Source organism: Clostridium sp. 1001271st1 H5, from assembly GCF_005845215.1.
Classification (GTDB): Bacteria; Bacillota; Clostridia; order Lachnospirales; family Lachnospiraceae; genus Enterocloster.
On sequence record NZ_SPHO01000002.1, the window covers coordinates 288,357 to 346,027 of the forward strand.

Below are 57,671 nucleotides of genomic sequence, written 5' to 3' on the forward strand. Positions count from 1 at the left end.
AAGAAGTATATTAACAAATATGAGAAACAGGATAGGTGTATTCAGATATGTAATGACGAATTCGGCCAGACTTTGCTGAATACGAAGGTAGGCAAATATCCTGCTTAGTATCATGGCATTACCCATGATGAACAAAACCCCTGCTGTTGTCTTGGCTGTCTTTAAAAGCATGGAGGGAATGGCTTTAAAAATTCTGCCTCTTGTTATAAAGGTGCCTACAATTAAAGAATAAAAAGCAGATACTGCGCCGGCTTCGGTTGGGGTGAATATACCAGATAGTATACCACCCAATATGATGAGAGGCATTCCCAGAGGAAATATGGCTCCCAAAGAGATTTCTAATGCCTCCTGACGGGAGAATTTTTCTGTCCTGCGTGGAAAGTCATGTGTCTTGGACATGCAGGACACCACAGCCATTAGGCTGAGACCTACCAATATTCCGGGTATGATGCCTCCCATAAACATGGCTCCGATGGAGGTATTAACAGTTGCGCCATATACAACCATAACAATGGATGGGGGTATAATAGGCCCGATGACAGATGAAGAGGCAGTGACAGCTACGGAAAAGTCGGGGTCATATCCTTCTTCAACCATGGCAGGTATCAGCATGCCACCTATGGAGGAGGTGTCGGCTACTGCGGAACCGGTAATACCGCCGAAAAACATACTGGCCAGTATATTGACCTGGGCAAGACTGGCTTTCATTCTTCCTATTATCAAGGTTGAAAAGCGGACGAGCCTTTTAGTGATTCCGCCATAATTCATCAGCTCACCTGCAAAGACAAAAAAGGGAATGGCCAGGATGGTAAAAGAGTTCATACCTCCAAAGAGTCCCTGGGGAACTACGTTTAAAGGGTTGCTGCCTATCATGAATACACCTGCAATACTAACGCAGGCAAACGCGAAGCAGATAGGTATTCCTAAAAAAATCAGGATAAACATTAGGGCAATTAATATAATGGTTGGAAGCATTTGTTTCCCTCCTTTGCAGATGCATTCATTCGCTGTAGTTCTGCGTATCCCAGCAGAGCTTATGGTTTTTAATACGGGTAACAAAGAACACAATTTGTTCAAAAAGCATGAATATAAGGCTAATCGTCATAGAGCCATAGGGAATACCCATGGATATACGGTTCATTGGAGATTTGACATCCATGTTGCCGATTGCGAATTTGGCAGAGCAGAAAATATAAAAGGCAAGTATACAGATAATCAGAATCTGGATAGGAATATAAAGGAATTTCTGCCTTTTGGGAGACATTTTTAGGACAATAGCATCCAGACAAATATTTTCGTTGTCCCGTATGGTGGCAGCTGAACCCATCATTCCCAGGAATACAACCAGATAACCGATGAATTCGTCGCTTCCCATAATGCTGGTAGAAAAGCTGTACCTAAGGACTACACCAACCAGGACCATAACAATAATATATATCAGACACAGGACTAACAGGATATTTTCCAGTTTATGTATAATGGAAATCAGATGTTTCAAGTATACCCCTCCTTTGGGAAATAAGGAAGACTGCCGCATGGTGTGACAGTCTTCCGCTTTATATGCATTGTGTTATTCGCCGCGGATAGCGCTGCGCGCCGCAATCATGGCATCATAGAGTTCCTGCGCGTCTGCCGGAGTGGTATTGAGAGAAAAGTAATAATCCTTAATAGGTTCAGTAGCTTGTATGAAGGAGTTTTTATCTACATCAACAAAGGTCACGCCATTTTCTTTTAACACATCAATGGACTTTTGGTTGTATTCCGGGAACCACTGGTAGATGGACTCTTCGTTTTCGATTCCTGCCTGGATGACTGCTTTTTGTAAATCTTCCGGCAGATTATTATAAAATTGGGCGCTCATATACTGAATTCCTGGAATGCGGAATTGTTCAGTATAGGAGTATGTATTGGCAACTTCAAACAGCATATTGTCGGCGCACAAAGCTTCATTTTGTTCCAATGCGTCAATGGTGCCTTGCTGCATTGCTGTGTAGACCTCGCTCCAGCCAAGGCTTATGGCACTGAATCCCATAAGTTCCATGGTCTTGGCCAGGATGGGGTCGTTCATGACTCTTATTTTTATACCCTTAGCATCAGCGGGTGTCCGTACGGCCTTGTTTGCAAATACATTCCGGCTGCCGAAATCCGCAAATGTAATGATTTTAAAGCCGGCTGCCGTTGTATCGGAATCTAGCATAGTAAATACATCATCGCTTCTCACAACATCCAACATCTCCCTGGAATCATTGTACATATAGGGGAAAGAGAAGACGGACCAGCGTCCATTGTAACCGGACATATCAGAGGCAGAAGCATCACACATTTCCAGTTCTCCGGTGCGGACACTCTCCAGATTTGCGGCTTTGTCACCTAATTGGGCATCTGGATACATTTCAACTGTAATACGTCCGTCAGACAGGGCCTCCACTCTCTCCTTGAAACCTTCAGCGATTTTTCCTACCTGTGAATTCTGAGGGGAGGTGAATGCGTAGCGTATGGTATATTCGGGGCTGCTGCTTGCTGCTTCTGTTGTCTGTGCTGTGGGATTGGAATCTGTTTTTGACTCGGATGTACCGGAAGGGACAGGTGCATCCTGGGATTTAGTACTGCAGGCAGTGGATGACAGTATAATAGCCAAAATCATTATTAAGGATAATAACTTCTTGTTTTTTTTCATGATAATTCTCCCTTTCATTTGTTTTTGATTAACAGCTTATCAATTAATCGGAATAAATCAGTCAGAAAAATAGATTCCCTGTTCCTTCATGATGGTACGCAAAACATCATTGGGAATTGCACGTATTTCTATATCATGGGAGGCTGCATAGGAGGCGGCGATTCCGGCACATTGGCCAAGGGTCATACAGTTGGTCATACTGCGGGTAGAACCGCAGGCATCTGAATCAACACTTATGTTTCGACCGGCAACAATGATGCCATCAATATCCAACGGTACCATGCAGCGCAATGGAATATCATAAGAAGTACCGGGTGCCATCCGTCTGAATTCGATATTTTTACCATCGGGTGTGTGATAACCAAGAGGAGACTGATAACTGCATACTGCGTCTGGAAAACGTGTGGCATTCATCAGAATGTCGGCCGTCAATCGCACTTCTCCTATGACCTTGCGGCTTTCACGTACACCTAGTGCTGGGGCGGTGGCTGCCAGATATGCGTGTTCGAAACCGGGAACATATTTTTGAAATAATGGCAGTACGTCGAAGATACGTTTACGGCTGATATCCTCACCTTTGGTAAGCGCTGATGCATCAGTTCCATCCAGGGCCGTGACCCCTGTCATGTTTAATATGATTTCTCCTGGATTAGGGGTAGTATAGAACAGTATGAACCAATCACGGAGATATTCCTGTTCCGGCTCTAATACAGCTTCGGCCAGTTCTTCGTGGAGTCTGAATCCGTAGAACCCTGCATGAGGTAGTCCGCCCAGATAACGTTCACCCTTTTGGAGTTCAGGATGCTGATTGTAATACTGAATAAGTCTTTCAGTGTCCACATTAGCCAGTTTTGCCAGCAAACTGGCCGGGTGCTGCGCTTCTTTCGACATTATGTCGCAATGAGAACCGGTATAATATAACAGGTCCGCATCTCCCGTGCAATCAATGAATTGTTTGGCAAAGACTGCCTGCCGACCAGACTTATTTTCGATTATGATGCCTTTTATCTTGTTGCCGTCCATTATGGCCTTTGTTACCATGGTCAGATAAAGGGCATCCAGGTTCTTCTCCTCTTCGTACATTTTTGTGATAATATATTTTGCACGTTCACTATCATAGAGGATATAGGCATCCTTATCATAATTCGGGGTTTCAACGCCTCCTATTTCCTCTATCTTTTTGAAGTACTCATAGGGAATACCGCCAACACACCGTGTAACCTGGTTACTACAAGTCCATGATGTGTTCATGAAACCGGTAAACTGCCCTCCGAGACTGCCAAGACGCTCCACCACAAGGGTTCTGGCGCCTGTTCTGGCAGCGCCGATGCCGGCAATCATTCCGGCTGTGCCTCCGCCTGCTACAACCACATCGTATTCTCCGAATATAGGGAGTTTCTGTGCTGCCTCTGCATATGTTTTCATAGATTTCCTCCGTTCTTATATGTTAAAAATTTTGGGTTCAAAGGATAGGGGAAGGGAGGCCGGCTTCTAAGCAGAATGCCTTCAAATTGAGATTAAGCTGCCGGCGTTCCCTGGAATCTAAATCCATTTGGGGACTTCTCATGTGGCCTGCCTGGATTCCTCTGAATTCCAGCCCGCTTTTGAAATATGCCATATTGCTTCCGCATTTAAGGATATCGCAAATTCTACGGCAGTGCTTCTGCCATTTTTGCATTGTTTCCAAATCCTTGTTTTTGTAAGCTTCATATACATTTACAAATGGTTCAGGAAATACGCCAGCCACACCAGATACGGTTCCATCGCATCCTAAAGCCAGGAAACTGGAGAAAAGACGGTCACATCCATGAAGGACGGAAAAATCCTTGTCTATATCCAAATATTCGGCGGTTCGGTTGAAATCGGTGTAACTGTATTTGATTCCGATTATGTTCGGGCATTGTCTGCGGATATTTGACGCAATATTTGCTGTCAAATCATTGGCTGAGCATTGCGGGATATTATACAGATAAATTGGGAAATCTTCAGGGAGATTCCGGGCTATAGTAAGATAATAATTTTCTATTTCTATGGGTGTACAGCCCAGAAAAAGGGGAGTGATGATTCCGACCCCGTCTGCTCCGGCAGAATAAGCGTGCTTTGCCAGGTTCAGGGTATCTGGTATGCTGTCGGCTCCAACATGAATGAATACAGTTACACGGCCGCGGTTGGCTTCGATAACTGTTTCTGCAATGGTCTTCCGTTCTTTTACTGAAAGGCGTGACATTTCCCCTGTGGTACCGCAGGGGTATAATGCATTTACTCCTTTTTTGACCAGTATGTCTGTCAGCTGACTCATAGACAGCGGGTCAAAGATTCCCCGCTCGTCCATAGGGGTTATCATTGCAACTGTAACTCCTTTAAGTTTTTTCATGATTGTGTTCATTCCTCCTCCTAACAATATTTGTTTCGTAGCACGGTGATAAATCGTTTTCTTGCACGCATTATATATAATATAATAATAAATGTGAGAAAAATTCATTATTATAGAGCAAAAATCTATTTTGACGTTTGGAAATATTGATAAATCGTTTTCTTTAATTGAAGTATATAACGTATTCGCAGAATAGTCAAGATGAAAATATACAAAAATGACAATAAAAGGGGAGGGGATTATTAAAAATAAGGATATAATTACTAGTATAATTAGAGAAGAGCTGCGTAAATACTAGGATTCAAAACCAGAATGCGATATAGGATAGAAGATAAAACGATTACCGAGATGGTATAACAAAGATTCTCCGGCCATTTTAAATATGCTAAAATGACCGATATTTTAAAACCATATATATTTTGGGACGTATCCGATGAAAAGACCTATATCATATTCCAAGAACTGCCATTCCTAGTGCAGTAGCAGCGCACAATATGATTATGAAGATTGTGGGAACCAATATAACTTCAGTCGCCTTTCCCAGGGGCTTTGTCTGCCGGTATATATGCAGACAAGCGGAAATACTTGACCAATGTAATAAGGAGAACAGGAAGGTGCATAATACCGTCCGAAATGTCCAACTGTGTAAAACCAGCATATTGTGTAGCTCCTGTGTGCCCTGGATGGAGGGTGAGGGACCCGTTTGAATGTAGGTCATGAACAGAACCGGGATGGAGAACCAGTGATTGGTCAATCCAGCCAGAAAAGCGGCCAGTATGGTTCCGTCTAAACCTATGGCTTGGGCAGGGGGTGTCAGAAAGTTTACTGCCGCAGACAAAAGACTGATAGTATGTTGTCCCGGCGATATGAAAGTCAGCCAGCCGGCCTCAGGGCCTGTGTATGCCAGATTGCCTAGCAGCCATAATATGATGCCAGCCGGAACAGCCGCAAGAACAGCATTATTTAATAATGGAAGCGTGCAGCATGCAGTGGAACGGAAAATGGACTTAAACACCCCGGCTGGTTTGCGCGGACCAGATATTTCAGGAGATACACAAAGGGATTGCCTGAATAAACCTGCATGGGGATGGGAAATGGCAATGGCTGCTGCTGCGCCTGACAATGTACAGCAGAACAAACGCAATATCATGAATGGCTGAGGCAGGGGAATGGGAGATGGCCATTTTAACGGCAGCAGGTCAGGCGTTATGGCTGCGATTGCCAGAATGAGGACATGCGTGGCCAGGGTGGATGCATATCTATCATATCCGGGAGCCGGTTTCGCGTCATACTCGATACCTTTGGCAGTCCCATAGGCTGCCCTGACCCGAGGAAAATAACCTGCATTTTCCAACAGGCCCAGCATCGGGAAGAAGAGGCTGAAGGGCGGAAGTGTCGCCAGTATGACCCAGCATGCAGATTGAAATGCCCCATGCACAATACATCCAGTAAACCATACTGGCATTTCCAGACAGGTAGACCAGGCAGCCAAATTGGCTTCGGCATAGGAAAGAACTGGCCATAGATGGTCCATAAACCATCCTGTCCAGAGGGATGTAATCCAAAATACAAATGCCAGTAATACGGCTAAGACGGTAAGACTGTTTTTTTGAACTGCACTGCTGCGGCTTTCATTGAAAGAACAAGTATCTGGCGGCTGTATCAAAATACATTCCCTGGCCAGTTTAGCTGGTGAAAAGTCGAGACAGTTATAAAGGAATTCTGTTTTATGTCGTGGTTGGACTGAATAGTGGAATGCAGCTTTTAGGTCATCCATCTGTTCGTGTCCGAAACCATGAAGAGGAACGATGGGGATTTGAAGCACATCATGAAGGAGGGATATATCTATAGAAACACCATTCTGTTCTGCCACATCGCAGTAACTTAGACAGAGAACAACTGGAATCTGCCTGTCTTTTACCTGGTCCAGACTTATGATTTCCTTCAGAAGATGCAAAAGGCGCTCCAACTGTAAGGCGTGGCCGGTAACGGCAATAATGTCTGATTTGCCGGAACAGATATACTCGGCTGTGTATCCGGCCTCCTTCATAGGGGAGTATAAGGAGAGAATATCGGGAAATTCTATGGCACCATACTTATAACTGGCGTACAGAAAGCTTCCGTTAGGAAACGGTGAGCCGGTATTTGCCGTGTTTTTTAAGAACCATTTTCCGGCGGTAAGGTTTCTGAATACGATGTCTTTTCCCGCCTGGGGATTTCCTGTAAAAGCGATGATAAAATGTGGGTGTTCCATCCAGTCACTCCTGAAATATAAAATCTGCCTAGGGGCGGGCAGATTGGGTCTTAGGATAGCGTATGTGCCGTAAAACCTTTGGTGCATGGCAGCCAGGTCCCTATCTGCTGCTGGTTCATCATTGTGGCAACAGACTGCTTGACGGAGGAAAGGTTATCAACTATACTAAGTTTAAATGTGCAAAAAACAGAAACCTTCAGGGAATCAGCGGATATATGCCGGAGTTGGGGCAGGGTTTCCGGACATAAACTAAATTCAGGAGATGAAGCGATATGGGATATCAGGACGATTACGTTATGAGGACAATCAGCGATTTGGTGAGGGCCATTGCCAGGCTGGTTCTTGGTAAGAACGACATTGATTATGACCTTCCGGAGGATGAGGACAAGTACACGGAGCTTGACCGGGTATACAGAAGGCTTAAGGACCTGGTGGATGAGGGGAACATCAATGATGCGGAGAACCTTCTTACCGATGAGCTGGATACGGACAGTCTGGATTGTCTGGAGATGGCCCTTACATTTTATATGTACCTTAACCAGCTGAATGATGAGGAACTCTACACCGCCAATTATTCACGGGAAGAAATCGTGGATGGAATCAACAGTGTGTGCGCAGAATATGGTATATCGGGATTTGAGCATTTTGTAGACACAACCATGGTATAATGTGCTGCCAGACGGATATGGAATCATATGCGTCTGGCTGCTTTTGCGAATATTTGGAAGAAAGAGGAAAACCATGGAGATAAAAAAGGAGTGCGAGCAGTATCTGGCGGAATATTACCAGGACCTGTTTTTTGGAAATGCAAACAAACGCTACCGGGCCATGACAGGCGCCGAACTCAGGAAACGCCTGATGCGGTTGACCGAGGCCAACCTGAAGCCGCTGGTGAAGTCCAATGAACTCAGTGATGTCCACGCCATGCTGTCAAAGGTATGCGCCTATCTCATGCGCAAGGAGGGGCATCTGACAGGGCCTGCCCTGGAGCAGTGGGAGTCCAGCTGCCGCCAGATGAATGAATTCTGTGAGGCTCTGGCAAGAAAGGACCTGGAATACGTCAACGGCCTGTCCCTTGAGGATTTGGAGCAGGTGCTTAGGATGCAGGGAATCCGCCGTTACCTTCTGACAAATTCACTGGAGAGGGCGTATCAGTTGTTTTATATTCCCAAAACCATTAAGCGGGGAATCCTGGAGTCCGTGAAACAGAAGCCGGAGCAGGAATATCCGGGAGCCAGGGAGATGAAGCGCAAATTCATTCTTCATGTGGGTCCCACCAACAGCGGAAAGACCCATGACGCCCTGGAACGGCTGAAGGAGTGCAGGCACGGTGCTTACTTCGGCCCCTTAAGGCTGCTGGCCCTGGAGGTCTATGACAAGCTCAATACAGAGGGCCTGTCCTGTTCCATGGTCACGGGCGAGGAGACATTGGAGGTGCCGGGAGCTGTCTGCCAGTCCTGCACCGTGGAGATGTTAAATGACCATGAATATTTCGATATTGTGGTGGTGGATGAATGCCAGATGATAGCCGACCCCTACCGCGGGCATAACTGGACCAGGGCAGTGCTGGGGCTCAGGGCAGAGGAAATCCACCTGTGCATGGCCCCGGAGGCAGAGGATATTGTGGTGCAGATGATTAAGCGGTGCGGCGACCAGTACAGGGTTGTGCGCCACAAGAGAAATACCCGCCTTACCATGGAGAAAAAGCCATATAATTTGAAGCGTGATTTAAAAAAGGGAGACGCCCTTATTGTGTTCTCCAAGAAATCAGTGCTGGCCCTGGCAGCCCATCTGGAGAACCAGGGCGTCCACTGCAGCGTTATATACGGAAGCCTGCCCCCTGCCACCCGCCGTGAGCAGGTGCGCAGGTTCCTGGCCAGGGAGACGGAGGTGGTGGTCAGCACCGACGCCATCGGCATGGGATTAAACCTGCCCATACGCAGAATCGTGTTCGTGGAAACGCGCAAGTTTGACGGGGTCAACAAGCGGACCCTGAACCCGGAGGAGATAAAGCAGATTGCGGGGCGGGCCGGAAGATACGGTCTTTATGACGAGGGATTCGTGGCTGCCATCGACGAGGCAGAGGTCATTGAGGACGGGCTCTCCAGGATGCCCATGCCTATTATGAAGGCATATGTGGGATTTCCGGAGCAGCTCCTTAACCTGCCTGCTGAGATTGATACCCTGGTTAAGATATGGGCCGGCATGGATACGCCTTCCATCTATGAGAAGATGGAGGTGGACGAGCTGCTGGCTCTGTATATGAGTTTTGAGCATGTACACCGGGATGATATGGGGGAATTCACCCGGCAGGAAATATATAAGCTCATTACCTGCTCCATTGACATAGACAATAAGATGGTTATGGACCTGTGGAAGGATTACTGCAGGGAGTACCGGGATGTGGCGGAACTGGAATTCCCTTACAGTCCCGGAGATGACCTGTATGATTTGGAGAGCTACTATAAGATGCTGGACCTTTATTTCCAGTTTTCCAGAAAGGTGGGTCTTCCTGTACAGGCTGAAAACCTGGCTGAGGAGAGGCGCAGGACAGAGGAGGAAATCAGCCGCATTTTAAAGACAGAATGTGCCAGCTACACCCGCAAATGTTCAGCCTGCGGCAAGGAGCTGTCATGGGATTACCCGTTCTCTGTCTGCGAACGGTGTTTTGAGAGGGGTAAGATAAGCCGGGGGCACGGCCGTCCAGGCCGGAGGCCCATGGCAGGAAACAGAGTGTGAAACAAGTGAACAACAAAGGAGGAAGACAATGGAAAATCAACGTATCATTCAAGTAGAGGACAAGGTACCCTTTAACCTGCTGGTGCCTCTCAGCATCCAGCACATGTTCGCCATGTTCGGCGCATCCATCCTGGTGCCGTTCATATTCGGCATAAACCCGGCTGTGGTGCTGTTTATGAACGGCGTGGGCACCCTGCTCTTTATCGGAGTGACAAAGGGGAAGGCACCTGCCTACCTTGGCTCCAGCTTTGCTTTTTTGGCCCCGGCAGGCGTGGTCATCAGTAATTTCGGTTATGAATATGCCCTGGGAGGGTTCGTGGCAGTGGGATTCTGCGGATGCATCCTGGCGTTCATTGTGTATAAATTCGGGACAGAGTGGATTGACGTGGTCCTCCCTCCGGCAGCCATGGGCCCGGTGGTGGCGCTCATCGGACTGGAACTCTCCGGTTCGGCGGCCAGCAATGCAGGGCTTCTGGACGAGGTGCTGGACCCCAGGAAGACAATCGTGTTTGTGCTTACCCTGGGAACCGCTGTATTCGGCTCCATTCTGTTCAGAAAGTTTTTCTCGGTCATTCCCATCCTCATAGCGGTTATTGTGGGCTATGCGTCGGCCCTGGCCTGCGGTATCGTGGATTTTGCCGAGGTGGCGGCGGCCCCCGTATTTGCCCTGCCCAATTTCAGCACACCTAAATTCAACCTGGAAGCCATCATGATTATCCTTCCTGTGCTTCTGGTCATTACTTCTGAGCACATAGGACATCAGGTGGTCACCAGCAAGATTGTGGGCAGGGACCTGTTGAAGGACCCCGGTCTTCACCGTTCCCTGTTCGGAGATAATTTCTCCACCATGATATCCGGTCTGATTGGCTCCGTGCCAACCACCACCTATGGGGAGAACATCGGCGTCATGGCAATCACCCGCGTATACAGCGTGCGCGTGATTGCGGGAGCAGCCGTGCTGTCCATTGTGTGCTCCTTTATCGGCAAGTTCTCCACCCTTATCAGCACCATACCGGGTCCTGTCATCGGCGGCATTTCCTTCCTGCTCTACGGTATGATTGGAACCTCGGGCCTGCGCATCCTGGTGGATTCCAGGGTTGATTACGGAAATTCCAGAAATCTGGCCCTGACTTCCGTCATATTTGTCACGGGCTTGTCGGGAATCGCCGTGAAGTTCGGCAATGTGCAGCTCACCGGAATGGTGCTGGCCTGTGTGGTCGGCATGATTCTGAGTCTGGTATTCTATATTCTGGATTACTTTAAGCTGACCAATGACCAGTAGATGACCGGTGTGGTTCTGCAGATGTTTCAGGCTAAAAAATGTTTGACATCTGATGGAAAACTTGTATAATATCTAGTATGCTGAATCTTTGCCGGCAGCCAGGCTGCCGGGATATTCTGAGCTGTCGTATGCTTGGAATGAGGATTGCAATTAATAAACCGATGAGGCGGAAATCAAACCGTAGAGGGCGTTTACAGAGAGCAGGGGATGGTGGAATCCCTGTAACAGGCCGGCCGGCAAATGGACCGCTGAGGGAAAGGGGAAAGGCCGTCAGCTGACAGCTTACGCGCCGAGTATCTGGACCGCAGGCCTGCGTTAAGGGCAGAGCATGTACAGTACCGGATGTACGGTGCATGTTTGAGAGAGCAGTAAAAGTTAAGGTGGTACCGCAGGCATTTTGGGATTCAGGCCTGTCCTTTCTTGAAAGGACAGGCCTTTTTGCATATAATGGTATCAAATCACATCTCAGACAAAACGCAGTTGGGAAGGAGAATGGGAATGTCCAAATCATTTTTAATGGGTAATGAGGCTATCGGCCTGGGAGCGGTCCGGGCAGGCGTACAGGTGGTTTCCGGTTATCCGGGAACGCCGTCCACAGAGGTACTGGAAACGGTTGCCAAGCATAATCCCGGAGATATCTATGTAGAGTGGTCTGTCAATGAAAAGGCAGGTATGGAGGTGGCGGCCGCCGCAGCCTATACCGGAGCCAGGACCATGGTTACCATGAAGCAGGTGGGGCTCAACGTGGCCTCAGACCCTCTGATGAGCCTGGCTTACGTGGGGGTAAAGGGAGGCATGGTGGTTGTTGTGGCTGACGACCCGGGTCCCATATCGTCTCAGACAGAGCAGGACACACGCCGGTTCGGCCAGTTTTCCAAGCTGCCGGTATTTGACCCCAGTTCGCCGGAAGAGGCATATGAGATGATAAAGGATGCCTTTGAATATTCTGAGAAATACCATACTCCGGTTTTGTTCCGCCCCACCACAAGACTCTGCCACGGATGTGCCAGCGTGGAGCTTAAGGAGAGGATTAAGCTTCCGGCGCCTGAGGGATTTGTAAAGGACTCCGGCAAATGGGTTATTTTCCCCAGGCTGTCCCATGCAAACCACAGGATGATAGAGGCCCGGAATCCCATTATAGGGGAGGATTTTTCGGGTTACAGATTCAACCTGTTACATAGGGAAGAGGGGAATACGGTCAGAGGCATCATCACCCATGGCATCAGCTATGAGTTTGTCATGGAAGCCCTGAACGGATACAAGGGAGCAAGAGTGCTCAAGGTATCCACCCCCAATCCCATGCCGGAGCGTCTGCTTCTGGAGTTTGCAGAAGGGCTGGATGAGGTGATGGCCGTGGAGGAGCTGGACCCTGTACTGGAACAGGAGATGCTTCTTCTCAGCGGCAGACACCATCTGCCTCTGGAAGTCAAGGGCAAGCTCACCGGGGAGGTCCAGCCGGCCGGTGAGAATTCCGTGGAGTCTGTCAGAAAGGTTCTGGAGGAGTATCTGGGAGAACCGTATGTTCAGTACCTGAAGGAACTGGAGGGCTGCCCGGTCCGGCCGGATAACTCCCTGCCCGTACCGCCGCTTCCTGTCCGTCCGCCGGTCCTGTGCGCTGGATGTCCCCACCGGGCATCCTTCTACGCGGTAAAGCGGGCCATGGAGAAGCTGAACGAGGGCCTGGAGGAAGGCGGGGAGCCGGCAGAGGGAGTTTACTGCGGCGATATCGGGTGCTATACCCTGGGGAACGCAAAGCCTCTGGATATGGTGGACACCTGTCTGTGTATGGGGGCCGGGATTACCATGGCCCAGGGGATGCAGCGCGTGGAGCCTGATAAACGGTATTTTTCCTTTGTGGGGGATTCCACCTTTTTTGCCTCCGGCCTGACAGGCATTGTCAATGCGGTATACAATGAGGCCAGTCTGACCCTGTGTATTCTGGACAACTCCACCACGGCCATGACAGGACACCAGCCCCATCCGGGTACAGGCCATACAATGATGGGCAATGTAGTGGATAAGGTGGACATAACAAAGGTGCTGGAGGGCATTGGCGTGAAGCATATTGTCACCGTGGATGCCCTGGATTTAAATGCATGTGTGGACGCTGTGCTTAAGCTGTCCGCCATGAAGGGCGTGAAAGCAGTCATCTTCAAGTCTCCCTGCGCAGCCATCATAAAGAGCTCCCGCAAATGCAGGATTGTGGAGGACAGCTGCGTGAACTGCAGGACCTGCATTAATGAGATTGGATGTCCGGCGCTGGTGCTGGACGGGGATATGGTGCGCATCGACAGCGGCCTGTGTACCGGATGCGGCCTTTGCAGCCAGATTTGTTCTGTGAATGCCATTGAAACGGTTAAATAGTCCTGTTCCTGACAAAGGGGACCCGGAAGATGCTTGGAGAGCGAGGTAATTAAGATGACAAAAAATGTATTATTGTGCGGAGTGGGCGGCCAGGGCACTGTCCTTGCATCACGCCTCATAGCTCTGGCAGCCATGGAAAAGGGAATGGAAGCCAGGGGAGCTGAGACCATAGGCATGGCCCAGAGAGGCGGGAGCGTGGTGAGCCATGTGCGCATCGGCGGGGAGATATATTCTCCGCTGATACCACACTGCGGGGCTGATGTGCTCATTGGCTTTGAACCGGCGGAGGCTGTACGGTGTCTGCCGTACCTGAAAAAAGACGGCTGCGTGGTGGTATCCCCGGCCCCCATACGGCCGGTGACAGCCTCCCTGACCGGAGGAGCCTACACGGGCCGGGAGATGATGGAATATCTGGAGCGCGCTGCAGAGAATCTGGTGGTGGTGGATGCGGCATCCATCGGCAGGGAGTGCGGTTCCTCCAAGGTGATGAATGTGGCCCTGCTGGGAGCAGCCATTGCCAGCGGACTGATAGGCATTTCCCTGGAGGAGATGGAGGCAGCCATTGAAAAGAGGGTGCCAAAGAAGTTTAAGGACATGAATATGAAGGCCCTGAAGCTGGGCGCAGAAGCCAGCGCCATGAAAAGATAAACGGAGGATTAACCAGATGAAGATGAAAGAATCCCAGTTCCTTCTCATTAAGGAACAGCTCAAGAAACTGACGGCCAAGGAGTGCTTTTATAAACATAAGCTGGAAGGCGTCAATGTGAATCAGATACAGTCCCAGGAGGACTTTGAAAAGCTTCCTTTTACCTGGAAGGGTGATTTAAGGGAAGCATATCCGCTGGGACTGATGGCTGCTCCGGAGGAGGAAATTGTGCGCATCCATTCTTCCTCAGGTACCACGGGAACGCCGGTTATCATCCCTTATACCCAGAAGGATGTGGATGACTGGGCGCTGATGTTTGCGCGCTGCTATGAGATGGCGGGCATCACCAATCTGGACCGTATCCAGATTACGCCGGGATACGGACTGTGGACAGCCGGAATCGGTTTCCAGCTGGGAGCCGAGCGCCTGGGCGCCATGACCGTTCCCATGGGGCCGGGCAACACGGATAAACAGCTGCGCATGATGATGGATATGAAGTCCACGGTTCTGTGCGCCACTTCCTCCTACGCTCTTTTGCTGGCCGAGGAGATTGCCAAGAGAGGGATTGGGGAGCGCATCCATCTGAGGAAGGGCGTTATTGGTTCCGAGCGCTGGGGCGAGAAGATGAGGAACAGGATAGCGTCAGAGCTGGGAGTGGACCTGTTTGACATCTATGGCCTTACGGAAGTATACGGGCCGGGAATTGCCATTAACTGCGAGAAGCAGGGAGCCATGCACTACTGGGATGATTATATTTACATCGAGATAGTGGACCCAAAGACAGGCGAGGTGCTGCCTGACGGGGAGGTGGGGGAAATCGTCATCACCACCCTGAAAAAGGAGGGTGCGCCCCTGATTCGCTACCGCACCCATGACCTGTCCAGAATCGTGCCGGGGGATTGTCCCTGCGGTTCCCCTTATCCGAGAATCGGAACCCTGATTGGACGCACCGACGATATGGTCAAGGTCAAGGGCGTAAACATATTCCCAAGCCAGATAGAGGAATTGTTAAGCTCCATAGAAGGTGCTTCCAGCGAATACCAGGTCATGGTGGACCATCTGATGGGCAAGGATGTGCTGACCCTTTTCGTGGAGACAAATCCCTCAATCAACAAATATGCACTGGAAATCGAAATCCAGAATCAGTTCAAGGGGCGGATTGGCCTGACTCCGGTGGTAAAGCTGGTGGAACTGGGCGAGCTTCCAAGAAGCGAAAAGAAGTCCACCCGCGTATTTGACAACCGGTATTAAGGCGGATTGTTTTTCAAATCCGTTCCAGAGGCCGCACCAGTACCTCCCTGGCATTCTGGGGTCTGAGGGCAATGACCGTGCCCTGTATCTGGTAGGCGGACATGCGGTCCCGGCGGCCCTTCATGACACAGGTTACCTGGGCCGCTGCGGTAAATCCCAGCTCTTCCAGCCGCAGGGACATGGGCGGTTCGCTGATGACCCAGACGATTTCCGCCCGTTCTCCCGGATTCAGTTCATGTAGGGGATAGACCATAGTGAATCACCGTTCAGGGTTGTTATGATATTATATGCAAAGTACGTATCTATGGGAATAAAACAGGGTTGTCACACTTTTGGCCCGGCCCCGTATAATAAAGTACAACCTAGATGAAAGGAGATTAACACTATGAATTATAATGATTGTAATGGTTGGAATGGATATGCAGGAACGTATGAGGGAACTTATTATGCAGGGGACGCAGGATTCGCCAGAACGGCAGCTGCCAGCGGGAACTGCGCCGCCGCAGCGACGGCAGCCGGGTCAGGCAGCGGCTCCGGCCGGAACTGCGATTTATACTGGCAGGGATATATGGCGGGATTCTATGCCAACAACAACTGCAATCAGTCTGCTGAGGCAAGGACGGCTGCCCAGGCGGCAGGCAGGACTGCTGCTGCTTCAAACTGCCGCTGCTCCTGTAATAATTGCTGCAATTGGAACAATTGCAATTCCTGCAATTCCTGCAGCCTGCGGTTATAATAATTAAAATAAATGCTGAAACAGCCAGGGCCTCCCTTGTGGAGGCCCTGGCCTGAATTGCCTGAAGCGTATCGTATTGCCCTAATCCAGCATAACCCTTACCGGCAAATCCACAGCCATGGTATCAGGGGTAATGAGACAGTCGTATGCCAGCACATGGACGCCGGCCTTATGAGCCTGTCTGAGCGCCTCCCCGAAGGCCGGATGGGTGATATCATTGGGGGTAAAACCCTGAACACCTTTCATCTGGATGACAAACAGGACATAGGCTTCATAACCCTCTTCACGGGCCCTTATAAGGCCTTTCAGGTGCTTGATGCCCCGTTCCGTGGGCGCATCAGGAAACATGGCCAGGCCATGTTCCTCCAGGGTTACGCCCTTGACTTCCATAAAGGCCGGTGATACAGCGTCTGTTTCCCGGTGCCTAAGGGAGAAGGCCAGGTCAAACCGGGAGTCTCCATGGGTGACTTCCCGCCGTATGTCAAAGGGTACATAAGAACCAGGAGGCAGGCAGGACGTTTCCGGGGGCCGGTTTTCCCCCAGTGCGGTAAGCCATTCCCAGGCAGCCTTGTTGGGGGCCTGGGAATCCATGTTGATGAGCAGTTCCCCTTTATACACGCCAATCAGGTCATACTCCGTCTTTCTGCCTGCAAGGGCGGCGCCCGGATGGAATTCCAGTATGACCGTGGCTCCCGCAAGCAGAAGCTCCCTGCACCGTCCGGTGTTTTTTACATGGCAGACAACCCTCCTGCCCCCTGTTTCCACATGGGCGATGAAGCGGTTGGGCCGGCTTATGAAGGTTCCCGTAACAATATGTTCATAGGTCATGATGATGTCCCTCCCGGGTGTATTGGGCCGTCTCTGGATACGGCGGCGGGTAAGGACCCGGCAGTATCAGGACAGGCTGTATCAGTATACCAGATAAAGGACGGAAAAGGAAGGTATCCGTGTTTACAGTTGCGTCTGACCGGGAAATATGTTAATATTTTGGTAACATTACGAATTGAGAAATGGTAAAGCGAGGAAAAAGAGTATGGGATTAACCTATCAGAGTACAAGAGGCGGTGAAAAGGAAGTGACGGCTTCCATGGCCATCTTACAGGGCCTTGCAAAGGACGGCGGCCTGTTTATGCCGTCCGGTATTCCGGAACTGGATGTACCCCTTGAGAAGCTGGCATCCATGACATACCAGGAAACGGCGTATGAGGTCATGAAGCTGTTTCTGACAGATTATACGCAGGAGGAGCTTAAGAGCTGTATTGCCAGGGCTTATGACAGCAAGTTTGATACAGAAGAGATTGCGCCCCTTGCAAAGGCTGACGGAGCATATTACCTTGAGCTGTATCACGGAAGCACCATTGCATTTAAGGACATGGCTCTGTCCATCCTGCCGCATCTCATGACCACAGCTGCTAAGAAAAACAATGTGGACCGGGAAATCGTGATTCTCACAGCCACATCCGGGGATACGGGCAAAGCGGCCATGGCCGGGTTTGCAGATGTGCCCGGTACCCGTATCATTGTATTCTATCCCAAGGACGGAGTCAGCAAGGTCCAGGAGCTGCAGATGCGTACCCAGAAAGGGGACAACACCTCTGTGGTGGCCATCCACGGCAATTTTGACGATGCCCAGACCGGCGTGAAAAAAATCTTTGGGGACAAGGCCCTGGAGGCAGAGCTTGCAGGGAAAGGTTTCCAGTTTTCCTCGGCAAACTCCATTAACATCGGCCGTCTGGTTCCGCAGATTGTATACTATGTATATGCTTATGCCAAACTGTTAGAGGCGGGAGAGATAGAAAAGGGCGAAAAAATCAATGTGGTGGTGCCCACCGGCAATTTCGGCAACATCCTTGCAGCCTATTTTGCCAAACGCATGGGACTTCCTGTGAAGACGCTGGTATGCGCTTCCAATGACAACAAAGTCCTCTACGACTTTTTCACCACGGGAACCTATGACAGGAGGAGGGAGTTCATACTCACCAATTCACCGTCCATGGATATCCTTATTTCCAGCAACCTGGAGCGCCTTATCTACCTGAGCGCAGGATGCGACGCCCTTGCGAATAAAAGCCTGATGCAGAGACTTTCTGAGGAAGGAAGATATGAGGTGACGCCTGAGATGCGGGCCTTTATGTCCGATTTTGCGGGAGGTTTTGCCACCCAGGAGCAGAATGCTGTCACCATCAGGAAGCTGTTTGATGACACGGGCTATCTCATCGACACCCACACAGGCGTTGCAGCCACTGTGTACGGAAATTACAGGAAAGAAAGCGGGGATGACACAAAGACCGTCATAGCATCCACGGCCAGCCCCTATAAATTCTCCCACAGCGTAATGGAAGCCATTGCAGGCAGAGAGGGACTGGAAGGCAGGGATGAGTTTGAAATTGTGGATGCCCTCAGCGCCCTGTCCGGCGTGGCTGTTCCCCAGGCAGTGGAGGAAATCCGCCATGCAGCCATCCGCCACAGCAGGGAATGCGGCGCGGATGATATGAAGGCCGAGGTAAAGGACATCCTGGGCATCAGCTGATTAAATGAAAAACATCTTCCTTTTTGTTCGCGTATGCGATATAATGGGTGAGATAGTTAATAAAATAACAAAGTTATAAGGAGGTATAATATGTTAGTTTCAGCAAAAGACATGCTTGAGAAAGCAAGGGAAGGCAAGTACGCAGTTGGCCAGTTCAACATCAACAACCTGGAGTGGACAAAGTCCGTACTGCTGACAGCAGAAGAACTGAAATCTCCGGTTATCCTGGGCGTATCCGAGGGCGCAGGAAAGTATATGACAGGATTTAAGACAGTTGCTGCCATGGTTGAAGCCATGATGGAAGAACTGAACATCACGGTTCCGGTTGCCCTGCATCTGGACCATGGTACTTACGATGGCTGCTATAAATGTATCAAAGCAGGATTTTCCTCCATCATGTTTGATGGTTCCCATTATCCGATTGAGGAGAACATCGAGAAGACAAAGGAGCTGGTTAAGGTAGCACATGCCATGGGCCTGTCTCTGGAGGCAGAGGTTGGCTCCATCGGCGGCGAGGAAGACGGCGTGGTAGGCTTAGGCGAGTGCGCTGACCCTCAGGAGTGTAAGGCTATCGCTGACCTGGGAATTGATTTCCTGGCAGCAGGTATCGGCAATATCCACGGTAAATATCCTGAGAACTGGCCAGGTCTGCGTTTCGACGTATTAGAGCAGGTAAAGGCAGCTGTAGGAGATATGCCCCTGGTTCTTCACGGCGGCACAGGTATCCCTGAGGATATGATTCAGAAGGCCATCAGCCTGGGCGTTGCCAAAATCAATGTAAACACAGAGTGCCAGCTGTCCTTTGCAGCAGCCACCAGGGAATACATTGAGGCAGGCAAGGACCAGAAGGGCAAGGGCTTTGACCCAAGAAAGCTTCTGGCTCCGGGCGCTGATGCAATCAGGGCAACGGTTAAGGAAAAGATGGAGCTGTTTGGTTCCGTTGGCAAGGCATAATATCCGGTATACCGGCTTATTTATAACTCACAGTGTTATATTCGACATCAGTTATTAATATAACTTAATAATCCTTATTAGAATAAAAATGTGTTTTTATTTAAAAACCACTTGCAATTTCAGTGGAAATGGTTTATTTTAATAAAGAACAAAGGTGTTCTCTCTCAAAGGGAGAGCACCTTTTTATTATATATCCGCGCGGACTTAATATAATTACGTGAAAAGAAGGATTTTGGAAAAGGAAGATAAAAAAGAGAGGATGGAAAATTCTATGAGCGATGTATTGAATGTATCGGAGATGTTCGGTAAAAATGTATTCAATGACGCGGTGATGAGGGACCGTCTGCCAAAGAGCGTGTACAGGAAGTTAAAGAAGACCATCGAAGACGGGGCGGAGCTGGACCCCAGTATTGCAGATGTGGTTGCCCACGCCATGAAGGACTGGGCAATTGAGAGAGGGGCCACACACTATACCCACTGGTTCCAGCCTCTGACAGGAGTGACTGCGGAGAAGCATGATTCCTTTATCTCTGCTCCCTCCGACGGAAAGGTAATCATGGAATTTTCCGGCAAGGAGCTGATTAAGGGCGAGCCGGACGCATCTTCCTTCCCATCCGGCGGTCTGCGCGCCACCTTTGAGGCCAGAGGATATACGGTGTGGGATTGTACTTCTCCGGCCTTTCTGCGGGAAGACGCCATTGGCGTGACTTTGTGCATTCCGACCTCCTTCTGTTCCTATAAGGGAGAGGCCCTGGATAAGAAGACGCCTCTGCTGCGCTCCATGCAGGCGGTTAACGAGCAGGCGTTAAGGATACTCCGTCTCTTTGGAAACACCACGGCCAGGCGGGTGGCTCCGTCTGTTGGCGCTGAGCAGGAATACTTTCTGGTGGACAGGGAGAAATATTTACAGCGCAAGGACCTGATTTACACAGGCCGCACCTTATTCGGCGCAATGCCTCCCAAGGGGCAGGAGCTGGAGGACCATTACTTTGGCGCCATCCGTGAGAGAATCGGCTCTTACATGAACGATGTAAATAAAGAGCTGTGGAAATTAGGAGTGCCTGCCAAGACACAGCACAACGAGGTGGCTCCGGCCCAGCATGAGCTTGCGCCCATCTACGAGGGCGTGAACCAGGCGGTTGACCATAACCAGATTGTTATGGAGACGCTTAAGAAGGTGGCCGGGCGCCACGGCATGGCCTGCCTTCTGCATGAGAAGCCGTTTGCAGGCGTCAATGGCTCCGGTAAGCACGACAACTGGTCCCTGACAGCGGATGACGGCACCAATCTCCTGAATCCGGGCGACACGCCTCATGAAAACATCCAGTTTCTCCTGGTACTGGCATGTATCATCAAGGCAGTGGATATCCATGCAGACCTGCTCAGGGAATCCGCCTCTGACGTGGGAAATGACCACAGACTGGGAGCCAACGAAGCTCCTCCTGCCATCATATCCATTTTCCTGGGAGAGCAGCTTGAGGATGTAATCGACCAGCTGTGCAGCACCGGCGAGGCGACCCACTCCAAGCAGGGCGGCACCTTAAAGACCGGCGTTGACATTCTTCCTGACCTGGATAAGGATGCCACGGACAGGAACCGTACATCACCCTTTGCCTTTACCGGCAATAAATTTGAGTTCCGCATGGTGGGGTCCTCGGACTCCATTGCTTCTCCCAATACCGTGCTGAACACCATTGTGGCGGAAGGCTTTAAGGAAGCAGCCGACATGCTGGAGAAGGCAGAGGACTTTGATATGGCTGTACATGATTTCATCAAGGAAACCCTGGCCGCGCATAAGAGAATCATTTTCAATGGAAATGGATATTCAGACGAGTGGGTGGCGGAGGCTGAGAGGAGAGGACTTCCAAACATCCGCTCCATGGTGGAGGCAATCCCGGCCCTGACAACAGATAAGGCAGTGAAGCTCTTCGAGGCGTTCGGGGTATTCACAAGGGCTGAGCTGGAGTCCAGGTCCGAGGTGGAATATGAGAACTATTCCAAGGCCATTAATATTGAGGCCAGAACCATGTATGACATGGCCAGCAAGTCCATTATCCCCGCAGTCATCAAGTATACCACGCAGCTGGCCGCATCCATCGGCGCTGTAAAGGGCGTATGCCAGGAAGCGGATGTGAGCACCCAGACAGAGCTGCTCTTGGAGACTTCCAGGCTGCTTGCAGAGACAAAGACAGCTCTTGCCCGTCTCTTAGAGGCAACGGAAAAGGCTTCCGCCGCTGAAGGCGGCAAGGTCCAGGCCATTGCATTCCACAGAGAGGTAGTGCCTGCCATGGAGGCTCTCCGGGCTCCGGTGGATAGGCTGGAGATGATTGTGGATAAGGAACTGTGGCCGATGCCCAGTTATGGGGATTTGATATTTGAGGTGTAAGTCCGGAAAAACAGATATCAGGGTATCATAAAAATGGATATCAGGGTATCAAGTGATATCACAGATAAACGGAAAAGAGTCTGCCGGTCAATGGGCAGGCTTTTTTCGTATTCCGGATAGTTTTGGCTGGATGATATTTTCATTTACCGTTTACTTGCATTTTTTAAATTGTGTGATATAATGTTCATATATTTTTATAAAAAGATAAATTTGAACATAAACAGGCGGGGAAGCGAGGATTTCACAATGGACAGACATGGACTTGTATGCAGGGCAGTACTGGAGCAGCCGGATATCACCCAGAGGGAGCTGGCCGGAAAGCTGGATGTCTCCCTGGGCACGGCCAATGGCTTAATTAAGGAATGCCTGGCAAAGGGATATATAGGGGAGGAAAACAGCCCAAAGGGCAAGGCCAGGTGGCGGCTTATGCCGGAGGGGCAGAAGCTGTTAGACCCATATAAGGTGGACGGCGCCCTTATTATAGCAGCCGGATTTGGCTCCCGCTTTGTACCCCTGACCTTTGAGACACCCAAAGGGCTTCTTGAGGTCTTTGGGGAGCGTATGATAGAGCGCCAGATTAAGCAGCTTCACGAAGCGGGCATCAGGAACATAACCATAGCCGTGGGATATCTGAAGGAGAAATTCGAATACCTTATTGATAAATACGACGTGGAGCTTCTGTACAATCCTGAATATACCAGCAAGAATACCCTGACCACCATTTACCGGGCCAGGAAGGTGCTGGAAGGACGCAACATGTACGTCCTGTCGTCGGACAACTGGATGCGGGAGAACATGTACCACGCCTATGAGTGCGGGGCCTGGTACAGCTCGGTTTTCCAGAAGGGAGAAACAAAGGAGTGGTGCCTTTGCTTCAACAAGAAGGGAAGGATAACGGATGTAAAGGTAGGAGGGCGGGACCAGTGGGTCATGTACGGTCCGGCTTATTTTTCGCGGGAATTTTCCAGGCAGTTCCTGCCTGTGCTGGAAGCCTACTATAAGACTCCGGGAACAGAACAGTTTTATTGGGAACAGGTCTATGTGGATATGCTGGAGGGGGAGGCCAGGCGGCGGCTGGAGGAGGAAAACAGCGGATTGCTGGAAGCAGCCCAGGCAGCCAGTGGTCTGGCGGCATCCGTATGGGATGAGATAGAAATGGATGTGAACCGCCAGCCGGATGACCAGGTATATGAGTTTGAGAACCTGGAGGAGCTGCGTCTGTTCGACCCACGCTATCAGAATCATTCTGACAATGCAGCCATGAGGCTGGTTGCAGAGGTGTTTAAGGTGCCGGAATCCCATATTAAGGACATACGCTGCCTGAAGGCAGGCATGACCAATAAGTCATTTCTTTTTAAGGTGGAGGACCGTCACTGTATCTGCCGCATACCCGGGCCGGGAACCGGGCTTCTGATTAACAGGAAACAGGAAAAAACCGTCTATGATGCCATAGCCCCGCTGAAAATCACGGAGCATGTATTGTACATGAACGAAAAGACAGGTTATAAAATAGCAGATTACTATGAAGGAGCCAGAAATGCGGATTCAGCTGACTGGTCGGATATGGAAAAATGCATGTCCATGGTGCGCTTCCTTCACCAGTCAGGCATTACAGTGGCCCATTCCTTTGATATCCGGGAGAGAATCAGCTTTTATGAAAAGCTGTGCAGGAGCCACGGGGCCCTTTTGTTTGAAGACTATGAGGAAGTGAAGGGGTGGATGGACTGGCTCATGGATACCCTTGACAAGATGGAACGCCCAAAATGCCTGTGTCATATTGACGCAAATGTGGATAACTTCCTTTTTTTTGAAGACGGCAGTGTAAAACTACTGGATTGGGAGTATGCAGGCATGTGTGACCCTGTGATGGATGTATCTATGTGCGCTATTTATTCCTATTACAATGAGGAGGACATGGAACGGCTTTTCAGGATGTATCTTCAGAGGGAGCCCTCTGGGGACGAGCTGTTTGCCCTTTATGCCAATGCCGCCCTGGGAGGATTCCTGTGGTGTCTGTGGGCTGTGTACAAAAGCATTCTGGGGGATGAGTTCGGGGAATACACCATCATCATGTACCGGTATGCAAAAAAATATTATAGGAAATTACGGAAATTGTAATAAATTTGTTACCAAATGAATATGGGATTGTGCTATAATCGGAGATATGTAAAAGGTTGGGGACAACTGTGTCCCTGACCGGATATACCAGGCGAGGAGGATGACAAATGGGATATAAAAAGTACTGGGCAGCAATCGCGGCAGCCGGTATGATTGGGGCCATGTCATTGGGGTCTGTATTTACCAGCTATGCAGCAGACGGATGGAGCAAATCCAATGATAATTGGACGTATATCTATAATGGACAGACACATACAGGATGGCTTCAGACCAGCGAGGGCTGGTATTATATGGATTTATCCACGGGATATATGTCTACAGGTTTTAAGCAGATTGACGGAAAATGGTATTTCTTCAGGCCAAACGGCCTTATGGCCATGGGATGGATTAATCCGGAGTACGGCAAGTGGTATTATCTGCTGAATGACGGCAGCATGGTAACGGGCTGGCTGAAGATTGGCAATGATTTCTACTTTATGCGGGGCAACGGAACCATGGCAACGGGCTGGCGTGAGATGGACGGCGCCTGGTATTATTTCCAGAGCAACGGAAAGTGCGTGGTTAATTCCTGGGCACAGATTAAGGACAACTGGTACCTCTTTGGCACGGACGGTAAGATGATGACTGGCTGGGCTAAAGTGGATAACGACTATTTCTACCTGAATACGGACGGCCGGATGCTGATTGGCTGGCTGAGCGACAGCGAAGGCAACAAATATTATATGGATACAAGCAACGGCAAGATGTCCACGGGCTGGAAGCAGATTGATAATTCCTGGCATTACTTCAACAGCAACGGACATATGATGACGGGATGGATTCAGCTGGACGGCAAGTACTACTATCTGAACCCTGCCAACGAGGGTAAGATGATTGCAGGCACAACGGCTACCATTAACGGCGTGCAGTATAACTTTGACGGCAGCGGCGTATGCCAGAATGCCAACGGCGTATCAGCCCAGACACCTGGAACTGTGAACAACAGCAGTACCGGCAGCTCCGGCAGCAGCGGCGGACCTGGTGTATCCGGTTCTTCCGGCTCCGGCATCAGCAGCGGTACTCCGGGCGGTACCGGAAACAGTACCAGCGGCCCTACCAGCAGCAATTCCAATAACAGCCCATCCGGCTCATCAACTGCGCTTGAACCTGGACGGACAGACGGACCAGGTTGATTTACAGCAGTTTAATAAGGGGGGATGTGACAGCGGATGGCTGGACATCCCTTCTTTTTTTGAAAAATACAAAGGTATGAGGAGAAGACTATGAAAAATACGACGCAGCTTATGAAACGCTGCCACGCGCTTGCCCTGGCAGGGCTTATCGGAGCAGGGATTATCATGCCCGCAGGTACATCCCTGGCCGTGGGACCGGGGGAAACCCAGTCCCCCACGGTCATATCTCCCGTGGGACCGGGACAGAGCTCCACCGGCAGTACGGGAACAGCCTCCGGGACAGGAAGCACCTCGGGCCAGGCTGCTGCTAATCCCAATGCATGGAAGAAGGTAAACGGCGTATACCAGATGCCGGACGGGTCCTCCATCAATAATGTACTGTTTCGCGGAATCGACGTATCCAGGTGGCAGGGGGATATTAACTGGGGCCAGGTGGCTGCGGATGACGTGTCTTTCGTCATGCTGGGCACCCGGTCAAAGGGGGCGGTGGACCCATATTTCCACAGGAATATCCAGCAGGCCAGCGCGGCAGGCGTCAAGGTGGGCGTCTATATCTATTCCCTGGCCATGACGCCGGAGATGGCAGTGGAGGAGGCGAATTTTGTCCTCAACCTGATTCACGATTACCCGGTCTCTTATCCGGTGGCGTTTGACATGGAGGATTCCACCCAGGGAACCCTGTCAAAGGATGAGCTGGCGGCCATTGCCAATGCATTCTGCGGGCGGATTTCAGAGGCAGGCTATTATCCGGTTATCTATGCAAATGACAACTGGCTTGCCAACAAGCTGGACATGAGCAAGATGAATTATCCTGTGTGGGTGGCGCGGTATTCTGCTAAACCGGCTTACCAGAATCCGGTAATGTGGCAGGCGACCAGTACAGGCGCTGTAAACGGCATAAGCGGAAATGTGGATATTGATTTCCAGTTCAGGGATTTCACCTCTGTGATTCCGGCTAATACATGGAGGACCATCAACGGCCAGACTTACTATTACCAGAACTACGTAAAGCAGAAAAATAACTGGATTCAGGATGACGGTACATGGTATTATATGAACGGGGACGGCCTGGTGTCCAGGGGCTGGCTCTCCCAGTCCGGCAAGTCCTATTATCTGGACGATACCACCGGTAAGATGGTAACCGGCTGGAAATCCGACAGCGGGAAGTGGTATTACTTCGGCAGTTCAGGCGCGCTTTCCAAGGGCTGGATTAATGATGGCGGAACCTGGTACTACAGCAACCAGGAGGGCGTGATGCAGACCGGGTGGCTGGATGACGGCGGCCGCAGATACTTCCTGGAAGGCAATGGCGCCATGGCCAGAGGATGGACCAGCCAGAATGGAAAGTGGTATTATCTGGACAGCTCAGGAGCGCTTTCCAGGGGCTGGATTAATGATAACGGAACCTGGTATTACAGCAGCCAGGAAGGTGTGATGCAGACCGGATGGCTGGATGATGGCGGGGAGCGGTATTATCTTAAGGGTTCCGGTGCCATGGCTACGGGCTGGCGCGAGATGGACGGGGCATGGTATTACTTTGAAGGCTCCGGGCGTATGGCCAAAGGCGTTATCGAGGTGGGCGGCCTTCACTACTATATGGACCCGTCCACAGGCCGTATGGCAACAGGCACTACGGTGGATATAGGAGGCGTTGCTTACAATGCCGATGGAAGCGGAGTGCTCAGCCAGGTTGTCCGGGAAACGGGCAATGAGGCAGGGGACGGCCAGAATGGGAATGTCCAGAACCAGGCGCCCCAGTCTTCACAGAACGGCGGGGTATCCACCCAGGCTCCGGGTTCAGGACAGGCTGTCACAGGCTCCTCCGGAGGACCGGGCGTGGTGGTAACACCCGTGGGACCGGGACAGTAGGAAGCAGGCTTTAAAGATGATATAACAATTACCATATAAAATAAGTCCGATATAACATATGTACAGCAGTGCGGCGCCGGGAGCAGTCCCGGCGCTGTTTCCTTCTTAATTATTCATTTTCAGGGACTGCGGCATGGAGTAAAAGGTAAAAGCATTTTTACATTGTCCCCGCACATATACTGGATAGATAAGGATGTGAAATAAGAGAGGGAAACAGGGTGAAGCTGATAAATAAGAAAAAACTCCTGGCGGCTGTATGCATAGCGGACCTTCTGCTGCTGGGCGGCCTTATCCATGCGGTAAGAGGGGGGACGCCGGCCCATGTGTCGGCTGACGAGGGCTCCTGGGTCAGGGAGGGAGGGGACACTCTGGACCGGGCCAAGGGACTGGAAGGAAAATGCGTGGCTCTGACCTTTGACGACGGACCCAATGGGGATTACACGGAAAAACTGCTGGACGGGCTGAAAGAAAGGAATGTGAGAGCCACCTTTTTCCTTATGGGGCAGAATATAGAGGGAAATGAGGAAATTGTAAAGCGCATGAAGGCGGAGGGACATCTGATTGGAAATCACAGCTACAGCCATATACAGCTCACAAAGGCTGGTTCGGATGCGGTCTGCCAGGCCGTGGACAGGACCAGCCGGATGATTGAGGGTATTATAGGAGAACGGCCCCAGTACATGCGGCCGCCCTATGGGGACTGGAATGAGGAGCTGGAGTGCAGGGTCGGCATGACCACCGTACTTTGGTCCGTGGATTCTCTGGACTGGAAACTGCGCAATACCAACCGCATTGTGAAACGCGTGGTGAAGGATGTGGAGGACGGGGATATCATACTGATGCATGATATTTTTCCCACTTCCGTGGAAGCTGCCCTGGAAATCGTTGACACGCTCACGAAGCGGGGCTATACTTTTGTTACGGTGGATGAACTGCTGATTGACTGAGGAGAAGACGGATATGGATTTATTTGATTATATGAGAGAAAAGGATATGGAGAAGGAGTCGCCCCTGGCGTCCAGGCTCCGTCCGAGAACCCTGGATGAGGTGGTGGGGCAGCAGCATATTGTGGGAAAGGATAAGCTGCTGTACCGGGCCATACAGGCGGATAAGCTGGGGTCCGTTATTTTTTACGGACCTCCTGGAACCGGTAAGACTACCCTGGCCAAGGTCATTGCCAATACCACAAGTGCGGATTTCAGGCAGATTAATGCAACGGTGGCAGGGAAAAAGGACATGGAGGAAGTGGTGAAGGAGGCCAAGGACAACATCGGCATGTATGGAAGGAAGACCATACTGTTTGTGGATGAGATTCACCGCTTTAATAAAGGACAGCAGGATTACCTTCTTCCCTTTGTGGAGGACGGGACGCTGATACTGATTGGCGCCACCACGGAGAACCCCTATTTTGAAGTAAACGGAGCCCTTCTATCCAGGTCCAGGATATTTGAACTCAAGCCCCTGGAAAAGGACGATGTAAAGGAGCTGATTCGCAGGGCGGTTTATGACAAGGAACGGGGCATGGGTATCTACGACGCAGACATTGACGAGGATGCAGCTGATTTTCTGGCAGACACAGCCAATGGGGATGCAAGGGCTGCCCTAAATGCCGTGGAGCTGGGGGTGCTGACCACTGCAAAGGGGCCGGACGGGCGTATTCACATTGATATGGCCGTGGCCCAGGAATGCATTCAGAAAAGGGCTGTCCGGTATGACAAGAACGGGGACAACCACTATGATACCATATCCGCATTCATCAAGAGCATGCGGGGGTCAGACCCGGACGCAGCCGTATATTATCTGGCGCGGATGCTGTATGCGGGAGAAGATATCAAGTTCATAGCCAGGAGGATTATGATATGCGCTGCAGAGGATGTGGGGAACGCAGACCCTCAGGCCCTTGTGGTGGCTGTAAACGCAGCCCTGGCAGCGGAGCGTATCGGACTTCCCGAGGCCAACATTATCCTTTCCCAGGCAGTGACCTATGTGGCCACTGCGCCCAAGAGCAATGCCGCCTGTATGGCGGTCCAGGAGGCCATGGAAGCAGTTAGGAATGAGCGGACCATGCCTGTGCCGGTCCACCTCCAGGATAAGCATTATAAGGGGGCGGCAAAGCTGGGCCATGGCGCAGGCTACCTGTATGCCCATGACTATCCCAAGCACTATGTGGAACAGCAGTATCTGCCCGGCGGAATGGAGGGAACGGTATTTTACAAACCTTCTGACAATGGATACGAGAAACAGATAAATGCGCACATGAAATGGCTTAAAAGCTGATTTTCTCAAATTTTAACTTTACAATTTCTGATATTCGTGTATATAATAGGGCTATACATAGATTAGCTGGCAGTTTTCTTAATACTGCCAGCAGTCTGTTAGTCCCTGAGCAATTCCCAAATCTGGAATAAACCCCGAATTTGAATGAACAGAAGATAATGTAAACATAGACAGAAGGTGTACACCGGCTTTTTTTGCGGGTGAAGAATTGATTTTAATAAGGAGAGATACTATGCGTGAAAAACTGCAGACCCTGCCTCTTTCAGAGTTAAAGGAAATGGCCAAGAGCCGTGGAATTAAGGGCATTAGTTCATTGAGAAAGGCAGAAATCATTGATTTGCTCTGCGATGAGGCGGAGAAAAACCCGGAGGTAAAGCCGGCAGAGATAAAACGGGAGGAGAGGACGGAAACAGCCCGCAGCCAGGAGACGCCCCGGGGTGCGGAAGGGTCCCGCAGCCAGGAACCATACCGTTCCCAGGACCAGTCCCATGCCCCTGAACGCAGCCAGTTAAGGAGCCAGGATTATCAGGAAAACCGCAATGACAGCAGAGGAACAGATAACCGACGCCCTATTTCAAGAGGGTATGACAACAAGTACGCACAGAACAGAACCCAGTCACCCAAACCCCATGGAAATAACAGCCAGAACAGCAGCATGAGCCAGAACAGCACCCCTTCGCAGAACGAGGGAGAGCGCTTTTCCAGGGCGGACCAGAGAAATGATGCAATTGGACTTTCCGGCCAGGATATGGCCGAGCTGGACAGCGGGATTGAGGCAAACGGCATACTGGAAGTTATGCCGGACGGATTCGGATTCATCCGCTGTGAAAATTTCCTTCCCGGTGAAAACGACGTCTACGTGGCTCCGTCCCAAATCCGCCGATTTAATCTGAAGACAGGGGATATTATAGTGGGAAACCGCAGGGTGAAGTCTGCAACAGAGAAGTTTGCAGCCCTGCTCTATATCAAGACCGTAAATGGATATTCGTTAAGCGCTACGGAGACAAGGCCCAACTTTGAGGACCTGACCCCTATTTTTCCCAACAGGCGCCTCCATATGGAAACGCCTGGCGAGAAGAATACAGTGGCCATGCGTGTCCTGGACCTTCTGGCTCCCATAGGCAAGGGCCAGCGTGGTATGATTGTATCACCGCCCAAAGCAGGTAAGACGACTCTGCTGAAGCAGGTTGCCAAGGCTGTCACCACCAATAATCCGGACATGCATCTGATGATTCTTCTGATAGATGAGCGCCCTGAGGAGGTTACGGACATAAGGGAGGCCATTGTGGGCCCCAATGTGGAAGTTATCTATTCTACCTTTGACGAGCTGCCGGACCGTCATAAGAGGGTATCCGAGATGGTAATTGAACGGGCCAAACGTCTGGTGGAGCACGGACGTGACGTCATTATTCTGCTGGACAGCATTACCAGGCTGGCTAGGGCATACAACCTGACCGTTGCACCCAGCGGCCGTACATTATCCGGCGGTCTGGACCCGGCGGCCCTGCATATGCCAAAGCGTTTCTTCGGTGCAGCCAGGAACATGCGCGAAGGCGGAAGCCTGACCGTTCTGGCCACGGCGCTGGTGGATACCGGAAGCCGTATGGATGATGTTGTGTATGAGGAATTTAAGGGCACCGGCAACATGGAGCTGGTGCTTGACAGGAAACTGTCTGAGAAACGAATCTTCCCGGCCATCGACATATTAAAGTCCGGTACCAGAAGGGATGACCTTCTGCTGACCAGGGAGGAAGCAGAGGCAGTGGATGTCATCCGCAAAGCCACCAATTCCCTGAAACCCGAGGATGCAGTGGAAAAGATACTTGACCTTTTCGCAAGGACCAGGAATAACAGGGAATTTGTGGAGAATGCCAAGCGGATTCGGTTTTACTAGGATTATCAGGCCATGTCCCTGCGTTCCTTTAGCAGGTCGCGGATTTCAGCCAGAAGCTCTTCCTGTGTGGGACCGGCCGGGGCAGGAGCCTCCTCCTTTGCCTCTTCTTCATGGCGCAGACGGCTGCTGATAACTGCAACTGTCTTAATCATGAAAAACATGCATACGCCGATAATGAGAAAATCCAATATATTTTGTAGGAAGCTGCCATAGAGAATGGCGGCTTCTTCCACTTCTGCCCCGTTTACCGTGGCCGCGGGATGGATGACGTATTTGAGTGTGTTGAAGCTGGCTCCGCCTGTCAGGGCGCCCAGTATGGGCATCAGAATGTCATTGACAAGAGAGGTCACAATCTTACTGAAAGCGCCGCCGATAATGACGCCCACAGCCATGTCGATGATGTTGCCCTTGAGGATGAATGCCTTGAATTCTTTCATTACGTTGTTAATATTGCTCATTGGTAAAGCCTCCAATCATTTGTAATAACTTAAGTTTACACGAAATGCCCGCAATCTTCAAGAGAGGGGAGCCGGTTAAAGGGGATTTCCCGGCTTTACATTGGCTGTAGCGGGTGCTAAAATAGACTGGACATAGAGCAGACGCCATTTAACAATCGAGGTATGAATCATGGAAACAAAAAGAATTACGATAGAAGACAGGAATCATATAAAGGATGAGGAGCTGAAGGAGGCGGCCGGCATACTGCGTTCAGGGGGCCTGGTGGCATTTCCCACGGAAACCGTATACGGCCTGGGCGGCAATGCCCTGGATGAGGATGCAGCAAGAAAAATCTATGCGGCAAAAGGAAGACCTTCCGATAATCCCCTCATTGCCCATGTATCATGCATGGAGGAAGTGGCCCCCCTTGTAAAGGAGATACCTGAGGCAGGGCGGAAGCTGATGGAGGCTTTCTGGCCAGGTCCTCTGACCATGATATTTCCCAAGAGCGACAGGGTGCCCTACGGAACAACCGGAGGACTGGATACAGTGGCAATCCGTATGCCGGACGACCCGGTGGCGAACCGGCTTATTGCCCTGGCCGGAGTGCCTGTGGCTGCGCCCAGCGCCAATACATCCGGCCGTCCAAGCCCCACTACGGCCGACCACGTATGGCAGGATATGAACGGCAGGATTGAGATGATTATTGACGGGGGACCGGTGGGAATCGGGGTGGAGTCCACCATCGTGGATGTATCATCTGCGGTGCCGGCCGTTCTCAGGCCGGGAGCCATTACCATGGAAATGCTGCAGGAGGTTCTGGGGGAAGTGAGCGTGGACCCGGCTATCCTGGGTCCTCTTTCCGCAGATGTAAGGCCAAAGGCACCGGGGATGAAGTATAAGCACTATGCTCCTAAGGCAGACCTTACACTGGTGGAGCCGGAAGGCCCGGCCCGGACGGCTGGCCCGGCCCGGATGGCTGATTCCGTGCGGACGGCTGATTCCGTGCGGATGGACGGTGCAGACCGGAATACGGCCGCCGACCAGGCAAATGGTTTAAATGAGAAGCAGCTCCAGGCCATGATTTGCAAGGTGCAGGAGCTTGCCCGTGAGAAGCTTGAGGCAGGATACAACGTGGGAGTTATCTGTACAGATGAGTCCAGGCATTGTTACACAGATGGAATCGTCCGCAGCATAGGCGCAAGAAAAAGCCAGGCATCTGTGGCTCATAATCTTTACGCCCTGCTCAGGGAATTTGATGATTTGGATGTGGATTACATATTTTCGGAGAGTTTCCCGCAGGACCATCTGGGGCAGGCCATAATGAACCGGCTGTCCAAGGCGGCAGGATATAAGATTGTAAAGGTATAATATAATACCGGGCAGGAGGAGACATGGAAAAACAGACCTTGGGGGAGGTTGCATCCCGGAAGCTTCTGGAGATGATACATAGGGACGGCTATGCGGCCGGGGACAAGCTTCCCACGGAAGCAGAACTGGTGGAACTTCTGGGGGTTGGCCGCAATACGGTGCGGGAAGCACTGAGAATCCTTATGTCCAGAAATATCGTTACCATACGCCAGGGTTCAGGCACTTTTATTTCAGATAAGAACGGGGTGTCCGATGACCCCCTGGGGTTTGCCATGATAGAAGACCGGAGAAAACTGACAGAGGACCTGATTCAGGTGCGTGTTATGCTGGAACCCCCCATTGCAGCCCTGGCAGCTCAGAATGCCACTGCGGAGGACATCCGTGAGCTGGAGGACATACTTCTGGGGCTGGAGGAACGGATGATACGGAGAAAAGACTATTCAGACAAGGATTCGCAGTTTCATGCCCAGATTGCAAATTGTTCCCACAATCTGGTCATGACCAATCTGGTGCCGGTAATTACAGACGGCGTCCGTGTCTTTGCTGGCGCTGTCCAGGAAACAGAGTATGAACAGACACTTAAATCCCACCGCAGGATATTTGAGGCCATCCGGGATAGGAAACCCGTGGAAGCACAGCAGGCCATGTACTTTCATCTGATGTATAATGATAACCGGTATAAGGGTGAAATGGGGGATGGGGAGCAGGAAAGATGAAGTAAGGAATTCAGGAGACTGGTTGTGTTCTTTGTTTTGTACAGAGAACACAGCCGGCCTTTTTTATTGCCGAATGATGGATTTAGATAACGGTGGATTATATTTAAAATGTTAGGATAATCCCTTTTGGATATATTCATCCTATAAATATTCCTGTTTTGAGCAATTACATATTGACTACACCTGGCAAATGTGGTAAAAATAAACTATATTCATGGGATGAATTTTGCCATTAATCCTTTAGGAGGAAAAGCAGGATGAAACAACTGTATGACGTAATTATTATTGGCGGCGGCGTGGTGGGCAGCGCCATTGCCAGGGAGATGTCCAGGTACCGTCTTAAAATAGGCGTGTTGGAAAAGAACCTGGACGTGTGCTATGAGACCAGCGGCAGAAATTCCGGCGTGGTCCATGGCGGGTTTGCCTATGACACCGGCTCATTGAAAGCACGGCTCTGCGTGGAGGGCAATCAATTCATGGGACAACTGGCAGAGGAGCTGGATTTTAAGTTCATCCGCTGCGGCAAGGTGCTGGTGGGCAATACGGCGGAGGATATGGAAACCCTGAAGCGGACCATACGGCAGGGAGAAGAAAATGGTGCCTCAGGGCTGGAACTGATTGGAAAGGAGCGGCTTCATCAACTGGTACCGGCTGTGGTGGGGGAATTTGCCATGTTTTCCGCTGGCAGCGGAATCGTGGACCCATTTGGCTACACCATAGCTCTGGCTGAGAATGCCCATGCCAACGGGGTTTCCTATTATTTCGGCCATGAGGTGACAGATATACAGAGGGACAGCGAAGGCAGCTATATTATCACAACCCCAAAGGGGCAGTTTTACACCAGGTGGGTTGTGAACAGCGCAGGGCTGGGATGCGGAAAAATATCTGATATGCTGGGAATCCGCGGGTATAAGGTGATTGGCTCCAAGGGTGATTATATCATTCTGGACAAGCGCACAGGCCCCCTTCTTCCCATGCCTGTATATCCTGTTCCCAGTAATACATACATGGGAATCCATGTGACCAACACTACGGACGGCAATGTCATCATTGGTCCCAATGCAGAGCTGGTAACGGATTTTACATACTATGGAGTGCCCCGGGAAAATATGGATTACCTGGCCAGGAGCGCTTCCGGCCTGTGGCCCTGCATCCATAAAAAGGACTATATCCGCAATTATTCAGGGATTCTGCCCAAATGGGTGGACGAGGACGGGGTTATCCAGGACTTTAAGATAGAAATAAGGGATGACATTGCTCCGCACGCCATTAACCTGGTGGGCATTGAGTCGCCCGGACTCACGGCGGCAGTACCCATTGCCCGTCATGCAATCAGCCTTATGAAAGAAAGAGAGAAGCTGGCATTGAATCCGGAATTTAATCCTGTGCGCAAAGGAATTCCCCGTTTCGCAGAGATGACAAAGGAAGAGCAGGAACAGATGATCAGGCAGAATCCTGATTACGGCCAGGTGGTGTGCCGCTGCGAAAAGGTAACCAGGGCGGAAATCCTGGCAGCCATCCATAATCCATTGGGAGTGGATACCATGGCAGGAGTCAAATACAGGACGCGTTCCATGATGGGACGGTGCCAGGGCGGGTATTGCCAGATGCGTATTGCACAGATGCTGGAAGAGGAGCTGGGAAAAAAGGAAACAGAAGTAAGGTATGCCAGAAAAGATTCACAGATGTTTTTCGGCAAAGTACGGGAGGAGGCGTAGGGAATGGAGATAGATGTTATCGTTGTTGGAGGCGGACCTGCCGGACTGGCTGCAGCCGTCCGGTTATACAGGAAAGGAATCCGTAACATCTTGATTGTGGAGCGGGAAAAGCAGCTGGGGGGAATCCTCCGGCAGTGCATCCATGACGGTTTTGGGCTGACCCGTTTTAAAACCACGCTGAGCGGACCGGAATACGCCCAGAGGTTCATTGATGAGGTGGAGGAATTAGGGATTCCCTATATCGCCGATGCAACTGTGCTGGAGGTGGCGGAAAATAAGACTGTGACAGCTGCCACACGTCAGGGGCTCAAGGTCTGGAAGGCAAAATCCGTCATTCTCACCATGGGATGCAGGGAACGCACCAGAGGCGCTTTGGGAATCCCGGGTGAGCGGCCTGCCGGTGTATTTACGGCAGGGGTTGCCCAGGCTTATATTAATCTGTACAATGTGATGCCTGCAAAGGAGGTGGTAATCCTGGGGTCCGGAGACATCGGCATGATTATGGCCCGAAGGCTAACTTTAGAAGGCGCCCATGTCCAGGCCGTGTTTGAGATTCAGCCCTATCCCAGCGGCCTGCCACGTAATGTGGAGCAATGTCTGAACGATTACGCAGTTCCGCTGTACCTGAGCCATACGGTTACGGCTGTCCACGGGGACAACCGTCTGACAGGCGTCACGGTGTCCCGGGTGGACGAGCATTTAAGACCTATTCCGGGAACTGAAAGGGAGTATAAGTGCGATACACTGATACTTTCCGTGGGCCTGATTCCGGAAAACGAATTATCGCTGGACGCCGGCATAACCCTGGATGACAGGACAAAAGGCGCTGTGGTGGATGAGCATTTCCAGACAGATGTGGAGGGGATTTTTGCTGCCGGAAACGTGCTTCATGTCCATGATTTAGTGGATTTCGTTTCCATGGAAGCAGAGAGTCTGGCAGATTCTGCGGCAGAGTATGTGCAGAAGGGGAGCCTGCCCCCCTGCCCTATTGAGATAGGTACGGACAGCCATATTAACCATACGGTTCCGCAGCGGGTGAGCGGCACCAGGGACTTTAAGCTGTCCCTGCGGGTAAACAGCCCTTTGAAGGAATGCCGTATTGAGGTAAGACAGGACGGAGCAGTGGTGGCATCAAAGAAAATGAAGAAGGCGATACCGGCTGAAATGATTGAACTGACTGTTAAGGCAGATAAACTGATGTCCCGGAACCGGCTGGAGGTGAGTGTTGAATGTTGAGAGAATATACATGCATTATCTGTCCCAACGGATGTGATATAAGGGCGCAGATTGAAGAACAGGAAGACGGAACCAGGCAGATTTGCTCTGTGGAAGGCGCTGCATGTCCAAAGGGAAGGGCATATGTGGAGCAGGAGGTGACGGACCCGCAGAGGAACATTGCCACATCTGTATTGGTAAGAGGAGGCATCCTTCCGCTGGCCAGTGTGAGGCTGACAAATCCCATTCCACGGGACCGTATTTTTGATGCAATGCAGGAGATAAAGAAATGTACGCTGACTGCCCCTGTGAAAGCGGGGACCGTTGTCATCTCCCGTTTGCTGGGATATGACACGGATGTGATTGTGACTAAGTCAGTGCCTGAGACTGGATGCAGGTAAGGTTAGCGCTGAGGCTGTAAAAGTAAACCGCCCCGCGGCAGCCGCGGCACCGCCATATTCACCTAACTTTGTTGATTAAATAAGCGCGGAATGTTATAATCCATTCACAGACAGAGGAAAAAAGATAAAGGAGGAAAAAGATGACAGGAAAACGCGCTGATTATATAACATGGGACGAATATTTCATGGGGGTGGCCCTGCTGTCGGGCAGACGTTCCAAGGACCCCAGTACCCAGGTGGGAGCCTGTATTGTCAGCCAGGACAATAAGATTCTGTCCATGGGCTACAATGGCTTTCCAAAGGGGTGTTCGGACGACGAATTTCCCTGGGGCAAGGAAAACGAGAAAGAGGACCCTTATAATTCCAAATATTTCTACTCCACACACAGTGAGTTAAATGCTATCCTTAATTACAGAGGCGGAAGCCTGGAGGGAAGCAAGCTCTACGTAACCCTGTTCCCCTGCAATGAGTGCGCCAAGGCCATTATCCAGGCCGGAATCAAGACCATTGTATTCAGGGAGGATAAATATGCGGACACGCCGGCGGTAAAGGCGTCCAAGCGCATGCTGAACGCAGCAGGCGTGCGCTATTATCAATACCAGTCAACAGGCCATAAAATTGAGCTAGAGGTATAGTCCCATGAAAATACTGCTGGCGGCTGTCAATGCTAAATATATACATTCCAATCTGGGGATTTACAGCCTGAAGGCCTATGCAGACCAGGCTTTTGAAGCAGGAGGAGAGGGCTTTGCCGTCCCGTCTGTTGAATTGGCTGAATATACCATCAACCATCAATTGGATTTGATTCTCCAGGATATATACAGAAGGGAACCGGACGTAATCGCCTTTTCCTGCTATATCTGGAATATAGAATATATCCGATATCTGGCTGCGGACTTAGGAAAAATACTGCCGGATGTCCCCATATGGCTGGGAGGGCCGGAGGTATCCTTTGACGCAGAAGGGGTGCTTCGCAGTATGCCGGAGGTAACCGGCATCATGAAGGGGGAGGGAGAGGAAACCTTTGCACAGCTGACCGGATATTATGTGGATAAGTGGGCCGGAAAAGAGGGCGGCAGTGGAAAACGCCGGGTAAACGGACAAGCCGGCCTGGAGAATATACCAGGACTTGCCTTCCGTCTTCCAGAGGGTTCGCTGGCAGACACCGGCATCCGTCCGGCCATGGATATGAGCCGGATTCCCTTTCCTTATAAGCATATGGACATAAAGGAATTGGAGCACCGCATTATTTACTATGAGAGCAGCAGGGGCTGTCCCTTTTCCTGCAGCTACTGTCTGTCCTCCATTGATAAAAGCGTACGGTTCAGAAGCCTGGAGCTGGTGTTTGATGAGCTGTCCTGTTTTCTGGAGGCCAGGGTGCCCCAGGTAAAATTTGTGGACAGGACCTTTAACTGCAATAAAAAACATGCCATGGCCATATGGCAGTTTATCCGCAGGCAGGATAACGGGGTGACTAATTTCCATTTTGAGATTGCAGCTGACCTTCTGGATGAGGAGGAAATAGAACTCCTGGGACAGATGCGCCCCGGCCTGGTACAGTTGGAGATTGGCGTCCAGTCCACGAATCCGGCCACACTTAAGACCATACGCCGCAAGACTGATATCGGCGGGATACGCCGTATTACCGGTACAATCAACAGGGGACATAATGTCCACCAGCATCTGGACCTGATTGCAGGTCTGCCCCATGAGAACCTGGAATGTTTCCGGCATTCATTCAACCAGGTATATTCCATGGAGCCGGAACAGCTCCAGCTGGGATTTTTGAAGGTGCTGAAGGGCTCTTATATGGAAGAAATGGCATCCTCCTATGAGCTGAGATACTCCTCCAGGCCGCCCTATGAGGTCCTTTCCACCAGATGGCTGTCTTACCGCGACATTCTGGAACTGAAGGGCGTGGAGGACATGGTGGAGGTGTATTATAACAGCAGACAGTTTGTCCATACCCTGACTGCGCTTGCGGCAAGATACGGCTCACCCTATGAGATGTTTCTGGATATGGCTGCATTTTACCGTGAAAACCGTCTTGCCGGCATCAGTCACAGCCGGATAGCCAGATACGAGATACTTTACAGTATCATAGCCAGGCATGAGGCAGCGCAGAGGGATGCTTCTGTTATGGAAATGTTCAGGGACCTCCTTATGTATGACCTGTATCTCAGGGAAAATGTGAAAAGCCGTCCCTCCTTTGCACGCGACCAGAGTCCCTATAAACAGGCTGTCCGGGCGTTTTTCCAGAGGGAGGAGGAATCGCCCCGGTACCTTATGGATTATGAGGGGTATGATTCCAGGCAGATGAGTAAAATGGCCCATATTGAGGCCATGGGCGACGGAAGCCTGGTGCTGTTTGATTACAGGCACAGGGACCCGCTGACCTATAATGCAAGGGCAGACAGGGTACAGTGACAGAGATTTAGATGTTGTAAATACAACGAAAATGTTGCCATGAAAGGATTGGATATATGCAGCAAGACACCATTACAGATAAACCAGGGAACGGAAAAAAAGCTGGCAGGGAGACAAAAGCAGAACAGGCAGCCCGCATTGAACGTATTCTGGCTGCACTGGACCGGGAATACGGTACGGAATACCGGTGTTACCTGAATCATGAGACTCCCTGGCAGCTGCTGATTGCGGTCATCATGAGCGCACAGTGCACAGATGCCAGGGTGAATATCGTCACAGCTGATTTATTCCGGAAATACGATACCCTGGAGAAGTTTGCCGCGGCGGATTTAAAGGAACTGGAGCAGGATATCCATTCCATTGGGTTTTATCACATGAAAGCGAAGAATATCATCGCCTGCTGCCGGGACCTGGTGGAACGGTTTGGGGGAGAGGTGCCCGGGACCATAGAGGAACTGACCTCCCTGGCCGGCGTTGGACGCAAGACAGCCAATGTCATACGGGGGAACATATACAATGAACCAAGTATTGTGGTGGACACCCATGTGAAGCGCATATCCAGGAAGCTGGGCCTTACAAAAGAGCAGGAGCCGGAAAAGATTGAATACGACCTGATGAAGGTGCTGCCAAAGGACCACTGGATTCTGTGGAATATACATATCATAACCCTGGGCCGCACCATCTGCATTGCGAGACGCCCTAAATGCCGGGATTGTTTCCTGCGGGAGGAATGTCCGGGCAGGGAAGACTAGAGCAATCCCCTTACCTCCGGCTTTGGAACTCCGAAGGCGACTTTCCATAATATCGTTTGAATGCGGCGCTGAAATAGGCCGCATTTTCATATCCCACCCTGGATGAAATCTCATACATTTTCATATTGGTATTTTCCAGCAGTCCCCTGGCCTTTTCCATCCGTATCTTTATCAGATAATCCGTAAATGTGATGCCTGTTTCGCTCTTAAACACTGTGCTGAAATAGGAGGTGCTTAAACAGACCGCCCCGGCCACCTCCTCAATGGAAAAGGAGGAGGACATGTAGTGGTTCTGGATGTACAGGATGGCCTGGTCTATGAGCCTTCCGTAACGGCTTTTATTGATGCGGATGCTGTCGCATATTTTGAACAGGTTCAGCTTCAGGTTTTCAATGTTGGATTCCAGGGTGCCTTCGGCGGCCACCTTCTTAAATTCCTCAATGGGATTGCGGAATATGTCCTGAAGATTGATTCCGGATTCACCTAGTTCCTTCATCAGATGGGTATAGAAGCTTCCCAGGGAAAATGTCATATACAGATAGCTTTCGCTTCCCTTCTGATAGAGCCACGTCTTTAACTTCTCCAGCTCCTGGGTAATCCCTTCTTTATTCTGCTCCTTGATGAAAGTAATGAGCCGGGTATCCGGGATGGGGTATCCATGGCTGTCCTCCGGCCCCTTGCAGATATAGGACTCCACTTCCTCGTAAAAGATATCTGCGTTGGAGCCCTTGATAAAATGCAGCTTGCATGCCTCATGGCAGGTTTTCACGCTTTTGTGGAGCCTGTGGATTCCCTGGACAATGCTGCCCGAAGCAATGCTCACATCACAATAGCTTCCTTCGTAGGGAAACTGTCTGCGTATGGAGTCCACCAGGATTCTGCGCTGTACGCTCAGCTCCATTCCGGACCGGGCGGTGAGACAGACGCTGTAGCTGTACTGATGGGATTCCAGCAAATAAAGGCTGTCCTTAAGCAGAATCTGGTTCAGGGCTGAAAACCTGCGCTCTGAGGCGTACCGGATGTCGTCGGACAGCTTGCTTAGGCTGTGCTCGTCCAGCTCCACCTGTATGTAACAGCACCACGAACCAGGCTCCAAATCCAGTTCAGTCCACACGCTGTCCCCCTCTGCTGCCGCTGTTTCCTGGACCGCCATGTTGCGCAGCAGCTGGGTGGCCATCAGGCGCTTGTCGTGGTGGAACTGCTGGCAGTGGGAGACTGCATTGGACAGAATCCGGTTCATGGCCTCCAGGTCAATGGGTTTCAGTATGTAATCCAGGGCCCGCAGATGCATGGCTGTCCTGGCATATTCAAAGTCATCATAGGCGCTGATAATGAGAATCACGATATTGGGGTTTAAGTCCTTTGCCAGCCCGGACAGCTCCAGTCCATCAATATATGGCATACGGATGTCGGTGATAAGGATGTCGGGGGGATTAGCCTTCATCTGGTTCCAGGCATCCTGCCCGTCGGCAGCAGTACCGGAGAGACAGATACCCAGCCCCTCCCAGTCAATCTGACGGGACAGGCCTTCCAGTATGATTTCATTGTCATCACAGAGCATTGCCTGGAACATATGTATCATCTCCTTTCAGTTTTGGAATCCTTACAGTTACCTCGGTGCCAAAATCCTGCTCCGACGTGATGGTAATGCCGTAGCTGCTTCCAAAGAGGATATGGACCCGCTCATTGACATTGTAGAGCCCGTACCCTGAGTCCCTCCGGTCCGGGTGGGCAGTTGTGTCCAGCTGCCTCAGCAGGCCATCCAGGGTAACACGGTCCATGCCCCTGCTGATATCCTGTACGGACAGCACAAGGCTGTCCTCGTCCTCGTAAATGCGGACCTGTATAAAGACCTTCTGCCCCGGCATGGGCACTGCGTGGGCAATGGCATTTTCAGCCAGAGGCTGTAAGAGCAGCTTAAGGGTACGGTAGGAATACAGAACAGGGTCGCATTCAATGGCATATTCGAATTTCTTGCTGTAAATCATATTGGTGATGAACAGGTAGCTGCTTATGTGCCGCAGCTCTTCTTCTATGGTGATGATTTCATTTCCCTTGCTGAGGGAAATCTTAAACAGCGTGGACAGCTCGTTGAGCATTTTTTCCGCGTCCCTGTTTTTGTCCATCCTCAGCAGCCACATGACGGAATCCAGGGAATTGTAGAGAAAATGGGGCTGTATCTGGGCCTGGAGGGCCTTTAGCTCTGAATTCTTAAGCTTTTTCTGCTCCTCGTAAATCTGGTTGATAAGCTTCTGAATCCGTTCCAGCATCTGGTTGAAATTTTTGCCCAGCCGTCCGAATTCATCGGAGGAGTGATAGGTGTAGCGGACAGAGAAATCCCCGTTTTCCACATCCTCCATCATTCGGTAGAGAATCTGCACTGGCTTGTATACGGACTGGGATATGAGCATGGCCGCATACAGGGAGGAAAAGGCAATAATCAGAAGAAGCAGCATGACAATATGGGTGATGTCCTTGCTGTTCTGGGTCAGGAATCCCCGGTCTATGATGCCTGCAATCCGCCAGTTGGAATTCATCAGGGTACGGCTCACCACCAGGTACCCGCTGTCAGGCACAACCATGGATTTTCCCACGGCAGAGCCGGTGGATTCCAGAATATGGGATACCAGGCTGGGAGAGATATCAATGGGATAGTGAAGGTCGTTGCCTGCATTGGAGCGGAACAGGATGCCGCCCTCCTGGTCAATGATGCAGATGACCCCGTTGTTGAGGCTGTGCTTGATTTTCTCAGTAATGGCGTCCTCCTTGATGTCGGCCGCCACAATACCGTTAACCATACCGGAAGCCTTGTCCACCACCGGCTGACCCACGGTAATAAAGTTGTCACTGATGGAGCTGCGGACAATGAAGCTGCCTTCGTGGGAAGGGAACCAGGTGGCCTCCTCGCTGCCTGCTATGGTTTTGTACCAGGTAGTTTCCCTCTGGTCCTCTGATTTGAAGGAGTAGTAGTTGGATTTGTAACGCCCCCCGTTCTGGCCGAATACATACACCCCGAAGATATCCTTGCGGTAGGTGGAGATGGAGGCCAGTTCCATGCTGCCCGCCAGGTCATTGGAATACTGGTCGCGGATGGAGTCAAAATCCATGCGCAGGTATTTCTGCATCTTGATGTCGCCGGTCAGCATGCCGCAGAGACTCCAGGCATCGCCCAGCAGACTGTCAATATCATCACAGACCAGGTCAATGGTTTCGATGGAGGACTTTTCCGTCATGTTAATGATGAAATTGGTATAGAGATGATAGGCGGCAATCCCCACCAGGAGCACAGGGATGCAGGACAGTGTTACAAAGGAAATCAGCAGTTTCCTGCGGAATGAAAGCTGTCGGAAGAATTTTTTCATGAATCCCGTTTCCTTTCCGGTATTACATAGCAACCGTTCTAAGGGCTGCTATTAATAAGCGGTGAGCGCATACTCGGCCGCATTCTCAGCCGTGATGATTTGATAGGGAATCATAACCATGGGAAAGGGCTTGCAGTCACGTTCCATCTGCTGAATCAGGAAGGCTGCGATGAATCCCCAGCGGGGGTTGCTCTCCACCGTGCCCAGATATTCCCCGGCAATGATGGCCTTGCACACATCCTGGATGCCGTTGATGGACACAATGGCGATTTCCCCAGGCGGCAGCCCGGCCACCTTGATGGCCTGGAGGGCTCCCAGACCGTCCTCATCGCTGTGGGCAAAGACAGCGTCTATGGTCTGGCCCCGGTTGGCAGCTTTGATAAGGGCGTTTTCCATTGCTTTTTGGGCTGTTACACGGTCAAAATTACCGTATTCCACATCAATGATTTCCATGTTGGGATACTGCATAAGGGCCTGATGGAATCCCTTTGAACGTGCCTGGGCTCCGGGCGAGCTTTCGGTGCCGTAGATTTCCACGATGCGGCAGGGCTGATTCCCGAATTTATCCGCCAGAAGACCGGCGCAAATCTGCCCCTCCTTCAGATAGTCTGCGGAAATAAGGGACACATAGTAGCTCTGGTCAATGGTTTCAGCTGACTGGTCTATGAGGATGACGGGAATGCCTGCATCCTTGGCGTCCTGGAGCACCGGGGTCAGGGCCGACAGGTCCGCAGGCACGATAACCAGATAGTCCACTCCTTCCCGAATCAGGCTGCGTATATCCTCCAGCTGCCACTGGACGGAATAGTCCTCAGGCTCGTGGTAGATAAAGTCCATCCCATTGGGAATCAGGGCCTCGCGGAAACTGTTGATTTGGGCGGTTCTCCATGGATTGTCGGTTTCTATCTGGGAAAATCCCACATGGAGGCCGGAGCTGTCAGCCGGCTCCGGCTCCCAGTTTACAGCCTGGTTGGAGGTGTCATACAGGGTTATTCCCAGGATAATGCATAGGGAGCAGATGATAAGGAGACACCAGTGTTTTTTAAGCAGTGACTTGAACCGTGTCTTAAAATGCAGCATAAACCGTGACATAGGCATCAGTACTCCGCCCACATGGTAACCGGTGAACTGTCAATGCCTTCAATTATCAAAGGGATGGCGGCTGCCTTTCTCAGAAAACCGGACGGGAGCCCTTCCATATTCACATCCTCAATGATACAGATGTAGTGGTTGTGGTACATGCCGAGCATGGTCTGATGGGCCAGGTCGCCGTCCTCTGTGTCGCTGTAGGAGGCCAGTGATACAAAGTCCAGGGCCACTGCCTTCAGATGGCTCATGCGGTCCTGAAGGTATGCGGCCAGCTGGCTGCTGACAGCGGGACCGTTGTGTTCATAGACCTCAGGCTTTTCACTGCGGTATTTCCAGAAGCCGGTGCGGATTAAAAGCAAATCAGCGTCTTTTATGTCCTCACTGTGGGAAATCAGGTCCTCAGGCATGACCTTTTCTCCCGGTTCCTTTGGTATGTCCAGAAGCAGGGGCCTGTGAAAGAAAAAATGCTCAAAGGGAACCTGGTCCAGGGAAATGCCCTTTCCGTAAAAATGCATGGGTCCGTCCAGATGGGTTCCGTAGTGGTTGAACAGATGGATGGTACAGGTGTTGGCCGTGTCGCCTCCGGCAATGGAGGTATGCGGTTCCAGGCTGAATGTGGGGTTGCCGGGCCAGGTGGGCTGCCCCTGTTTTATGGGATACGATAACAACTGATACATAAAATCCCTCCTTACGATAAAGATATCATCCGAATGCAACAGTTCAGTCATGTACGGCTGGACTGATATCATTAAATCACGATTTACAGGGAGCGTCAATAAGATAGGATGAAATCAAAACATATTCCAATCAAATCATATATACATAAAAATATGGTCATAGTATACTAATGACATCCGAAAAACAGTGCTGTTAAAGTGCAATATACACAAACATACAGGTAGGGGGAGTTAGATGGATGTAATTGATATTCATGCCCACATATACGAACGGGTGGCGGGAATCACCCAGGGACAGCCCATGTCCTCCGCTAATCTGGGGCGGGTTTTTATAGGAAATGGGGAAGTGCAGTTTTTGCCTCCCTCCTTTGAACAGACCCGCAGTACGGCGGAAATGCTCATCGCCTACATGGACTGGTGCGGCATTGAGAAAGCAGTTCTCATGCCCAATCCCTATTACGGATACCACAACCGGTATTTTGCGGAGAGCGTCAAACAGTATCCGGACCGGTTGAGAGGCGTGGCGCTGGTTGACATAATGAAAGGACAGAAGGCTGCCAGCGAACTGGCATCCATCTATGACCAGGGAATTCTGTTTGGTTTTAAGGTGGAGGTGGACAGCACCTTCCAGTGCGCTCCGGGAACCCGCCTTTCGGATTCCGGGCTGGCCCCTGTGTGGGACTGCTGCAACCAATACCGGCAGCCGGTGTTCATCCACATGTTCCGCACAGAGGATATTGGGGACGTGGGTTTCCTGGCCTCAGCCTATCCCAATATCAGCTTTGTCCTGTGCCATATGGGGGCGGACGCCTGTTTTAAGAAGGGGATGCCTGAATCCAATTACAGGGAAGTGCTTAACCTGGTAAAGAACCATTCCAATGTTTACATCGACACCTCCACCGTACCCGTGTATTTTGATGAGGAATACCCCTGGCCCTCTTCCGTGGAAATCATAGAGGCCTGTTACCGCCATGCGGGACCGGAGAAAATGATGTGGGCTTCGGATTATCCGGGCATGCTGAACCATGGGACCATGAGGCAGCTGATTCATCTGGTGGAGAAGCACTGCAGCCATATACCGGAGTCCCACCGGCAGATGATTATGGCGGACAACGCCAGACGTTTGTTCTTTGACAGTCAGAAGTAACTCCCGTATAACGGGTATTATTTTAGAAAGAAAAAAAGGAGAAGATGAATTATGAGAAAAATGTTTACAGTAGGTTTGGCAGCAGTAATGGCAATGGGCCTGTGCGCCTGCGGTTCGCAGAAAGCAGCGGAGACAACGGCAGCGCCTGCAGCGGCAGAGACCACAGCAGCAGCGGCCCAGGAGGAAAAGAAAGAAGAGAAGGAGGAGGCCACACAGGCCCAGGCTTCGTCTGAGGCAGCCGGCGGGGAAGGATATGTGGTGGCCCTGTGCAACTATTCCATCGGCAACTCATGGAGGGCCCAGATGGAGCAGGAGTTTGTGGCTGAGGCGGAAAAGCTGAAGGCAGAGGGAGTGGTAAGCGAATACTACATCACCAATTCCAATGAGGATATCAACAAGCAGATTAGCGACATGCAGGATTTGATTACAAAGAAGGTGGACGCCATTGTCATCACGGCTGCTTCCCCCACGGCCCTGGCACCTGTGGTAGAAGAGGCAACCGAGGCTGGAATCAAGGTTGTTTCCTTTGACAACGTGGTAGAGACAGACGAGCAGGTTGCCACGGTAGGTATAGATGAGAAGGAATTCGGCCGTATCGGTGCAGAGTGGCTGGTGGACAAGCTGGAAGGCAAGGGCAAGATTGTGGTTCTGAACGGTATCGCGGGAACAGCCACCGACTCCCTGCGCTGGGGCGGTGCTGAGGAGGTGTTCAAACAGTATCCCGATATTGAGATTCTGGGCTCCGCTAACGCATCCTGGGACTATGCACAGGGCAAGGCTGCCATGGAATCCATGTTGTCCGCTTATCCGGAAATCGACGGCGTGTGGTCACAGGGCGGCGCCATGACACAGGGGGCAATTGATGCATTCATAGCAGCTGGCCGTGACCTGGTTCCCATGACAAGCGAGGGCAACAATGGCGCTATCCGCGCATGGATTGAGAACAAGGATAAGGGGCTGTCCTGTATAGCGCCTTCCAATCCCACCTATACCAGCGCCGAGGCTCTGCGCGTTGTCATCAAAGCCTTAAACGGCGAGGAAATCCCGGAGAACGTGGTCATGGATATTGAGACTGTAACAGAAGAAAACGTAGACCAGTATTACCGTGCGGATATGCCAGACAGCTTCTGGGTACTTACAGAGCTGGACGATGCGACTCTTCAGAAGCTTTACAAGTAGTCAGGCGCAGTAACTGGGGATTATGGACAGGCCGATGGAAATCGGCCTGTTTTCCACATAAGGACCATGTCTGTTCCGGAGAGAGAAGGAGGTTAACAGTGGCTGAAGAGATTTTAAAAATGGTCAATATAACAAAACGGTTTGCCGGAATAACGGCCCTGGACCGTGTACAGTTTTCCTGCAACAAGGGGGAAGTCCATGTGCTGGCCGGGGAAAACGGGGCCGGAAAGAGCACCATACTTAAGATTCTGGCAGGAATCCATGAGGCGGATGAAGGGGAAATATATTTCCACGGCAAAAAGGTGGTTATCCGCAATCCTGAGCAGTCCCAGAAACTGGGAATCGCCATGGTGTTCCAGGAGCTGACCCTGGTGGGGGAAATGACGGTCTGGGAGAATATCTACCTGAACCAGGAGCCGGTTACCTGTCTGGGGAGAATCAACAGAAAGGAAATCAAAAAGCGCATTCAGGAGGCCATGGACCGCTATGGAATCCATATTGACCCGGATGCCGTGGTAGAAAGCCTGCCGGTAGCTGAACAGCAGATGGCGGAAATCCTTAAGATTCTGGTCAGGGACCCGGAGCTGATTATCCTGGACGAGCCCACATCCGCATTGGCCAAGAAGGAGGTAAAGCAGCTGTATCAGATTATCCACAACCTGATTGCAGACGGAAAGACCATTATCTTTATTTCCCACCGCCTGGAGGAGCTGTTTGAGCTGGGCGACCGGATTACCGTATTCAAGGACGGATGCTACATAGGGACCAGAAACATGGACGAGATAAATGAGGATGATTTAATACGGATGATGGTAGGGCGTTCCCTGAACAATGTATTTCCGCCGCCCGTATGTGAAGTGGATGAAAGCCAGGTTATCTTTGAGGTAAAGAACCTGGCGGATGCAGGCCATAAGCTGAACCGGGTCAGCTTTCAGGTACATAGGGGGGAGATACTGGGGGTGGCCGGACTGCAGGGACACGGACAGACAGAGCTGCTTAATTCCATCAGCGGACTCTATCCCCTGTCTGAGGGGGAAATGATTGTAAATGGCAAACAGGTAAACATAAGAAACGCAGGCCAGGCCATTGCAAACGGAATCGCCCTGGTGCCCTCGGACCGGAAGAACCAGGGACTGATGCTGGAACTTTCCAACCGTCACAACCTGTCCGTATCCAGCATGAAAAAACGAATGAAGGGCTGCTTCATTGACAAAAAGGCGGAGCAGGCATTCAGCGAATCCATGACAGCAAAGCTCTCCATTAAAATGGGAGGTCTGGACCTGCCTGTATCCAGCCTGTCAGGGGGGAACCAGCAAAAGGTGGTCCTTGGCAAGGAGCTGGCAACAGAGCCCAAGGTCATCCTCTTTGACGAGCCCACCCGCGGCATTGATGTGGAGGCAAAACGGGAATTCTATCAAATCATGCATGATCTGGCGGCCCAGGGAGTGGCCGTTGTCATGAATTCCAGCGACATGATGGAGGTAATCGGCATGAGCAGCCGGGTGATTGTCATGTACGAGGGCAGGATATCCGGTATCCTGGAAAAAGCGGAGCTGACAGAAGAACGAATCATGCAGCTTGGCATGGGACTTGAAAAGAACAGAAAGGAAGGTGAGGAAGCGTGAAAGGCGGACTGAATAAGAATTTCTGGCATAAACACGGGCATACAGTCATCATATATGTGTTCCTGGCAGCGCTCATGGTTTTTGTAAGCGCATTTAATAAGGACTTTTTCACCCTGGGGAATTTTAAGAACCTTCTGCGTTCCTCCTTTCCTCTGCTGATGGCTGCCCTGGGGCAGACACTGATTATACTCACAGGGGGCATTGACCTGTCACTGGGAGGAATCGTGGCGCTGTGCAATGTGGTCTGCGTTCTGGCCATGAACCCGGATTCTGCCTGGGGTTTTATCCCTGCCCTTGGGGCGGCGGCAGCAGTGGGACTGGCCTGCGGGGCTGTAAACGGGGCTCTCGTCACAAAAGGACGCCTGGCGCCCATCATTGTAACCATAGCAACCACAGCTGTGTTTGACGGCATGGCGCTGCTGCTTATGCCCAATCCGGGAGGCAGTGTGCACAAGGCCTTTGCCAGGTTCCTGACCAGAGGATTCTCCGGAGCCGTACCCTTTCTGCTGTTCCTTGTCATTCTCTGCCTGGTGCGCAGTCTCGCCAACACCACTCCCTACGGTAAGGCCCTGAGGGCCATTGGAGGCAGTGAAAATGCAGCCTATTCCACAGGTATCCGGGTGGGAAGAATAAAATTCCGGGCCTATTGTCTGGCCGGGCTCCTGTGCGCCATGGCAGGAATCTTCCTGAGCGCACAGATGAATTCAGCCGATGCCACCATAGGAAAAAATTATGCCATGAATGCCATCACTGCCACGGTGGTGGGCGGAACAGCCATGACAGGCGCAGTGGGGGACCCCCTGGGAACCATAGCAGGCGTGTTCATCATTTCCATTATCAACAATATGCTGAACCTGTTTGGCGTTTCTTCATTTTACCAGTTCATATGCCAGGGTCTGATACTGATTGCAGCCCTGTCGCTGAGCGCGCTGCATAAGAAGCGTTAGAGCAGCATACGGGACTCATTTTAAGTATAGAAAGGTAAGGTGAAAGAAAGTGGGAGAAGAAAAGAGCAGACAGGCATCCAATATACAGTTCATCAAGAAAAATGCAGGCAGTTCCCAGGTCATGGTTTATGTTATACTGGTGGTATTACTGCTGGCAGCCCAGATTCTGTCCCCGGGTTATCTAAAGCCCACGCATGTGGCAGGAATCCTGAGACTGGCGTCCTTTATGGGCATTGCTGCAATCGGACAGAACCTGACCATACTGACAGGCGGAATCGATTTATCCATTGCCAATACCATCACCTTTGCAAATGTGATTGCAGCCCAAATCATGATGGGGCGGGATGAAAACCTGCTCGCTGCGCTGCTGTCAGTGATTGCCATGGGCGTGGTGGTGGGATTTATCAACGGGGTGGGAATCCACTGGCTTAAGATACCGCCCTTTATCATGACACTGGGCGTGGGTACGGTCATCCAGGGGGTATTCCTCATATACACAAAAGGTGCCCCAAAAGGGAATGCGTCCCCTCTTCTGAAGGCCATCTGCGGGCAGAGCTTCATAGGCATCCTGTCCGGTATTGTGGTCATATGGGCTGTCATGGCAGCCGTAACCATAGTGCTGCTGCGGAATACGCCCTATGGAAGGAAGATATATTCCGTGGGTACCAATGAGCAGGCAGCCAGGTTTTCAGGAATCCATACCGGGCGGGTGACGTTTTCCGTGTACCTGATATCAGCCGTCATAGCGGCTGTCTCCGGTTTCTTTCTTGTGGGTTACACGGGAACCAGCTTCCTGGACGTGGGAACCAGTTATAACACAAAGACCATAGCGGCCGTTATCATCGGAGGAACAGCCATTACCGGAGGAAAGGGCGGATACATCGGCACCATAGCAGGCGCGGTCATTATGACCATACTGGATGATTTCCTGACCATTGTCAATATTCCGGAAGCAGGACGCCAGATTATGCAGGGCGTCATCATCGTACTGCTGGTACTTATATACAGCAGGGAAAAGCATAAGAAGTAGGGGGTGTTCATATATGCTGAAACACATAGCTGAATTCAGCGCACAGACAGAGTCGGGGGAGCTTACCCCCGAACAGGCGGAGGATGTGCTGGACCGTATGCTGGAAGGACTTCCAAAAGCCGGGCGGATTCTCCTGGTTCCGCCGGATATCACCCGCTGCTATTCCTATGGCGGCGTCATTACCTCCTATCTGTATCACAGGCTCCGCATGGAGGCCGATGTCCGCATCATGCCTGCCGTGGGAACTCACAGGGCCATGAGCCGGGAAGAACAGATACGGTTTTTCGGGGAGGATATACCGGAGGACGTTTTTTGTTACCACGACTGGAGGAAGGACGCGGTATATATCGGCACAGTGCCCGGCGATTACTGCAGCAGGGTGTCCGGAGGCAGGTACCGGCGGGATATCGGGGTGGAGGTAAACCACTGCGTGGTGGACGGCAGCTTTGACCTGATACTGTCCATTGGCCAGGTGGTGCCCCATGAGGTCATCGGCATGTCCAACTACACCAAGAACATACTGGTGGGCCTGGGAGGACGGCCCATGATTAACGGCACCCATATGCTGGGCGCGCTCTGCAATCTGGAAACCATCATGGGAAATACGGATACGCCGGTGAGGGCAATTTTTGATTATGGTGAAGAGCATTTCCTTGAGAATGTACCGTTGGCATATATTCTGACCGTTGCGTCGGAACAGGAGGGGAGGACCGCCCTTCACGGCCTCTTTACCGGTGCCTCCAGGCAGGTATATGAACATGCGGCGGCTTTGGCAGGCAGACGCTGTATCAGACAGGTGGAACGCCGGGCAAAAAAGGTGGTGGCTTATCTGGAGCCGGAAGAATTTTCCACCACCTGGGTGGGAAACAAGGCCATTTACCGCACCCGGATGATGATTGAGGACGGCGGTGAACTGCTGGTCATTGCACCGGGGATAAAGGGCTTTGGCGAGAACCCGGAGGTGGATGGGCTCATACGCCGTTACGGGTATAAGGGTACGCCTTATACCATGGAGCTGATGGAAAATGGAGCGTTCCCCGACTCCGCCATGGTGCCGGCCCATATGATACACAGCTCCTCAGAAGGCAGATTCCGGATTACCTATGCAGTGAATCCGGACAATGTGACCGGAGAGGAGATAGGGCAGGTTGGATATGGATTCATGGATGTGAAGGAGGCGCTTAAGCGGTATCCGGTTTCAGAGATGGAAGACGGATGGCAGACAATGGAGGATGGGGAAGAGGTTTATGTGGTGAAGGCGCCGGCTTTAGGGTTGTGGAGGGTTATGGCATAAGGGGGTTCGTCCGCAAAGCGGGACAGGACGGGCAGCCGGGACAGGGACTGGTTACGGACAAGTCTCTGTCCCGGCTGCCTGTCCTGTCCCGCTTTGCGGGCTGTGTCCTCCGGCCATAAGGGGAGAAATTAATCTTATGTTGCTTTATTCTATTATTTCCAGTTCCATTTCCGCTGTAAGTGTAGTAGAATGGGTCATAAATATGAGGATTGATTTGAAATATGGTTTATTTGGCCTGCGGTGTTTACTCAGGTGGATGAAGATTTTCAGAAGCATGGAGATAGTTGGAAATACGATGACTTTTAGAAAGAGGAAGATATGACGAATTCATACATAGCCCTGGACCTGGAGACTACGGGGCTGGAGGCCAGGGTGGAGAAGATTACGGAGATTGCTGCTTTGAAGGTGGTGGAGGGCTGTGTGGAGGAACGGTTTGTTTCTCTGGTGAACCCAATGCGGCAGCTGGGTGAGAGGATTACTGAGCTGACCGGGATTACGGACCATATGGTGAAGGATGCACCTGTGATTGAGGATGTGATTGGGGATGTGGTGCGGTTTTGCGGGGATTTGCCTTTGCTGGGGCATAATATATTATTTGATTATGGTTTCCTGAAACGGGCTGCAGTGAACAGCGGGCTGGAGTTTGACCGGGAGGGGATAGATACCCTTGGTATCTGCCGGCTGTTTATGCCGGCTGCTTTGAAACGGAATCTGACCTGCGCCTGCTCCTTTTACGGGGTTTCACAGTCCGCGGCCCACCGGGCCCTGGCGGATGCGGAGGCGGCCCATGGGCTGTATCAGGCGATGATGGCCCGCCATGGCATGGAGCATCCGGAGGCTTTTGCGGCGAAACCCTTGATTTATAAGGCAAAAAGAGAGCAGCCGGCCACAAAAAGGCAAAAAGAATACTTGCACGATTTGTTAAAATGTCATAGAATAGACGTAACTGTGCAGATAGACGCCATGAACCGCAGCGAGGTGTCGCGGATGATTGACAATATTATCTCCCAGTACGGACGGATGACAAGAAGAATATCCGGGGAACAGGAAGACTAAAGAAGAGATTCTGAGGCATATTATTAAAAGAGGTGAATGTACAATGCTTAATATGAGAGATCCAAGGACCAAGAAAATCATTTCCACCATCATTGTTGTTGTATTAGTGTTGGCGATGATTGTGCCTATGGCCTTAAGCGCACTTATGTATTAATTGCATTACAGTTTGAAAGAGGAGAATTTATGAGAAATCGTATCGGAAATGCCGGCCTGACAGCGGCCATCAGTATGGCGCTGCTTGCGGCATTTCCAGTGATTGCCTGGGCGGCGCCTGTGCTGCCGGCCGGGATAACCGCAGGCAGCCAGAGCCTGGCCGGAATGACGGCCGAGGAGGCGAAGGCAGCGGTCCAGGAATATGTGGACGGCCTGGCGGCCCAGTCAGTGACCCTTAGTGTGGATGGACAGGATGTGGCTACCACGGCGGGGGAGCTGGGCTTTCACTGGATTAACACAGACGCAGTTGATGAGGCGGCCAGCCAGTATGCCGGCGGCAGCCTGATTAAACAGTACATGATTGAAAAAGAGTTGGCGGCAGCGCCCGTGGAGATTGAACTGGAGACAGAAGTGGATTCTGCGAAGGTAAAGGCTTTTGTGGATACCCAGTGCCAGGGAATCACGGCGGAGCCCCAGAATGCATCTATAACCAGAGAAAATGGACAGTTTGTCATTACAGACTCAGTACCCGGACGGGTGGTTGACGTGGCGGGGACAGAGGCAGCCCTTAACCAGGCGCTGGAGGGCGGACTGGACCAGCCCATAGAGGTAACAGCCCAGGTAACAGAGGAACAGCCGGCCATTACCAGCGATGCCCTGGCCACCATACAGGATGTGCTGGGCACCTATACAACTGATTTCAGCAGCAGCGGCGCAGCCCGCTCCACCAACCTGGCAGTAGGCGCGGCTAAGATTAACGGCCATGTGCTCATGCCCGGGGATGTCCTGTCCGGCTATGAATGCCTGCAGCCTTTTACCACAGCCAATGGGTATAAGACAGCGGCGGCTTATGAGAACGGCCAGGTCGTGGACAGCATCGGCGGGGGCGTGTGCCAGCTGGCTACCACACTGTATAACGCTTCCCTGGAAGCAGAGGTGGAGATTGTCCAGAGACAGAACCACTCCATGATTGTCACGTATGTGAAACCATCCAGGGACGCGGCCATTGCAGGCACATACAAGGATATTAAGATAAAGAACAATTACAGCACCCCTATTTACGTGGAAGGGTATACCTCCGGCAGGAAGCTTACCTTCACCATATACGGCAAGGAGACCAGACCCGCTAACCGGAAGGTGGAATACGTGTCTGAAACCCTGGGAAGCACCAGTCCGGGCGAGCCCCAGCTCATTGTGGACAATGCCCTGGCTCCGGGAGCAAGGGTCAAGGTCCAGTCCTCCCATACAGGACTCCGGTCCAGATTATGGAAGGTAGTGACCGTGGACGGCGTGGAGCAGGAGAGGACCCTGCTGAACAAGGACACCTACAATGCCTCCAAGGCCATTTACCGGGTAGGCCCCGACCTGCCGGTAGCATTGCCCATTGTGCCGGATGTGACGGCGCCTGTGGATACGGCTCCGTCGGAGACAGCACCGGTAACCGGTGTGGATGGAGGCCCGGGTGTGACGCAGCCGGCTCCTGAACCGGCTCCGGCTCCCCAAGCAAGTCCGGCTCCGGCAGCGGACCCTGCACCGGCGGCAAACCCTGCGCCGGCTGACGGCGGACCCACGGTCACTCCTGTGGAGGGACCGTAATGCGGACGGCCGGACAGGGACCAGGCGGATTCGAAAAGCGCGGCGGCTTCATGATGCCGGGGCAGGATTTGGTGATGGCTGGTTATACCGGATTTGCAGGGACCGTAAAGATAGGGGAAGAAAAGCGGGATATTCTGACGGCGCGCTTTTCACCTGTGTTCTTAAGGTGCCTGGAAGAAGCGGAGCCATACTCCGTGGAACAATGGATAAAAGGTGGGCAGAAGGAGGAGCCCTGCTCCTTCACTGCTTACGAGTATGCAGGAGAGGGCGGCGTATTAGCTGCCCTTTGGAATTTATCAGGGATATTTAACGCGGGAATCGATGTGGACCTCAGGTGTATGCCCATGCGGCAGGTCACGGTGGAGGTGTGCGAGCTGTTTGAACTGAATCCCTACCGGCTGTACAGCGGAAACTGTGCCATTCTGGCTGCGGACAGAGGCGGACAGCTGGTGAGAAGGCTAAGGGCAGAGGGGATTCCTGCAGACGTCATCGGAAGTGTGGCGGAGGGAAATGTAAGACAGATACGCCATGGCCAGGAGGGAGCTGGATTTCTGGAACGGCCCCAGCCCGATGAACTGGCAAAGATACTATAAAACAGGTTAAGAAGCCATGCAGACATGGAAGGATGGAGGATGATATATCATGAGAGAAAAGATACTTGCGGTTATTGAGAAAAACAGCAGAATTGACCTTAAGGACCTGGCCGTACTGTTGGGAGAGAGCGAAATAGCGGTGGCCAACGAGATAGCGGAGATGGAGAAGGAGCACATTATCTGCGGATACCACACACTGATTAACTGGGATAATACCAGCGAGGAAAAGGTAGTGGCTTTAATCGAGGTAAAGGTGACGCCTCAGAGGGGCATGGGCTTTGACAAGATAGCGGAGCGCATTTACCAGTACAGCGAGGTGGATTCCGTGTACCTTATGAGCGGCGCCTACGACTTCACCGTGTTAATCGAAGGCAGGACCATGCGCCAGATTGCCCAGTTCGTATCCGACAAGCTGGGTCCCATGGAATCTGTTTTGAGCACTGCAACCCATTTCGTATTGAAAAAATACAAAGACCACGGCACCATTATCAGTGAACAGGTGCAGGATGAAAGGATGCTGATTACCCCATGAGAAACCCATTATCCGATAAAATTGTAAAGATACCGCCGTCCGGTATCCGTAAATTCTTTGATATTGTAAGCGAGATGAAGGACGCCATCTCCCTGGGCGTGGGCGAGCCTGATTTTGAGACGCCCTGGCACATCCGCGAGGAGGGCATTTATTCCCTGGAAAAGGGCCGTACCTTCTACACCTCCAATGCCGGCTTAAAGCCTTTAAAGGTGGAGATATGCGAATATTTAAAGCGCAGATGCGGGGTTACATATGACCCGGACCAGGAGATACTGGTGACGGTAGGCGGAAGCGAGGCCATTGACATTGCCATGCGCGCCATGTTAAATGAAGGGGATGAGGTATTGATTCCCCAGCCCAGCTATGTGTCCTATATGCCGTGTGTCACCCTGGCGGACGGCGTGCCTGTGACCATTGAGCTGGAGGAAAAGGACCAGTTCAAGCTGACCCCGGAAAAGCTTTTGGAGAAGATTACAGACAGGACCAAGATTCTCGTTCTCCCCTTCCCCAACAACCCCACGGGTGCCATCATGGAAAAAGAGGAACTGGAAGAAATTGCAAAAATAGTCCTGGAAAAGGACTTGTTCGTGATATCCGATGAAATTTATTCCGAACTGACATACAACGGGAAACGCCATGTGACCATTGCCTCCTTCCCGGGCATGAAGGAACGGACCGTGCTCATCAATGGCTTCTCCAAGGCCTATGCCATGACGGGCTGGCGTCTGGGATATGCCGCTGCTCCCCATATTATCCTGGAGCAGATGCTTAAGATTCACCAGTACGCAATCATGTGCGCTCCTACCACCAGCCAGTATGCTGCTGTCTCC

General features: G+C 51.4%; 48 protein-coding genes (2 of these 48 cut by a window edge). 35 read left to right on the forward strand and 13 right to left on the reverse strand.

Annotation, left to right across the window (positions count from 1 at the left end; genetic code table 11):
* The 6 genes from FGS84_RS04565 to FGS84_RS04590 form a co-directional block, all read right to left on the reverse strand.
* Positions 1-975 carry the 5' portion of a TRAP transporter large permease gene (locus FGS84_RS04565; protein ID WP_138306492.1) on the reverse strand. The gene continues 318 nt to the left of window position 1, outside the view, so the window shows 975 of its 1,293 coding nt (coding positions 1-975); the start codon lies at positions 973-975; its stop codon lies beyond the left edge, outside the window.
* Between the two features lie 25 nt (positions 976-1,000).
* Positions 1,001-1,498, reverse strand: coding sequence for a TRAP transporter small permease (locus FGS84_RS04570; protein WP_171042537.1), 498 nt, complete (start codon positions 1,496-1,498; stop codon positions 1,001-1,003).
* A gap of 72 nt (positions 1,499-1,570) precedes the next feature.
* Positions 1,571-2,677 (reverse strand): TRAP transporter substrate-binding protein DctP, encoded by a 1,107-nt coding sequence (gene dctP / locus FGS84_RS04575; protein ID WP_171042538.1) that lies wholly within the window; start codon positions 2,675-2,677, stop codon positions 1,571-1,573.
* 57 nt (positions 2,678-2,734) lie between these two features.
* Positions 2,735-4,102 (reverse strand): FAD-dependent oxidoreductase, encoded by a 1,368-nt coding sequence (locus FGS84_RS04580; RefSeq protein WP_138306495.1) that lies wholly within the window; start codon positions 4,100-4,102, stop codon positions 2,735-2,737.
* Positions 4,103-4,139: 37 nt separating this feature from the next.
* A complete protein-coding gene (locus FGS84_RS04585; RefSeq protein WP_138306496.1) occupies positions 4,140-5,051 on the reverse strand; it encodes a dihydrodipicolinate synthase family protein in 912 nt (303 codons plus the stop codon).
* A 448-nt stretch (positions 5,052-5,499) separates the two neighbouring features.
* Positions 5,500-7,392 carry a FeoB small GTPase domain-containing protein gene (locus FGS84_RS04590; RefSeq protein ID WP_138306497.1) on the reverse strand — a complete coding sequence of 631 codons (1,893 nt, stop codon included), beginning with the start codon at positions 7,390-7,392 and terminating at the stop codon, positions 5,500-5,502.
* 185 nt (positions 7,393-7,577) lie between these two features.
* Between FGS84_RS04590 and FGS84_RS04595 the strand changes: the two genes are divergently transcribed.
* The 6 genes from FGS84_RS04595 to FGS84_RS04620 all read left to right on the forward strand — a co-directional run bounded on the left by FGS84_RS04595 (position 7,578) and on the right by FGS84_RS04620 (position 15,587).
* Positions 7,578-7,973 carry a DUF6483 family protein gene (locus FGS84_RS04595; RefSeq protein WP_138306498.1) on the forward strand — a complete coding sequence of 132 codons (396 nt, stop codon included), beginning with the start codon at positions 7,578-7,580 and terminating at the stop codon, positions 7,971-7,973.
* Between the two features lie 73 nt (positions 7,974-8,046).
* Positions 8,047-10,044, forward strand: coding sequence for a helicase-related protein (locus tag FGS84_RS04600; protein ID WP_138306499.1), 1,998 nt, complete (start codon positions 8,047-8,049; stop codon positions 10,042-10,044).
* A 28-nt stretch (positions 10,045-10,072) separates the two neighbouring features.
* Complete coding sequence (gene uraA, locus FGS84_RS04605; protein WP_138306500.1) at positions 10,073-11,326, forward strand: uracil permease; 1,254 nt, start codon at positions 10,073-10,075, stop codon at positions 11,324-11,326.
* 498 nt (positions 11,327-11,824) lie between these two features.
* Complete coding sequence (iorA, locus tag FGS84_RS04610) at positions 11,825-13,690, forward strand: indolepyruvate ferredoxin oxidoreductase subunit alpha (RefSeq protein WP_138306501.1); 1,866 nt, start codon at positions 11,825-11,827, stop codon at positions 13,688-13,690.
* A 54-nt stretch (positions 13,691-13,744) separates the two neighbouring features.
* Positions 13,745-14,338 (forward strand): indolepyruvate oxidoreductase subunit beta, encoded by a 594-nt coding sequence (locus FGS84_RS04615; RefSeq protein WP_138306502.1) that lies wholly within the window; start codon positions 13,745-13,747, stop codon positions 14,336-14,338.
* 16 nt (positions 14,339-14,354) lie between these two features.
* The gene (locus FGS84_RS04620) at positions 14,355-15,587 is read left to right on the forward strand and encodes a phenylacetate--CoA ligase (RefSeq protein WP_138306503.1); all 1,233 of its coding nucleotides are present in this window, start codon (positions 14,355-14,357) and stop codon (positions 15,585-15,587) included.
* A 13-nt stretch (positions 15,588-15,600) separates the two neighbouring features.
* Here FGS84_RS04620 and FGS84_RS04625 read toward each other — a convergent pair whose 3' ends face one another.
* On the reverse strand, positions 15,601-15,840 hold the full coding sequence (locus FGS84_RS04625; protein WP_138306504.1) for a FeoA family protein: 240 nt from the start codon (positions 15,838-15,840) through the stop codon (positions 15,601-15,603).
* 132 nt (positions 15,841-15,972) lie between these two features.
* On the opposite strand from FGS84_RS04625, the gene FGS84_RS04630 reads away from it, so the two are divergent.
* The gene (locus tag FGS84_RS04630; protein WP_138306505.1) at positions 15,973-16,323 is read left to right on the forward strand and encodes a hypothetical protein; all 351 of its coding nucleotides are present in this window, start codon (positions 15,973-15,975) and stop codon (positions 16,321-16,323) included.
* 81 nt (positions 16,324-16,404) lie between these two features.
* Here FGS84_RS04630 and sfsA read toward each other — a convergent pair whose 3' ends face one another.
* Positions 16,405-17,151 (reverse strand): DNA/RNA nuclease SfsA, encoded by a 747-nt coding sequence (sfsA, locus tag FGS84_RS04635; protein ID WP_138306506.1) that lies wholly within the window; start codon positions 17,149-17,151, stop codon positions 16,405-16,407.
* Between the two features lie 205 nt (positions 17,152-17,356).
* On the opposite strand from sfsA, the gene thrC reads away from it, so the two are divergent.
* The 9 genes from thrC to rho all read left to right on the forward strand — a co-directional run bounded on the left by thrC (position 17,357) and on the right by rho (position 31,523).
* On the forward strand, positions 17,357-18,853 hold the full coding sequence (gene thrC, locus FGS84_RS04640) for a threonine synthase (protein WP_138306507.1): 1,497 nt from the start codon (positions 17,357-17,359) through the stop codon (positions 18,851-18,853).
* A gap of 90 nt (positions 18,854-18,943) precedes the next feature.
* A complete protein-coding gene (fba, locus tag FGS84_RS04645) occupies positions 18,944-19,807 on the forward strand; it encodes a class II fructose-1,6-bisphosphate aldolase (protein WP_138306508.1) in 864 nt (287 codons plus the stop codon).
* A gap of 271 nt (positions 19,808-20,078) precedes the next feature.
* On the forward strand, positions 20,079-22,193 hold the full coding sequence (locus FGS84_RS04650; RefSeq protein ID WP_138306509.1) for a glutamine synthetase III: 2,115 nt from the start codon (positions 20,079-20,081) through the stop codon (positions 22,191-22,193).
* A gap of 246 nt (positions 22,194-22,439) precedes the next feature.
* Positions 22,440-24,311: a sugar phosphate nucleotidyltransferase gene (locus FGS84_RS04655; protein WP_138306510.1), complete on the forward strand. Its 1,872-nt coding sequence runs from the start codon at positions 22,440-22,442 to the stop codon at positions 24,309-24,311.
* A 107-nt stretch (positions 24,312-24,418) separates the two neighbouring features.
* Positions 24,419-25,483 (forward strand): N-acetylmuramoyl-L-alanine amidase family protein, encoded by a 1,065-nt coding sequence (locus FGS84_RS04660; RefSeq protein WP_138306511.1) that lies wholly within the window; start codon positions 24,419-24,421, stop codon positions 25,481-25,483.
* Positions 25,484-25,573: 90 nt separating this feature from the next.
* Positions 25,574-27,352 carry a GH25 family lysozyme gene (locus FGS84_RS04665; RefSeq protein ID WP_138306512.1) on the forward strand — a complete coding sequence of 593 codons (1,779 nt, stop codon included), beginning with the start codon at positions 25,574-25,576 and terminating at the stop codon, positions 27,350-27,352.
* A gap of 218 nt (positions 27,353-27,570) precedes the next feature.
* Positions 27,571-28,299, forward strand: coding sequence for a polysaccharide deacetylase family protein (locus FGS84_RS04670; protein WP_138306513.1), 729 nt, complete (start codon positions 27,571-27,573; stop codon positions 28,297-28,299).
* Positions 28,300-28,312: 13 nt separating this feature from the next.
* A complete protein-coding gene (locus FGS84_RS04675) occupies positions 28,313-29,629 on the forward strand; it encodes a replication-associated recombination protein A (RefSeq protein WP_138306514.1) in 1,317 nt (438 codons plus the stop codon).
* Positions 29,630-29,861: 232 nt separating this feature from the next.
* Positions 29,862-31,523, forward strand: a complete 1,662-nt coding sequence (gene rho, locus FGS84_RS04680; RefSeq protein WP_138306515.1) for a transcription termination factor Rho — start codon at positions 29,862-29,864, stop codon at positions 31,521-31,523.
* 5 nt (positions 31,524-31,528) lie between these two features.
* Here the strand turns inward: rho and mscL are convergent, their stop codons facing one another.
* Positions 31,529-31,981 carry a large-conductance mechanosensitive channel protein MscL gene (gene mscL, locus FGS84_RS04685; protein WP_138306516.1) on the reverse strand — a complete coding sequence of 151 codons (453 nt, stop codon included), beginning with the start codon at positions 31,979-31,981 and terminating at the stop codon, positions 31,529-31,531.
* Positions 31,982-32,150: 169 nt separating this feature from the next.
* Here mscL and FGS84_RS04690 point away from each other — a divergent pair, with 169 nt between their 5' ends.
* From FGS84_RS04690 to nth, 8 genes are all read left to right on the forward strand, one after another.
* Entirely contained in the window at positions 32,151-33,332 is a 1,182-nt protein-coding gene (locus tag FGS84_RS04690) for an L-threonylcarbamoyladenylate synthase (protein ID WP_138306517.1), read from the forward strand.
* 23 nt (positions 33,333-33,355) lie between these two features.
* Positions 33,356-34,048 (forward strand): FadR/GntR family transcriptional regulator, encoded by a 693-nt coding sequence (locus tag FGS84_RS04695; protein ID WP_138306518.1) that lies wholly within the window; start codon positions 33,356-33,358, stop codon positions 34,046-34,048.
* 257 nt (positions 34,049-34,305) lie between these two features.
* Complete coding sequence (locus FGS84_RS04700) at positions 34,306-35,766, forward strand: NAD(P)/FAD-dependent oxidoreductase (protein WP_138306519.1); 1,461 nt, start codon at positions 34,306-34,308, stop codon at positions 35,764-35,766.
* A 3-nt stretch (positions 35,767-35,769) separates the two neighbouring features.
* On the forward strand, positions 35,770-37,002 hold the full coding sequence (locus FGS84_RS04705; protein ID WP_138306520.1) for an FAD-dependent oxidoreductase: 1,233 nt from the start codon (positions 35,770-35,772) through the stop codon (positions 37,000-37,002).
* Positions 36,996-37,382: a DUF1667 domain-containing protein gene (locus FGS84_RS04710; protein WP_138306521.1), complete on the forward strand. Its 387-nt coding sequence runs from the start codon at positions 36,996-36,998 to the stop codon at positions 37,380-37,382. Before FGS84_RS04705 ends, FGS84_RS04710 begins: the two co-directional genes overlap by 7 nt.
* Before the next feature lie 140 nt (positions 37,383-37,522).
* A complete protein-coding gene (locus FGS84_RS04715; protein WP_138306522.1) occupies positions 37,523-38,017 on the forward strand; it encodes a dCMP deaminase family protein in 495 nt (164 codons plus the stop codon).
* 4 nt (positions 38,018-38,021) lie between these two features.
* Positions 38,022-39,809: a DUF4080 domain-containing protein gene (locus tag FGS84_RS04720; RefSeq protein WP_138306523.1), complete on the forward strand. Its 1,788-nt coding sequence runs from the start codon at positions 38,022-38,024 to the stop codon at positions 39,807-39,809.
* A gap of 56 nt (positions 39,810-39,865) precedes the next feature.
* Positions 39,866-40,561 (forward strand): endonuclease III, encoded by a 696-nt coding sequence (gene nth / locus FGS84_RS04725; protein ID WP_138306524.1) that lies wholly within the window; start codon positions 39,866-39,868, stop codon positions 40,559-40,561.
* A gap of 10 nt (positions 40,562-40,571) precedes the next feature.
* On the opposite strand, the gene FGS84_RS04730 is transcribed toward nth, so the two are convergent.
* Genes FGS84_RS04730 through FGS84_RS04745 form a run of 4 tightly spaced genes read right to left on the reverse strand, consistent with a single transcriptional unit; the run spans position 40,572 to position 45,689 of the window.
* A complete protein-coding gene (locus FGS84_RS04730; protein ID WP_138306525.1) occupies positions 40,572-42,134 on the reverse strand; it encodes a helix-turn-helix domain-containing protein in 1,563 nt (520 codons plus the stop codon).
* Entirely contained in the window at positions 42,112-43,923 is a 1,812-nt protein-coding gene (locus FGS84_RS04735; RefSeq protein ID WP_138306526.1) for a sensor histidine kinase, read from the reverse strand. Before FGS84_RS04735 ends, FGS84_RS04730 begins: the two co-directional genes overlap by 23 nt.
* 51 nt (positions 43,924-43,974) lie before the next feature.
* Positions 43,975-45,015 (reverse strand): ABC transporter substrate-binding protein, encoded by a 1,041-nt coding sequence (locus FGS84_RS04740; protein WP_243129856.1) that lies wholly within the window; start codon positions 45,013-45,015, stop codon positions 43,975-43,977.
* 5 nt (positions 45,016-45,020) lie between these two features.
* Positions 45,021-45,689 (reverse strand): cyclase family protein, encoded by a 669-nt coding sequence (locus FGS84_RS04745; protein WP_138306528.1) that lies wholly within the window; start codon positions 45,687-45,689, stop codon positions 45,021-45,023.
* A gap of 235 nt (positions 45,690-45,924) precedes the next feature.
* Here FGS84_RS04745 and FGS84_RS04750 point away from each other — a divergent pair, with 235 nt between their 5' ends.
* The 11 genes from FGS84_RS04750 to FGS84_RS04800 form a co-directional block, all read left to right on the forward strand.
* On the forward strand, positions 45,925-46,836 hold the full coding sequence (locus FGS84_RS04750; RefSeq protein ID WP_138306529.1) for an amidohydrolase family protein: 912 nt from the start codon (positions 45,925-45,927) through the stop codon (positions 46,834-46,836).
* Positions 46,837-46,887: 51 nt separating this feature from the next.
* Complete coding sequence (locus tag FGS84_RS04755; protein WP_138306530.1) at positions 46,888-48,015, forward strand: ABC transporter substrate-binding protein; 1,128 nt, start codon at positions 46,888-46,890, stop codon at positions 48,013-48,015.
* 98 nt (positions 48,016-48,113) lie between these two features.
* Positions 48,114-49,640 carry a sugar ABC transporter ATP-binding protein gene (locus FGS84_RS04760; protein ID WP_138306531.1) on the forward strand — a complete coding sequence of 509 codons (1,527 nt, stop codon included), beginning with the start codon at positions 48,114-48,116 and terminating at the stop codon, positions 49,638-49,640.
* Positions 49,637-50,587 carry an ABC transporter permease gene (locus tag FGS84_RS04765; RefSeq protein ID WP_138306532.1) on the forward strand — a complete coding sequence of 317 codons (951 nt, stop codon included), beginning with the start codon at positions 49,637-49,639 and terminating at the stop codon, positions 50,585-50,587. Before FGS84_RS04760 ends, FGS84_RS04765 begins: the two co-directional genes overlap by 4 nt.
* 49 nt (positions 50,588-50,636) lie before the next feature.
* A complete protein-coding gene (locus FGS84_RS04770) occupies positions 50,637-51,617 on the forward strand; it encodes an ABC transporter permease (protein ID WP_138306533.1) in 981 nt (326 codons plus the stop codon).
* Positions 51,618-51,630: 13 nt separating this feature from the next.
* Positions 51,631-52,911 carry a lactate racemase domain-containing protein gene (locus FGS84_RS04775; RefSeq protein ID WP_138306534.1) on the forward strand — a complete coding sequence of 427 codons (1,281 nt, stop codon included), beginning with the start codon at positions 51,631-51,633 and terminating at the stop codon, positions 52,909-52,911.
* A gap of 318 nt (positions 52,912-53,229) precedes the next feature.
* Positions 53,230-53,967: a 3'-5' exonuclease gene (locus tag FGS84_RS04780; protein WP_138306535.1), complete on the forward strand. Its 738-nt coding sequence runs from the start codon at positions 53,230-53,232 to the stop codon at positions 53,965-53,967.
* Between the two features lie 183 nt (positions 53,968-54,150).
* Entirely contained in the window at positions 54,151-55,716 is a 1,566-nt protein-coding gene (locus FGS84_RS04785; RefSeq protein ID WP_138306536.1) for a VanW family protein, read from the forward strand.
* Entirely contained in the window at positions 55,716-56,309 is a 594-nt protein-coding gene (locus tag FGS84_RS04790) for an AIR synthase (RefSeq protein WP_138306537.1), read from the forward strand. Before FGS84_RS04785 ends, FGS84_RS04790 begins: the two co-directional genes overlap by 1 nt.
* Before the next feature lie 49 nt (positions 56,310-56,358).
* Positions 56,359-56,841 carry an Lrp/AsnC family transcriptional regulator gene (locus FGS84_RS04795; RefSeq protein WP_138306538.1) on the forward strand — a complete coding sequence of 161 codons (483 nt, stop codon included), beginning with the start codon at positions 56,359-56,361 and terminating at the stop codon, positions 56,839-56,841.
* A protein-coding gene (locus tag FGS84_RS04800) for an aminotransferase class I/II-fold pyridoxal phosphate-dependent enzyme (RefSeq protein WP_138306539.1) crosses the window boundary here: on the forward strand, positions 56,838-57,671 show its 5' portion. It continues 339 nt past the right edge of the window; the window shows 834 of its 1,173 coding nt (coding positions 1-834); its start codon is at positions 56,838-56,840; the stop codon falls past the right edge of the window. The genes FGS84_RS04795 and FGS84_RS04800 overlap by 4 nt, the downstream gene beginning before the upstream one ends.

Coding starts and splice junctions, on each gene's coding strand:
- FGS84_RS04665 (WP_138306512.1), top strand. CDS start 25,574: ATGAAAAATACGACGCAGCTTATGAAACGCTGCCACGCGCTTGCCCTG.
- FGS84_RS04790 (WP_138306537.1), top strand. CDS start 55,716: ATGCGGACGGCCGGACAGGGACCAGGCGGATTCGAAAAGCGCGGCGGC.
- dctP (WP_171042538.1), bottom strand. CDS start 2,677: ATGAAAAAAAACAAGAAGTTATTATCCTTAATAATGATTTTGGCTATT.
- FGS84_RS04700 (WP_138306519.1), top strand. CDS start 34,306: ATGAAACAACTGTATGACGTAATTATTATTGGCGGCGGCGTGGTGGGC.
- FGS84_RS04595 (WP_138306498.1), top strand. CDS start 7,578: ATGGGATATCAGGACGATTACGTTATGAGGACAATCAGCGATTTGGTG.
- FGS84_RS04780 (WP_138306535.1), top strand. CDS start 53,230: ATGACGAATTCATACATAGCCCTGGACCTGGAGACTACGGGGCTGGAG.
- FGS84_RS04745 (WP_138306528.1), bottom strand. CDS start 45,689: ATGTATCAGTTGTTATCGTATCCCATAAAACAGGGGCAGCCCACCTGG.
- FGS84_RS04675 (WP_138306514.1), top strand. CDS start 28,313: ATGGATTTATTTGATTATATGAGAGAAAAGGATATGGAGAAGGAGTCG.
- iorA (WP_138306501.1), top strand. CDS start 11,825: ATGTCCAAATCATTTTTAATGGGTAATGAGGCTATCGGCCTGGGAGCG.
- FGS84_RS04585 (WP_138306496.1), bottom strand. CDS start 5,051: ATGAAAAAACTTAAAGGAGTTACAGTTGCAATGATAACCCCTATGGAC.
- FGS84_RS04620 (WP_138306503.1), top strand. CDS start 14,355: ATGAAGATGAAAGAATCCCAGTTCCTTCTCATTAAGGAACAGCTCAAG.
- FGS84_RS04775 (WP_138306534.1), top strand. CDS start 51,631: ATGCTGAAACACATAGCTGAATTCAGCGCACAGACAGAGTCGGGGGAG.
- FGS84_RS04615 (WP_138306502.1), top strand. CDS start 13,745: ATGACAAAAAATGTATTATTGTGCGGAGTGGGCGGCCAGGGCACTGTC.
- FGS84_RS04580 (WP_138306495.1), bottom strand. CDS start 4,102: ATGAAAACATATGCAGAGGCAGCACAGAAACTCCCTATATTCGGAGAA.
- FGS84_RS04750 (WP_138306529.1), top strand. CDS start 45,925: ATGGATGTAATTGATATTCATGCCCACATATACGAACGGGTGGCGGGA.
- rho (WP_138306515.1), top strand. CDS start 29,862: ATGCGTGAAAAACTGCAGACCCTGCCTCTTTCAGAGTTAAAGGAAATG.
- FGS84_RS04660 (WP_138306511.1), top strand. CDS start 24,419: ATGGGATATAAAAAGTACTGGGCAGCAATCGCGGCAGCCGGTATGATT.
- uraA (WP_138306500.1), top strand. CDS start 10,073: ATGGAAAATCAACGTATCATTCAAGTAGAGGACAAGGTACCCTTTAAC.
- FGS84_RS04730 (WP_138306525.1), bottom strand. CDS start 42,134: ATGTTCCAGGCAATGCTCTGTGATGACAATGAAATCATACTGGAAGGC.
- nth (WP_138306524.1), top strand. CDS start 39,866: ATGCAGCAAGACACCATTACAGATAAACCAGGGAACGGAAAAAAAGCT.
- FGS84_RS04720 (WP_138306523.1), top strand. CDS start 38,022: ATGAAAATACTGCTGGCGGCTGTCAATGCTAAATATATACATTCCAAT.
- FGS84_RS04705 (WP_138306520.1), top strand. CDS start 35,770: ATGGAGATAGATGTTATCGTTGTTGGAGGCGGACCTGCCGGACTGGCT.
- FGS84_RS04690 (WP_138306517.1), top strand. CDS start 32,151: ATGGAAACAAAAAGAATTACGATAGAAGACAGGAATCATATAAAGGAT.
- FGS84_RS04590 (WP_138306497.1), bottom strand. CDS start 7,392: ATGCACCAAAGGTTTTACGGCACATACGCTATCCTAAGACCCAATCTG.
- FGS84_RS04755 (WP_138306530.1), top strand. CDS start 46,888: ATGAGAAAAATGTTTACAGTAGGTTTGGCAGCAGTAATGGCAATGGGC.
- FGS84_RS04715 (WP_138306522.1), top strand. CDS start 37,523: ATGACAGGAAAACGCGCTGATTATATAACATGGGACGAATATTTCATG.
- FGS84_RS04735 (WP_138306526.1), bottom strand. CDS start 43,923: ATGAAAAAATTCTTCCGACAGCTTTCATTCCGCAGGAAACTGCTGATT.
- FGS84_RS04630 (WP_138306505.1), top strand. CDS start 15,973: ATGAATTATAATGATTGTAATGGTTGGAATGGATATGCAGGAACGTAT.
- FGS84_RS04795 (WP_138306538.1), top strand. CDS start 56,359: ATGAGAGAAAAGATACTTGCGGTTATTGAGAAAAACAGCAGAATTGAC.
- FGS84_RS04695 (WP_138306518.1), top strand. CDS start 33,356: ATGGAAAAACAGACCTTGGGGGAGGTTGCATCCCGGAAGCTTCTGGAG.
- FGS84_RS04625 (WP_138306504.1), bottom strand. CDS start 15,840: ATGGTCTATCCCCTACATGAACTGAATCCGGGAGAACGGGCGGAAATC.
- mscL (WP_138306516.1), bottom strand. CDS start 31,981: ATGAGCAATATTAACAACGTAATGAAAGAATTCAAGGCATTCATCCTC.
- fba (WP_138306508.1), top strand. CDS start 18,944: ATGTTAGTTTCAGCAAAAGACATGCTTGAGAAAGCAAGGGAAGGCAAG.
- sfsA (WP_138306506.1), bottom strand. CDS start 17,151: ATGACCTATGAACATATTGTTACGGGAACCTTCATAAGCCGGCCCAAC.
- FGS84_RS04650 (WP_138306509.1), top strand. CDS start 20,079: ATGAGCGATGTATTGAATGTATCGGAGATGTTCGGTAAAAATGTATTC.
- FGS84_RS04600 (WP_138306499.1), top strand. CDS start 8,047: ATGGAGATAAAAAAGGAGTGCGAGCAGTATCTGGCGGAATATTACCAG.
- FGS84_RS04785 (WP_138306536.1), top strand. CDS start 54,151: ATGAGAAATCGTATCGGAAATGCCGGCCTGACAGCGGCCATCAGTATG.
- FGS84_RS04740 (WP_243129856.1), bottom strand. CDS start 45,015: ATGTCACGGTTTATGCTGCATTTTAAGACACGGTTCAAGTCACTGCTT.
- thrC (WP_138306507.1), top strand. CDS start 17,357: ATGGGATTAACCTATCAGAGTACAAGAGGCGGTGAAAAGGAAGTGACG.
- FGS84_RS04710 (WP_138306521.1), top strand. CDS start 36,996: ATGTTGAGAGAATATACATGCATTATCTGTCCCAACGGATGTGATATA.
- FGS84_RS04655 (WP_138306510.1), top strand. CDS start 22,440: ATGGACAGACATGGACTTGTATGCAGGGCAGTACTGGAGCAGCCGGAT.